Source organism: Olleya sp. AS48 (assembly GCF_038900355.1).
Classification (GTDB): Bacteria; Bacteroidota; Bacteroidia; order Flavobacteriales; family Flavobacteriaceae; genus Olleya.
In genome coordinates this window covers 115,343-173,013 of record NZ_JBBMRD010000004.1, presented here as the reverse complement: position 1 = coordinate 173,013, position 57,671 = coordinate 115,343, and the positions used below count along the sequence as shown (strand labels likewise).

At 30.5% G+C, this 57,671-nt stretch carries 56 protein-coding genes (2 of these 56 running past the window's edge); 47 read left to right on the top strand and 9 right to left on the bottom strand.

The annotated features are described in order from the left end of the window. Positions 1–483: the 5' portion of a diacylglycerol kinase family protein gene (locus WNY60_RS07010; RefSeq protein ID WP_339807485.1), read on the bottom strand. It extends 435 nt beyond the left edge of the window; the window shows 483 of its 918 coding nt (coding positions 1–483); the start codon lies at positions 481–483; the stop codon falls past the left edge of the window. A gap of 1 nt (position 484) precedes the next feature. After that, on the bottom strand, positions 485–1,639 hold the full coding sequence (locus WNY60_RS07005; RefSeq protein WP_342861953.1) for a DNA polymerase III subunit delta': 1,155 nt from the start codon (positions 1,637–1,639) through the stop codon (positions 485–487). 126 nt (positions 1,640–1,765) lie between these two features. Here WNY60_RS07005 and WNY60_RS07000 point away from each other — a divergent pair, with 126 nt between their 5' ends. From WNY60_RS07000 to WNY60_RS06985, 4 genes are read left to right on the top strand one after another with little or no spacing between them, the layout of a single operon-like run. After that, entirely contained in the window at positions 1,766–3,340 is a 1,575-nt protein-coding gene (locus tag WNY60_RS07000; RefSeq protein WP_145004960.1) for an SPOR domain-containing protein, read from the top strand. 15 nt (positions 3,341–3,355) lie between these two features. Then, positions 3,356–4,543, top strand: coding sequence for a phosphoglycerate kinase (locus tag WNY60_RS06995; protein WP_145004957.1), 1,188 nt, complete (start codon positions 3,356–3,358; stop codon positions 4,541–4,543). 37 nt (positions 4,544–4,580) lie between these two features. After that, positions 4,581–6,164 (top strand): LysM peptidoglycan-binding domain-containing protein, encoded by a 1,584-nt coding sequence (locus WNY60_RS06990; protein WP_342861952.1) that lies wholly within the window; start codon positions 4,581–4,583, stop codon positions 6,162–6,164. 25 nt (positions 6,165–6,189) lie between these two features. After that, positions 6,190–7,167, top strand: coding sequence for a DUF4837 family protein (locus WNY60_RS06985; RefSeq protein ID WP_145004951.1), 978 nt, complete (start codon positions 6,190–6,192; stop codon positions 7,165–7,167). 67 nt (positions 7,168–7,234) lie between these two features. On the opposite strand, the gene tatA is transcribed toward WNY60_RS06985, so the two are convergent. Then, the gene (gene tatA, locus WNY60_RS06980) at positions 7,235–7,411 is read right to left on the bottom strand and encodes a twin-arginine translocase TatA/TatE family subunit (protein WP_341587815.1); all 177 of its coding nucleotides are present in this window, start codon (positions 7,409–7,411) and stop codon (positions 7,235–7,237) included. A 116-nt stretch (positions 7,412–7,527) separates the two neighbouring features. Here tatA and WNY60_RS06975 point away from each other — a divergent pair, with 116 nt between their 5' ends. The 33 genes from WNY60_RS06975 (at position 7,528) to WNY60_RS06815 (ending at position 44,234) form a co-directional block, all read left to right on the top strand. Then, positions 7,528–8,397, top strand: a complete 870-nt coding sequence (locus WNY60_RS06975; protein WP_145004945.1) for a M23 family metallopeptidase — start codon at positions 7,528–7,530, stop codon at positions 8,395–8,397. After that, positions 8,397–9,899 (top strand): GH3 auxin-responsive promoter family protein, encoded by a 1,503-nt coding sequence (locus WNY60_RS06970; protein WP_342861951.1) that lies wholly within the window; start codon positions 8,397–8,399, stop codon positions 9,897–9,899. The genes WNY60_RS06975 and WNY60_RS06970 overlap by 1 nt, the downstream gene beginning before the upstream one ends. Positions 9,900–9,927: 28 nt before the next feature. Further along, positions 9,928–11,619, top strand: a complete 1,692-nt coding sequence (locus WNY60_RS06965; RefSeq protein WP_342861950.1) for a hypothetical protein — start codon at positions 9,928–9,930, stop codon at positions 11,617–11,619. Between the two features lie 13 nt (positions 11,620–11,632). Then, a complete protein-coding gene (locus WNY60_RS06960; protein WP_342861949.1) occupies positions 11,633–12,688 on the top strand; it encodes a hypothetical protein in 1,056 nt (351 codons plus the stop codon). A 25-nt stretch (positions 12,689–12,713) separates the two neighbouring features. Then, on the top strand, positions 12,714–13,772 hold the full coding sequence (locus tag WNY60_RS06955) for a hypothetical protein (RefSeq protein ID WP_145004932.1): 1,059 nt from the start codon (positions 12,714–12,716) through the stop codon (positions 13,770–13,772). Beyond that, entirely contained in the window at positions 13,762–14,778 is a 1,017-nt protein-coding gene (gene rfbB / locus WNY60_RS06950; protein ID WP_342861948.1) for a dTDP-glucose 4,6-dehydratase, read from the top strand. Before WNY60_RS06955 ends, rfbB begins: the two co-directional genes overlap by 11 nt. A 13-nt stretch (positions 14,779–14,791) precedes the next feature. Next, on the top strand, positions 14,792–15,655 hold the full coding sequence (gene rfbA / locus WNY60_RS06945; RefSeq protein ID WP_342861947.1) for a glucose-1-phosphate thymidylyltransferase RfbA: 864 nt from the start codon (positions 14,792–14,794) through the stop codon (positions 15,653–15,655). 3 nt (positions 15,656–15,658) lie between these two features. Then, positions 15,659–16,204 (top strand): dTDP-4-dehydrorhamnose 3,5-epimerase, encoded by a 546-nt coding sequence (rfbC, locus tag WNY60_RS06940; RefSeq protein ID WP_342861945.1) that lies wholly within the window; start codon positions 15,659–15,661, stop codon positions 16,202–16,204. After that, positions 16,201–17,052 carry a dTDP-4-dehydrorhamnose reductase gene (gene rfbD / locus WNY60_RS06935; RefSeq protein WP_342861944.1) on the top strand — a complete coding sequence of 284 codons (852 nt, stop codon included), beginning with the start codon at positions 16,201–16,203 and terminating at the stop codon, positions 17,050–17,052. The genes rfbC and rfbD overlap by 4 nt, the downstream gene beginning before the upstream one ends. Before the next feature lie 230 nt (positions 17,053–17,282). Continuing rightward, the gene (gmd, locus tag WNY60_RS06930; RefSeq protein WP_145004917.1) at positions 17,283–18,368 is read left to right on the top strand and encodes a GDP-mannose 4,6-dehydratase; all 1,086 of its coding nucleotides are present in this window, start codon (positions 17,283–17,285) and stop codon (positions 18,366–18,368) included. A gap of 12 nt (positions 18,369–18,380) precedes the next feature. Continuing rightward, complete coding sequence (locus tag WNY60_RS06925; protein ID WP_145004914.1) at positions 18,381–19,547, top strand: DegT/DnrJ/EryC1/StrS family aminotransferase; 1,167 nt, start codon at positions 18,381–18,383, stop codon at positions 19,545–19,547. Then, complete coding sequence (locus WNY60_RS06920; RefSeq protein WP_145004911.1) at positions 19,540–20,475, top strand: GDP-L-fucose synthase; 936 nt, start codon at positions 19,540–19,542, stop codon at positions 20,473–20,475. Before WNY60_RS06925 ends, WNY60_RS06920 begins: the two co-directional genes overlap by 8 nt. Before the next feature lie 10 nt (positions 20,476–20,485). After that, a complete protein-coding gene (locus WNY60_RS06915; protein WP_339807500.1) occupies positions 20,486–21,103 on the top strand; it encodes a DNRLRE domain-containing protein in 618 nt (205 codons plus the stop codon). A 13-nt stretch (positions 21,104–21,116) separates the two neighbouring features. Next, on the top strand, positions 21,117–22,388 hold the full coding sequence (locus WNY60_RS06910; protein WP_342861943.1) for an O-antigen ligase family protein: 1,272 nt from the start codon (positions 21,117–21,119) through the stop codon (positions 22,386–22,388). Further along, positions 22,378–23,871, top strand: a complete 1,494-nt coding sequence (locus WNY60_RS06905; protein WP_342861942.1) for an oligosaccharide flippase family protein — start codon at positions 22,378–22,380, stop codon at positions 23,869–23,871. The genes WNY60_RS06910 and WNY60_RS06905 overlap by 11 nt, the downstream gene beginning before the upstream one ends. After that, complete coding sequence (locus WNY60_RS06900) at positions 23,858–24,961, top strand: hypothetical protein (protein ID WP_339807503.1); 1,104 nt, start codon at positions 23,858–23,860, stop codon at positions 24,959–24,961. The genes WNY60_RS06905 and WNY60_RS06900 overlap by 14 nt, the downstream gene beginning before the upstream one ends. Further along, a complete protein-coding gene (locus WNY60_RS06895) occupies positions 24,958–26,133 on the top strand; it encodes a glycosyltransferase family 4 protein (protein ID WP_342861940.1) in 1,176 nt (391 codons plus the stop codon). Before WNY60_RS06900 ends, WNY60_RS06895 begins: the two co-directional genes overlap by 4 nt. A gap of 400 nt (positions 26,134–26,533) precedes the next feature. Then, positions 26,534–27,328 carry a hypothetical protein gene (locus WNY60_RS06890; RefSeq protein ID WP_186439224.1) on the top strand — a complete coding sequence of 265 codons (795 nt, stop codon included), beginning with the start codon at positions 26,534–26,536 and terminating at the stop codon, positions 27,326–27,328. Continuing rightward, positions 27,325–28,524, top strand: a complete 1,200-nt coding sequence (locus WNY60_RS06885; protein WP_342861939.1) for a glycosyltransferase family 4 protein — start codon at positions 27,325–27,327, stop codon at positions 28,522–28,524. The genes WNY60_RS06890 and WNY60_RS06885 overlap by 4 nt, the downstream gene beginning before the upstream one ends. A 1-nt stretch (position 28,525) precedes the next feature. Further along, complete coding sequence (locus tag WNY60_RS06880) at positions 28,526–29,170, top strand: sugar transferase (protein ID WP_145004887.1); 645 nt, start codon at positions 28,526–28,528, stop codon at positions 29,168–29,170. Further along, on the top strand, positions 29,170–29,733 hold the full coding sequence (locus WNY60_RS06875) for a GNAT family protein (RefSeq protein ID WP_339807508.1): 564 nt from the start codon (positions 29,170–29,172) through the stop codon (positions 29,731–29,733). Before WNY60_RS06880 ends, WNY60_RS06875 begins: the two co-directional genes overlap by 1 nt. Continuing rightward, positions 29,718–30,767 carry a hypothetical protein gene (locus WNY60_RS06870; RefSeq protein WP_145004882.1) on the top strand — a complete coding sequence of 350 codons (1,050 nt, stop codon included), beginning with the start codon at positions 29,718–29,720 and terminating at the stop codon, positions 30,765–30,767. Before WNY60_RS06875 ends, WNY60_RS06870 begins: the two co-directional genes overlap by 16 nt. Beyond that, a complete protein-coding gene (locus tag WNY60_RS06865) occupies positions 30,760–31,785 on the top strand; it encodes a GNAT family N-acetyltransferase (protein WP_145004879.1) in 1,026 nt (341 codons plus the stop codon). The genes WNY60_RS06870 and WNY60_RS06865 overlap by 8 nt, the downstream gene beginning before the upstream one ends. 3 nt (positions 31,786–31,788) lie before the next feature. Next, positions 31,789–32,346: a sugar transferase gene (locus WNY60_RS06860; protein WP_145004875.1), complete on the top strand. Its 558-nt coding sequence runs from the start codon at positions 31,789–31,791 to the stop codon at positions 32,344–32,346. Next, positions 32,343–33,470 (top strand): DegT/DnrJ/EryC1/StrS family aminotransferase, encoded by a 1,128-nt coding sequence (locus WNY60_RS06855; RefSeq protein ID WP_342861938.1) that lies wholly within the window; start codon positions 32,343–32,345, stop codon positions 33,468–33,470. Before WNY60_RS06860 ends, WNY60_RS06855 begins: the two co-directional genes overlap by 4 nt. Before the next feature lie 98 nt (positions 33,471–33,568). Next, entirely contained in the window at positions 33,569–35,530 is a 1,962-nt protein-coding gene (locus tag WNY60_RS06850; protein ID WP_342861937.1) for a nucleoside-diphosphate sugar epimerase/dehydratase, read from the top strand. A 12-nt stretch (positions 35,531–35,542) separates the two neighbouring features. After that, positions 35,543–36,841 carry a UDP-glucose/GDP-mannose dehydrogenase family protein gene (locus WNY60_RS06845; RefSeq protein WP_145004867.1) on the top strand — a complete coding sequence of 433 codons (1,299 nt, stop codon included), beginning with the start codon at positions 35,543–35,545 and terminating at the stop codon, positions 36,839–36,841. Beyond that, on the top strand, positions 36,842–37,831 hold the full coding sequence (locus WNY60_RS06840; protein ID WP_145004864.1) for a UDP-glucuronic acid decarboxylase family protein: 990 nt from the start codon (positions 36,842–36,844) through the stop codon (positions 37,829–37,831). Positions 37,832–37,837: 6 nt separating this feature from the next. Beyond that, positions 37,838–39,247 carry an exopolysaccharide biosynthesis polyprenyl glycosylphosphotransferase gene (locus WNY60_RS06835; protein ID WP_342861936.1) on the top strand — a complete coding sequence of 470 codons (1,410 nt, stop codon included), beginning with the start codon at positions 37,838–37,840 and terminating at the stop codon, positions 39,245–39,247. Between the two features lie 2 nt (positions 39,248–39,249). After that, positions 39,250–40,026, top strand: coding sequence for a glycosyltransferase family 2 protein (locus WNY60_RS06830; RefSeq protein ID WP_342861935.1), 777 nt, complete (start codon positions 39,250–39,252; stop codon positions 40,024–40,026). 348 nt (positions 40,027–40,374) lie between these two features. Continuing rightward, complete coding sequence (locus WNY60_RS06825) at positions 40,375–40,674, top strand: hypothetical protein (RefSeq protein WP_342861934.1); 300 nt, start codon at positions 40,375–40,377, stop codon at positions 40,672–40,674. A 66-nt stretch (positions 40,675–40,740) separates the two neighbouring features. Continuing rightward, a complete protein-coding gene (locus WNY60_RS06820; protein ID WP_342861933.1) occupies positions 40,741–41,571 on the top strand; it encodes a GLPGLI family protein in 831 nt (276 codons plus the stop codon). Then, positions 41,553–44,234: a carboxypeptidase-like regulatory domain-containing protein gene (locus WNY60_RS06815; RefSeq protein ID WP_342861931.1), complete on the top strand. Its 2,682-nt coding sequence runs from the start codon at positions 41,553–41,555 to the stop codon at positions 44,232–44,234. Before WNY60_RS06820 ends, WNY60_RS06815 begins: the two co-directional genes overlap by 19 nt. Position 44,235: 1 nt before the next feature. Here WNY60_RS06815 and WNY60_RS06810 read toward each other — a convergent pair whose 3' ends face one another. Further along, the gene (locus WNY60_RS06810; protein WP_342861930.1) at positions 44,236–45,543 is read right to left on the bottom strand and encodes a phenylacetate--CoA ligase family protein; all 1,308 of its coding nucleotides are present in this window, start codon (positions 45,541–45,543) and stop codon (positions 44,236–44,238) included. A 112-nt stretch (positions 45,544–45,655) separates the two neighbouring features. Between WNY60_RS06810 and purD the strand changes: the two genes are divergently transcribed. After that, complete coding sequence (gene purD / locus WNY60_RS06805) at positions 45,656–46,927, top strand: phosphoribosylamine--glycine ligase (RefSeq protein ID WP_342861929.1); 1,272 nt, start codon at positions 45,656–45,658, stop codon at positions 46,925–46,927. 3 nt (positions 46,928–46,930) lie between these two features. Here the strand turns inward: purD and WNY60_RS06800 are convergent, their stop codons facing one another. Further along, positions 46,931–47,158 (bottom strand): uracil phosphoribosyltransferase, encoded by a 228-nt coding sequence (locus WNY60_RS06800; RefSeq protein ID WP_145004840.1) that lies wholly within the window; start codon positions 47,156–47,158, stop codon positions 46,931–46,933. A gap of 46 nt (positions 47,159–47,204) precedes the next feature. Between WNY60_RS06800 and WNY60_RS06795 the strand changes: the two genes are divergently transcribed. Further along, a complete protein-coding gene (locus WNY60_RS06795; protein ID WP_342861928.1) occupies positions 47,205–48,128 on the top strand; it encodes a DUF6427 family protein in 924 nt (307 codons plus the stop codon). On the opposite strand, the gene upp is transcribed toward WNY60_RS06795, so the two are convergent. After that, positions 48,117–48,776 (bottom strand): uracil phosphoribosyltransferase, encoded by a 660-nt coding sequence (gene upp / locus WNY60_RS06790; RefSeq protein ID WP_342861927.1) that lies wholly within the window; start codon positions 48,774–48,776, stop codon positions 48,117–48,119. The two genes, WNY60_RS06795 and upp, sit on opposite strands and share 12 nt — an antisense overlap. A 111-nt stretch (positions 48,777–48,887) precedes the next feature. Between upp and WNY60_RS06785 the strand changes: the two genes are divergently transcribed. Further along, complete coding sequence (locus WNY60_RS06785; RefSeq protein WP_339874831.1) at positions 48,888–49,496, top strand: DUF4254 domain-containing protein; 609 nt, start codon at positions 48,888–48,890, stop codon at positions 49,494–49,496. A 36-nt stretch (positions 49,497–49,532) separates the two neighbouring features. After that, a complete protein-coding gene (locus WNY60_RS06780) occupies positions 49,533–50,558 on the top strand; it encodes a glycosyltransferase family 9 protein (RefSeq protein ID WP_342861926.1) in 1,026 nt (341 codons plus the stop codon). 197 nt (positions 50,559–50,755) lie between these two features. Here WNY60_RS06780 and WNY60_RS06775 read toward each other — a convergent pair whose 3' ends face one another. Beyond that, entirely contained in the window at positions 50,756–51,811 is a 1,056-nt protein-coding gene (locus tag WNY60_RS06775) for a ferredoxin--NADP reductase (protein ID WP_342861925.1), read from the bottom strand. Between the two features lie 110 nt (positions 51,812–51,921). On the opposite strand from WNY60_RS06775, the gene WNY60_RS06770 reads away from it, so the two are divergent. The 6 genes from WNY60_RS06770 to WNY60_RS06745 are packed head-to-tail and all read left to right on the top strand — an operon-like array spanning position 51,922 to position 56,555. Then, on the top strand, positions 51,922–52,260 hold the full coding sequence (locus WNY60_RS06770) for a helix-turn-helix transcriptional regulator (RefSeq protein WP_145006810.1): 339 nt from the start codon (positions 51,922–51,924) through the stop codon (positions 52,258–52,260). 1 nt (position 52,261) lies between these two features. Beyond that, entirely contained in the window at positions 52,262–52,885 is a 624-nt protein-coding gene (locus WNY60_RS06765) for a hypothetical protein (protein WP_342861924.1), read from the top strand. Between the two features lie 3 nt (positions 52,886–52,888). Continuing rightward, positions 52,889–53,605 (top strand): hypothetical protein, encoded by a 717-nt coding sequence (locus WNY60_RS06760; RefSeq protein ID WP_342861923.1) that lies wholly within the window; start codon positions 52,889–52,891, stop codon positions 53,603–53,605. Further along, positions 53,602–54,291, top strand: a complete 690-nt coding sequence (locus tag WNY60_RS06755; protein WP_342861922.1) for a hypothetical protein — start codon at positions 53,602–53,604, stop codon at positions 54,289–54,291. Before WNY60_RS06760 ends, WNY60_RS06755 begins: the two co-directional genes overlap by 4 nt. A 53-nt stretch (positions 54,292–54,344) precedes the next feature. Further along, on the top strand, positions 54,345–55,823 hold the full coding sequence (locus WNY60_RS06750; protein ID WP_342861921.1) for a DUF5687 family protein: 1,479 nt from the start codon (positions 54,345–54,347) through the stop codon (positions 55,821–55,823). A 21-nt stretch (positions 55,824–55,844) separates the two neighbouring features. Further along, positions 55,845–56,555 carry an ABC transporter ATP-binding protein gene (locus tag WNY60_RS06745; protein ID WP_191099553.1) on the top strand — a complete coding sequence of 237 codons (711 nt, stop codon included), beginning with the start codon at positions 55,845–55,847 and terminating at the stop codon, positions 56,553–56,555. A gap of 1 nt (position 56,556) precedes the next feature. Here WNY60_RS06745 and WNY60_RS06740 read toward each other — a convergent pair whose 3' ends face one another. Continuing rightward, a complete protein-coding gene (locus WNY60_RS06740) occupies positions 56,557–57,444 on the bottom strand; it encodes a CPBP family intramembrane glutamic endopeptidase (RefSeq protein WP_191099554.1) in 888 nt (295 codons plus the stop codon). A 9-nt stretch (positions 57,445–57,453) separates the two neighbouring features. Further along, a protein-coding gene (locus WNY60_RS06735; protein WP_342861920.1) for a hypothetical protein crosses the window boundary here: on the bottom strand, positions 57,454–57,671 show its end. The gene runs 460 nt beyond the window's last position; the window shows 218 of its 678 coding nt (coding positions 461–678); its start codon lies off the right edge, out of view; the stop codon is at positions 57,454–57,456.

Below are 57,671 nucleotides of genomic sequence, written 5' to 3'. Positions count from 1 at the left end.
AACAATGTTTACTACTAACCCATCAAAGCCAATTCCGGCTAGGTTTAAAAAATATTTACTTGAAATGTTTTGATCTAAGTATTTAATGCAACCAACATCTTGAGTATTAATTGTTCCGTTTAAAATAGTTTGTAAAGCCTTATTTATGTTTTTTGATATACCATGTGTCTTTACCCAATCATTACCAGTTCCAACAGGTATAACGCCAAAAATGATGCTCTTGTAATTACTATTATCCTGACTAAATACACCATTAATAAAATTGTTTAATGTACCGTCACCACCAATAATTATAAATTGTTTATGGCCTTTTTTAATAGCTGTATGTGTAATTTCAATTTCGTGATTGGGATGAGTTGTAAAACTAAACTCAATATTAAAATATAGATTTAATTTGGACTGTATAGCTAGCCAAACCTTTTTACCATGTCCATTACCAGAAACAGGATTAATGATCACAAAAAAATTACGTTTTGCTGTCAATTTAGTCTTGTTTAGCGTGTAGTAATCGTGTTAGCTTAATACTTAAGTCTGTTAGTATTATTTTAGAATTTCCGTTACGTTCTATATGGTAAATAGCATCGTTTAACTCGTTGGAAATATCCATTATATTATTATTATGAATAAAAGGAGCAAACTTAGCTATATCAAAATTTTTGCTTTTAGTTTCAAAGTAAACTAATTCTTCAGCACCATAATTTAGTAACATGGCTTGTCTGAAAAAATCTAAGCAAAAATTTAAAAACTGTTTTTGTGTTTCTCGTCCAGTTTTAGCAATGTCTTCGCTCCAACCAATTAAATCATGGATTGCACCTTTATTTCCTTTAGCTTTAAAAGCAGCACGAATCCAAAAAATAAACCATTGCTCAAATTGGTCATCTTCACTATCATGATAGACTAAATCACACGCTTTATTATAATTTCCATCCGCTTGGTGTGCTATTTTTGTAGCAGTAGCATCATCCAGATTAAATTGTTTAATAACTCCCAATTTAATATCGTCTTCGGCTAATGGTGGAAAATGTAAAATTTGACAACGCGATCTTATGGTGTTAATAATCTGTTCTTCCTCTTCTGCGATTAAAATAAAAACGGTGTTGTTTGGTGGCTCTTCAATTAATTTAAGCAGCTTGTTAGCAGCTTGTGTATTCATTTTTTCAGCCATCCAAATTAGCATGACTTTATAACCACCTTCGTAAGATTTTAAACTCAACGCTTTTACAATATCTAAAGCTTCATCTACACCTATTTGACCTTGTTTATTGTCAACACCTAATAGTCTGTACCAATCGAATAAGTTTCCGTAAGGTTGTTCTTTAAGTAATTGCCTCCATTCTTCTAAAAAATAAGAAGAAACAGGATGTTTTTTAACCTTATCTGTAGTGGTAACAGGAAACGCAAAGTGTAAATCTGGGTGAGAAAAATTATTAAATTTTAAATTACAAACTTCGTTTTCTCCTGTGTTTTCACCCAAAGTATTTTTACACAAAATATATTGTGCATAAGCAATAGCCATAGGCAAAGTTCCGGAACCCTCAGGTCCAACAAAAAGTTGAGCATGTGGTATACGACCATTATTAGCACTTGTGGTTAAGTGTTTTTTAATATGATTTAATCCTAAAATATCACTGAAAAGCATAGGCAAATATAGTTTTCCTATTATTGAAAAACTATTTTTATTAAAAATTGATTTTAACGTAACAAATTTAAAGTATGGCAGTATTTGTATATATTTGAGGATTATTAATTGTTCTACATCTTTAAAATGAAAAAGTTATTTGGCTTACTTTTTATTATAACAGGATCTTACCATGTTATTGCGCAAGAAACTGAACAAGTAAATTCAGTCACCAATGGAGGTCTTGAATTTAAATCATTAAACGAATTCTACATTTTTGGAGATACTGCGGTAATTGGTAATAACATTTTAAGTGAGGATGATAAAGATGCTTTTAATGATTTAACAGTTAATAACGACGACACTAAAATGCGTTATGTTGATATTGACAGAGACACCGAAACTTTTAGCTCTAGCCAAGCAACGCTAACCTTACCAGAGGACTTTAAAAAAATAGCATATGCAGGTTTATATTGGTCAGCAACCTATGCCTATGAAAAAGGAACACGTAAAGAACAAAAAGGTAATTACGATTATCGTGGAAGTGGAGAGCGATCTGCAGTAATTAATCAGATTAAATTTAAATTACCTAATCAAGAGTATCAGGATTTAACAGGAGAAGTAATATATGATGGGTCTACAGATCCAACACACGCCATTAATGCACCTTATGTGTGTTATGCAGACGTAACATCGTTATTAAAACAAGCAGAAAACAAATCAGGCGATTATGTCGTTGCTAATGTAAAAGCTACAGAAGGCTATTTGTCTGGTGGTAGTGCAGCAGGTTGGATGTTATATGTAGTATACCAATCACCTACAGACAATCCAAGATACATATCAACGTACCATGGTTTTGCTTTAATTAATAAGCAAGAACCTTTGGATTTAGAATTTAAAAATTTTAAATCCGTAGAAAAAGGAAATGTAAAAACATCGGTAATACTATCTGCTTTGGAAGGAGATTCCGCATTAGAAGGTGATGATTTTGCAATCATAAAACAGCGTGATGGTAGTTTCCAATCATTAAGTAATGGAGCACGTTATCAACAAAACTTTTTTAATAGTTCAATTACTAATAATAGTATAAAAAATAGGGATCGACTACCTAATAGTGAGAATACGCTTGGATTTGATATTGCACAACTTGATATTCCTAATTATAACAATGCAATAATTAATAATAGTACAAGTCAAACAACGCTTAGATTAAAGACACAAGCAGATAGATTTTACCTGTATTTTACAGCATTTCAAACAGAAATAGCTCAAAATTATTTTGACGACATTGTACAAGATAATAACCCAAGTGCAAGCCAAACAGCTAATGTATCTCCAGAGATTGTAAGATCACAACCAGAAACAGTACCAAGTTATAATACTAAAAAGAAACGTCAACCATATAGTTACACAAAACGTGGATTAAAGTCCAAAGCTTTTAAATATTTAAAAAATAAAAAAGCGACAACTATTGCAGGAATAGAAGGTGGCTATTATGTTATAGCAGGTGTCTTTGCAGAAAACATGAGAGCAAGAAAATGGACAGATTATTTAATTAACAAAGGGTATACAGCAAAAGCGTTTATTAACCCTAAAAACAGTTGGAATTACGTCTATTTATTTAGAGGAGATACCGCAGAAGAAGCCTTTAAAATGGCAGAAGATTTAAAAACAAATTACAGATATAGAGATACTTGGGTTTTAAAAGCAAACCTAAACTAAAAACATAGCAAATAAATGAAAACACTTAACGACTTTAATTTTAAAAACAAAAAAGCCTTAATCCGTGTAGACTTTAATGTTCCTTTAGACGCGGACTTTAATGTTACAGATGCTACCAGAATTCAAGCAGCAAAACCAACCATAATCAAAATATTAGAAGATGGTGGAAGTTGTATTTTAATGTCTCATTTAGGAAGACCAAAAGGTGCTCAAGAAGAGTTTTCGTTAAAACACATAGCAAATAAAGTAGAAGATATTATTGGTGTCGAGACTCAGTTTGTTTCGGACTGTGTAGGTGAAGCTGCAGAAAAAGCAGCAGCTAACCTTGAACCAGGAAAAATACTTATTTTAGAAAATTTACGTTTTCATGAAGAAGAGTCTAAAGGCGATGTCGCTTTCGCGGAAAAACTAGCCAAACTAGGAGACATTTATGTAAATGATGCGTTTGGTACAGCACACAGAGCGCATGCGTCTACAACAATAATCGCACAGTTTTTTCCAGAAAAAAAATGTTTTGGATACTTATTAGAGCAAGAAATTAAAAGTATTGATAAAGTAATGAAAACTGGCGAAAAACCAGTATTAGCAGTGCTTGGAGGTGCAAAAGTATCCTCTAAAATTACTATAATAGAAAACATTTTAGACAAAGTAGATCACTTAATTATTGGAGGAGGTATGACCTTTACCTTTGTTAAGGCACAAGGCGGTAGTGTTGGAGATTCTATTTGCGAAGATGATAAAATGGACTTAGCATTAGACATTTTAAAACAAGCTAAAGCAAAAAACGTACAGATACATTTACCAGTAGATGTTTTGGCAGCAAATGCGTTTAGCAACGATGCAGACACCCAAGTTGTGGATGTTAATAAAATACCTGACGGATGGCAAGGTTTAGATGCTGGTCCAAAATCCAAAGCTATATTCCATGATGTAGTAATGCAATGCAAAACAATACTTTGGAATGGTCCTTTAGGTGTTTTTGAAATGGAAAATTTTGCAAACGGAACGATAGAGTTAGGTAACTCCATTGCAGAAGCTACTAAAAATGGAGCATTCTCTTTAGTTGGAGGTGGTGACTCTGTTGCTGCAGTTAAGCAATTTGGTTTTGAAAACAAAGTAAGTTACGTAAGTACAGGAGGAGGAGCAATGCTAGAAAGTTTAGAAGGTAAAACTCTTCCAGGAATTGCTGCAATTTTAGACTAAAAGTAAACGTTACAGCATAAAATCAAACAAATAATAAATGCAGCATTTAAAAACATATATTTCCTTTTTATTAATCCTATTTGGCTTTACATTTAGTGTGGCTCAAGACTCATTACAAGCGCAAACAAGATTAACTCAGGATAAACTGATAGAAGGAGAAAACTACGTTATTGATACAATAATCGATGGTCAAGCTTACTTTAAAAAAACAGTAGAGGGATTACAACCTTTACCACAGGTTTTAGAAGATCATGAATTTGCTTCTAAAATTGATAAAAAATGGCTTGAAGAGTTATACAGTAACACACTTTATGATACTATTTATAGAGATGTTTCAGGATTAAAATATGATGCAGTATATTATCCAGAGTTAACTACAGATACTTTAAAAGCTAGACTTTCTCGCTTAAACGCAAGAACCCCTTTTAATGTTGAATATAATCCTGGTTTAGAAAGCGTTATTAAGTCCTTTTTAAAAAATCGTCATCAATCATTTGAGCGTTTAATGGGTTTAAGTAATTATTACTTCCCTATGTTTGAGCGCGAACTTGATAATTACGACATTCCTTTAGAAATGAAATATTTAGCAATTGTAGAGTCTGCTTTAAAACCAAGAGCTAGATCTAGAGTTGGAGCAACCGGTTTATGGCAGTTTATGTTTGCAACAGGTAAGGAATATGGTTTGGATGTAAGTAGTTATGTGGATGAGCGCAGTGATCCGATTAAAGCGACTATTGCTGCTTCACAATATTTATCAAAATTATATAAATTATTTGGAGATTGGGATTTAGCATTAGCTGCATATAATTCTGGTCCAGGTAACGTTAGCAAGGCTATTAGACGCTCTGGTGGTTATCAAAACTATTGGAATATTAGACCTAATTTACCTAGAGAAACTGCTGGTTATGTGCCAGCTTTTTTAGCCACTATGTATATTTTTGAATATGCAAAGGAGCATGGCTTTGTACAACATAAACCAGAGTTTCATTTAATAGAAACAGATACAATTCACGTTAAACAAATGATTACTCTAGACCAAGTGTCAGAGTATACAGGTGTAGAGATAGAGACGCTTCAGTTTTTAAATCCAGCATACAAATTAGATGTTATACCTTATATAAAAGGTAAAAATTACACATTACGTTTACCACGAAATATTATTGGAGCTTTTGTAAATAATGAGGACCAATTGTATGCTCATGCAAAAGCAGAATTGGATAAACGAGAAAAACCACTACCTCAATTTCAGGATTCTGATACCAAAACACGATATAGGGTAAAACAAGGAGATTATTTAGGTAAAATAGCCAGAAAATTTGGCGTTAGAGTAAGTCAAATTAAACAATGGAATGGGATGCGCAATAATAACCTTAAAATAGGTCAGCGATTAACCATATATCCTAGAAACGGAGTGCCAGTAAGCCAATCTAAAGCTGTAGCTTCGGCTAAAAAAAGTACTAAGCCAGTAAACGGAAAAACATATACTGTGCAACAAGGCGATAGTCTATGGAGTATCTCTCAAAAGTTTTCTGGTATTTCTGTCCAAAATATTAAAGATTGGAACGATATTAGTGGTACTAAATTAAAACCAGGAATGAAACTTTTAGTTTCTAAAGGGTAAGTAATCATTTAAATAGCATAATAAAATGAAAAAATTAGCTGTATTAATTGTATTAGTATGCACAATATTATCGTGCAACGAAGGGACAAAACAAAACCAGCGTATGGTCCCAAAATCTTCAGGAAACTTATATAACGTTAGTGTTGTTGTAGATAACGAGTTATGGAAAGGTAATGTTGGAGACGCTATTAGAGACGTATTAACTACTGTAGTACCTGGATTACCACAACCAGAGCCTATGTTTGATATTAATCAAATTCCGCCACAAGTATTCTCTGGATTTGCTGCAAAAAATAGAATTGTTTTAAAAATAGAACAAAGCGAAAAGTCTGAGATTAAAATAGCTACAGATGCGTATGCACAACCTCAAAAGGTAGTAGTTGTATCAGGACCAAATGACAGCAAAATTATTGAGGTTTTAAAGTCTAATAAAGATAAAATTTTAGATACGTTTAAAAACCAAGAAATTGAAGCACGTCAAACGTTGACAAACAACTCACTGCATACAAATAATAACATAGAAAAAAAATTAGGAATCTCGGTTAAGTTTCCATCTATCTACAGAATAGCTAAAGAGGATGGTGATTTTTTCTGGGTTAGAAAAAATTTAACAACAGGAACTAATAATTTTATGGTGTACCAAGTACCATTAGATGCTATAGATAAAGAAGGAGATATTACACAGCAAATTATAACTATTAGAGATAGTGTTGGTAAAAAGTATATTCCTGGACCAATAGATGGCTCATACATGAAAACCGAAGAAGCTTACACACCCTTTCTATTCACAACTATAATTGATAATAAACCAACATATGAAGTAAGAAGCACTTGGGATATTGAAGGCACATATAATGCAGGACCATTTGTTAACTACATGGTAGAAGATAAAATTAATAACCGTTATGTAGTATTAGAAGGTTTTACCTTTGCACCATCAGTTAATAAGCGTGATTATATATTAGAGCTAGAGTCTATTATTAAATCCTTGAAAATTAACTAAAGCAGTTTTAAGTCATAAAAAAAACCCAAGCATTGCATTGGGTTTTTTTTATATGATAAAGTAAAATTTACTTTTTCTCTTCGTTTTCTTCTTTGCTAGCGTCTTTAAACTCTTTAATTCCGCTACCTAGTCCACGCATTAATTCTGGAATTTTCTTTCCTCCAAATAATAATAAAACCAAAACCACTACAATTGCGATTTGCCAAGGTCCAATCATACCTAAAAATATACTTGCTGAAATCATAACTAAAAATTTAGACCACAAAGTTAATAATTAAACTTTAATAATAACGTTAAAACACTAACTTTAGCTTTAGCTAAAGATGTTAGCACAATTTTTTATTTACTTTTGTTTTTAATATGGTAAAATCTGAAAAAAAATCTAAAAAAATTAAGAAGAAACTACTTCACAAGTATCGTTTAGTTATTTTAAACGATGATACTTTTGAAGAACGCCTTTCACTTAATTTGACGCGTTTAAACGTGTTTATACTTGGAACAATATCTGCTATTTTATTAATTGTTTTAACCACCATTTTAATAGCTTTTACACCCTTAAAGGAATATATTCCAGGATATTCATCCACAACACTTAAAAAGAAAGCTGTTAAATTAAGTTTTCAAACAGATTCTTTACAACGTACGATTGATTTAAACGAAAAATATTTTGCGTCTATAAAACAAGTATTACAAGGCGAAGTAAGTACGGTTAAGTTTAATAAAGATTCTATAATACAGGCTGCTAAATTAGAAGCCAGTCAAGTTGATTTAAATCCAATTAAAGAAGATTCGATCCTTAGACAAAAAGTAGATAAAGAAGATAAATATAGCTTGTTTGAAACCGCTACTTCCAAAGCAAATTTTGTTTTATTTCCACCAGTAAATGGTACAATTAGCGAAAACTATAACGTTAAAACTAAACACTACGCTGTGGATGTTGTCGTTGCTAAAGACACGCCTATAAAATCTACTGCAGATGGAACTGTAATTTTTGCCGAGTGGACTGCTCAAACTGGTCACGTTATTATAATCGAACATAGTCAAGGTCTAATATCTGTATACAAACACAACGCTTCCTTAACTAAAGCGCAAGGCGATTTGGTTAAAGCAGGAGAAGTGATTGCTACAGCAGGAAATACAGGCGAGTTATCTACAGGTCCACACCTTCATTTTGAATTATGGAGTGACGGTTATCCAGTAAACCCAACTAATTTTATAGATTTTAAATAATGCCATCAATTAAAGCAGCTTTAGCTAAACCATTTGCAAAACGCATTTATAAAAAAGTGCAAAAATGGGCCAATAACCCAATTCCGACACAAGATAAAGTGTTTAAAGATCTTATTAGCCAAGCCTCAAGTACAACCTTTGGTATTGATCACGATTTTATTAGTATTAATAATTATCAAGACTTTGTAAAACGTGTACCAATTAGGGATTATGAAGACCTTAAACCTTATATCGACAAGGTTGTGGCTGGTCAAGAGAATATTTTATGGCCAGGAAAACCATTATATTTTGCAAAAACTTCAGGTACAACTTCAGGCGCAAAATATATTCCGTTAACTAAAGACAGTATGCCAAACCATGTAAACGCAGCTAGAAATGCTATTTTGCTTTACATTCATGAAACAGGAAACGCCAAATTTGTAGACGGAAAAATGATTTTTTTACAAGGAAGCCCAGTTTTAAAAGAACAAAATGGGATACAACTAGGTCGACTATCTGGTATTGTAGCGCATTTTGTCCCTAAATATCTTCAAAAAAATAGAATGCCATCATGGGAAACTAATTGTATTGAGGATTGGGAAACTAAAGTAGAAGCAATAGTCGAGGAGACAGTTAATCAAGATATGTCAATAATATCCGGAATTCCTTCGTGGGTACAAATGTATTTTGAAAAACTGCAACAAAAAACAGGTAAAAATGTAGGAGACATATTTAAAAATTTCAACCTATTTATTTTTGGAGGTGTTAACTATGAACCTTATCGTGCAAAATTTGAAAACTTAATAGGTCGAAAAGTAGATAGTATTGAATTGTATCCAGCAAGTGAAGGATTTTTTGCTTTTCAGGACAAACAAAATGAGAAAGGAATGTTATTGCAACTTGATTCTGGAATGTTTTACGAGTTTGTAAAAGCTGACCAGTTTTTTGATAAAAATCCAAAACGTATTACGATTAAAGATGTGGAGGTTGGCGTTAATTATGTCATGATTATATCCACTAATGCTGGTTTATGGGCTTATAATATTGGAGATACTATAATGTTTACAGACACAAAACCCTATAGAGTTATTGTATCTGGTAGAATAAAACATTTTATTTCGGCTTTTGGAGAACATGTTATTGGTAAAGAGGTGGAACAAGCCATGAAAGAGGCTACACAAGGGACAGATATAAGAATAAATGAGTTTACAGTTGCGCCACAAATTAATCCAGAAATAGGATTACCATATCATGAATGGTTTGTAGAATTTGAAAACGCACCAAAAGACATTTCTGCTTTAGCAAAAAAAATAGACGCTTCGTTGCAAAAACAAAACAGTTATTACTTAGATTTGATAGAGGGAAAAGTATTACAACCTTTAAAAATTAGTAAGGTTAATAAAAATGGATTTCAAAATTACATGAAATCTATTGGTAAATTAGGAGGTCAAAATAAAATACCACGTCTAGCTAATGACCGCAAAATAGCTGACGCTTTAAAACCACATATTTTAGCTAAATAATATTATCTTTGGCCATTAAATACATTACATGAGTAGTATGATAAAACAACATGAAAGAACGAGAGCTCAAGAAAGCTCAAATGCAATAGAACGTATGTATATTACGATGCGTCACTTGTTTAATAGAGGGTTTTATAAACCAATGGGTGTGTCTGGAGAGACACTTCGTGAAGCATTATTAGTGCTTAGACCAGAAATTTATGGGTCTATATCTGAAGAAAAAGCGGAGCTTGAAGGGTTACTTTACGTAATTGATAGATTGCCTCATGGAATTGAAGAGTGTCGATTTATTAATCTAACTAGTGATGAAGGCTATAAGGATTCTCATTTTGAAGCTATAATTCCGCCAAAACGAAGAAGAAACTGCTATCGTATTGATGATGAGCAAATGAATATTGAAATCACTAGAGGTCGCTCTGAGATTTATGATATATTAACGCATTTAACCTTTTTATTTGTCGAATCCCATAAAATTAGTAAGCGAGTTATTATTGATGAAAATGGCGCAACTACAAGAGATTGGCAAAAGCTAGAAGCAGCAGTATTAAACAAGAAAAAATTAACGCAAAAAGAACGTGAAATTGCTATCACGCATACCGCAAATATTTTAGGACGCACGTTTAAAGAACTGTCTACCGTTTATAACGTTTTTGCATTGCCAAATAAACCAGAGCGTTTATTACATATTGTATATTGGTTAGGTAAATTAGCAATTGATGAGGTTGTTAATAATAATAAACGTACTGTAACATTTAGTCCAGTGTTAAGAGAACGATTAGGTCACCATATCCATGGTGAAATCTGGGCTAACACGATAAAAAATACACTTAAAAAAGAAAGTCTTTTAGAAAGACCAATCCATATTATTAGTGCCAATTTACATAGTGTCATGAATACACTATACTCTCCAATTGCATTAAAAGCCGAAACCTCTAAAACCGAAATTTTTAAAGTGTACGAAGCCTTAAGCCAAAGCGATAATAAAGCGTTGCGTAACAAGGTCACCCAAAAGGCGTTGCAACAAGGTATGATTTTTATTCCAGACACTTCTGGAACCAATATAGATGTTCAGATTTTTGATACTGCTAAGCTTGACTTATCAAAGACAGACTTAAACTTACCAAAACAAGATAAAAATTCTGAAGCACCTGTGCTTTTTGTTATGGATTATGCTTTTGGAGAACAAGCGTATGAAACAATTGACGAGTTTTTAAAACCGTTTAGAGAAGGAGACACTAAAACACATCTAAATATTGAGTCTATCTCAATAATGGGTAAAGCAGGTATATTAGAAGGCTCAAAAGGAGACATAATGATACCTTCTGCACATATTTTTGAAGGAACAGCAGATAATTATCCTTTTGAAAATGAGTTAAACAAATCTGATCTAGAAAATCAAGGTGTTGCAGTATATGAAGGAAGTATGATTACCGTTTTAGGAACATCACTTCAAAATAAGGATATCTTAAAGTTTTTTTATAATTCTACCTGGAATGTAATTGGACTTGAAATGGAAGGTGCGCATTATCAAAAAGCAATACAAGCAGCATCTAAAGTTAGAGGTAGTATAAATCCAAACGTAAAAGTAAGATACGCATACTATGCTAGTGATAATCCATTGGAATCTGGTGGAACATTAGCTTCTGGAGGACTAGGTACTTCAGGTGTGAAACCAACCTATTTAATTACTAGGAAAATTTTACAACAAATATTTAATTAAATATATAAAAAGTATGAGTAACGAATTACAACCTGAAAAAAACAATAAGGACGACGTGGATTTAATTGTTTTTTTCAATTTAATTGGAAATACGATTAATAAATTATTGGTTTTTATAAAATCAATTTTTGTGGGTATTTATGGTCTGTTTATAGCATTAATTAGAGCTATATTTATTAATATTAAAATTATACTTGCAGTTGCTGTTGTGGCAATAATTATAGGTTATGTATTAGATACACAAAAAGAAAAGGTGTATTATTCTGAAATGTTTGTAGTACCTAAATTTCAATCAAAATATGAATTGATTAACAGTATAAAATATTACAACTCGTTGATTGCAGTTGGAGACACAGAAGAATTAATATCCCAGTTTGGAATAAATGAAACAGAAGCAAAATCTCTTATAGGTTTTGAAGCAGAGATAGGTCCAGAGTCAAAAAATGAACAATTAGAAAGCTTTAATGGGTTTTTAAAAACCTTAGATAGTACAACAAAGACTAAAATTACTTTTGAAGACTATATAGATAATAGAAATATTTATACTGCCAATGTGTTTTTGTTAAGAGCGCGTTCCCACAATTATAAGATATTTAAAAAGTTGGAAGGTGGTTTGTCTAAATCTATAAACAACGTGTTTTCTGATATAGAAAAGAAAAAAAGAGACTCTGTTTTAATTTTAGAAAAAGAAAACTTAGAGTTATCTTTAGTTGAAGTTAGAAAGATGAAAGACGCTTACTTAGATGTACTACAAAAAGAATCAGAAAAAAATATAGTATCTTCTAATCTAGGCAGCTCTTTAGGTTTTCAAGTAGAGAAAACAGAAACAAAAGAGGACCAATTATTAACAAAAGAATTGGATATCTTAAAACAGTTAAATGGACTTAAAAAAGAGCTGGTAGTTAATGACGAAATATTTGAAAAAATTTCTTCATTTAAAGAAAAAGGACTTTTAGAAAACATTTGGTATAAAAAGTATAAAATAATATTCCCGCTTATAGCATTAGTTTTACTAGCTTTGGTAGGCTCTTTTATAAAGTTTTATAAGCATGTAGTCAATTATAAATAGGTGTTAAATAGTACAACATTTTACAATGAGTGAAAATAATAAAGAAATAAAATCAAATAACGAAGAAGAAGATTTAGTTGTTTTTTTTAACCTAATAGGTAATGCTTTTAATAAATTATTAAACAATATATTTAGGATACTTAAATATATATTTTCAGTATTAATTTTTACGCTTAGGTTTTTTATTACCAAATGGAAAATTATTTTAGGCATTGTGCTATTAGCTGCTGTCATTGGATATGCTTTAGAGAAAACTAAACCTACTGCTTTTCAAGCAGAGATGTTGGTAGAGCCTTATTTTAATTCTAAGTTTCAATTGGTTAATAATATTGATTATTTTAACGCATTAATAGCTAGTGGTGACACGCAATCATTACAAAAAATATTTAAGATTGATAAAGAGACAGTAAGTGCCATTAATGGATTTAGTATAGAGCCTGGACCTGAAACAGAAAATGACAAGCTGTTGCAATATGAGAATTTTATAGCGCAATTAGACAGTGTCAGAGCTCAAGAATATTCTTATGAGGACTTTATTAGTAATAGAAGTGAGTATGCCGGAAAGTTCTTTTTAATTAAGGCATATGCTTCAAGAGCTAACGTATTTAAAGATTTGGAAGATGGTATATTAACTTCTTTTGTAAATAATTATTCAAACAAAGCCATGAAAAGGCGTGATGATTTAATTAATATTCAAAAAGAAAATCTTGAAGATCAATTACAACAAGTAAAAGATTTACAAAATATTTATATTAATGTAATAGAGAGAGAATCTAACAATAAAGAAAAAAGCTTTAAAATTGGCGACATATCTATATCAGGTAGTGATGGTCAAAAAACTAGAGAATACGAGCTATTACAAGAAGAACAAAGAATAAGAAACGAGTTAAAGAAGTTAGAGGAACAAAAAATAGAAGAAGATGTTGTATTTGAGGTAATATCTAGCTTTCAGGAAGTCGGTAACATATCAAGTCATTGGAAAGAAAAATATTCAATTATTTTCCCAATACTATCTTTAGTAATACTGATATTATTTTTTATGATTAGAAAAATAATTGTCTATACTTTAAATTATGAAGAATAAAACCATACTTGTTACTGGAGGAGCAGGTTTTATTGGTTCTAATTTTATATCGTATTATTTAAATGAAAACCCTAACGTAAATCTGGTAAATTTAGACAACTTAACCTATGCTGGTGATTTGACTAATTTAGATGAAGTTGAAAATAATCCTAATTATACTTTTATAAAAGGTGACATTTGCGATAGAGGTTTAATTGAGCAGTTGTTTGATAAGCATCAATTTGATGGTGTTATACATTTTGCAGCAGAATCTCATGTAGATAATTCAATTACTAATCCAGGTGCTTTTATAGATACTAATATTACAGGAACCTTTAATTTAATAGATGTAGCAAAATCTTATTGGATGTCAGCTCCTTTTCAATTTAAAAAAGGAAAAGAAAATAATAGATTTCATCATATATCTACGGATGAGGTTTATGGCTCTTTGGGTGATACAGGTTTATTTAAAGAGGAAACACCATACGCACCTAATAGTCCGTATAGCGCCTCAAAAGCAGCCTCAGATTTTATAGTTAGAAGCTATTTTCATACATATGGCCTTAATGTTGTTACAACAAATTGTTCCAATAATTATGGACCTAAACAACACAATGAAAAATTAATTCCAACAATAATTAGAAAAGCGCTTTCAGGAGAAAATATTCCTATCTATGGAGATGGTAAAAATATTAGAGACTGGTTGTATGTCCTAGACCACTGTAAAGGTATTGCTTTAGTTTTTACACAAGGTAAATCTGGTGAGACTTACAATATAGGAGGTAGAAATGAGCGTAACAATTTAACTATTGTGGATACTATATGTTCAATTTTGGACAATATTAAGCCAGAAAATAAATCTTATAAAGAGCAAATTACCTTTGTAAAAGATAGACCAGGTCACGATTTAAGATATGCTATTGATGCTACAAAAATTGAAAACGATCTAGGCTGGAAAGCAGACGAGAATTTTGAGTCTGGAATTAGAAAAACCATTGACTGGTATTTAAAAAAATATAATAGTTAATAAATTATCATTAATGAAAGGAATTATATTAGCAGGTGGATCAGGTACAAGGTTACATCCTTTAACCAAAGTATTAAGTAAGCAATTAATGCCTATTTATGATAAACCAATGATATATTATCCTTTATCCACGTTAATCCATGCAGGTATAAGAGAAATTTTAATTATATCTACACCAGACCATTTGCCTTTATTTAAACAATTGTTAGGTGATGGTAGCCAATTAGGATGCAATTTTGAATATGAAGTGCAAAAGGCTCCTAACGGATTAGCCGAAGCTTTTATTATAGGGAAAAATTTTATCGGAAAAGATAAAGTAGCATTAATATTAGGAGATAATATATTTTATGGAACAGGTCTATCGGATTTATTAAAATCAAATATTAATCCAGATGGTGGTATTGTGTATGCTTATCATGTTACAGACCCAGAACGTTACGGAGTTGTAAACTTTGATCAAGAAGGTAAAGCATTATCCATTGAGGAGAAACCAGAAAAACCAAAATCAAATTACGCAGTTCCCGGAATTTATTTTTACGATAACACTGTAATCCAAATTGCAGAAAACATAAAACCAAGTCATAGAGGTGAATTGGAAATTACAGATGTAAATAAAGCATATCTAGAACAGGGTAAATTACAAGTATCTATTCTGGATAAGGGTACCGCTTGGTTGGATACAGGTACATTTAACTCGTTGATGCAAGCATCGCAGTTTGTTCAAGTGATAGAAGAACGTCAAGGTTTAAAAATAGGAGCAATAGAAGAGGCTGCATATAGCAGTGGTTTTATTTCTAAACAACAATTAATAGATTTAGCAACACCATTACTAAAAAGTGGTTATGGTGAGCATTTAATTAGTTTAGTAAATCAATAATAAATGAATATTGTTAAAACAAAACTTAAAGATTGTTTCATTTTTGAACCAACCATTTTTGGTGATACTCGAGGCTATTTTTTCGAAAGCTATAATAAAAGTAAATTTGAATCTTTAATTGGTAAAGCAATTGATTTTATTCAAGACAACGAGGCTTTTTCTAATAAAGGAGCGTTAAGAGGGCTTCATTTTCAAGAAGGTGAATTTGCCCAAGCTAAATTAGTTAGGGTAACACAAGGCTTAGTATTGGACGTAGCAGTAGATTTACGACCAGATTCTGAAACCTTTTTACAACATATAGCTGTTGAGTTATCTTCGGATAATAAAAAACAACTTTTTGTACCCAGAGGATTTGCACATGGTTATATAGTACTTAGTCAGACAGCAGTATTTAATTATAAATGTGATAATGTATATAATAAAGACTCTGAAAACGGTATAATATACAATGATAAAGACTTAAATATAGATTGGAAACTTAGTCCTGATCAATTTATAGTTTCAGAAAAAGATAAGATTCTTCCAACTATAAAAACACTTTACAAATGAAAAAAATCCTTGTAACAGGTTCAAACGGACAACTAGGATCATGTTTAAAAATAAAATCTAAAGAACAAGACACTTTAAATTTTGTTTTTTTAGATAGTAAAAGGTTAGATGTTACTAATGTCAACCAGATTAATAAAGTTTTTAGTGAAAACAACTTTGATTACTGTATTAATTGTGCTGCATATACAGCAGTTGACCAAGCAGAAGACGAAAGTGATATAGCTTATAATATAAATACTTTAGGGGCTAAAAATTTAGCTGAAGCCTCTAAAAAATTTAAAGTAATTTTAATTCATATTTCAACAGATTTTGTTTTTAACGGTAAAGCGGAAACGCCATACAAAGAAACAGATACAACAAACCCTTTAGGTGTTTACGGGACGACTAAATTGCAAGGAGAACATGAAATTCAATCTATATTAAGCGACTATTATGTAATTAGAACCTCTTGGTTATATTCTGAATTTAAAAATAATTTTGTAAAAACGATGCTAAATCTAGCATCAAAAAGAAGTGAATTAAGTATTGTTAATGATCAAAAAGGGACTCCTACAAATGCAAACGATTTATCAGAAGCTATTGTAAAGGTAATTAATAGCGATAAAAAAGCATTTGGGCTATATCATTTTAGTAACTTAGGTGAAACAACGTGGTTTAATTTTGCGAATAAGATATTTGAATTAACTAATACCAAAATCAAACTTATACCAGTAAGTTCTTTGGAGTATGTAACCAAAGCACTTAGACCAAAGTACAGTGTAATGGATAAAACAAAAATAATAGACACCTTTGATTTAAAGGTTTTAGATTGGGAAAAAAGTTTAAAAAATCATTTAAATAATTTTTAATTTTATCAACCATCAATTTTTGGAATTAATTATTGCAACATATGTATAAAAGCAAAAAGTGTAGTGTGTTATTTAAAACGACCACTTAATTTAGATAATCTAAACGTTAGATTATACTATAATTAAAGTTTAAACAAAAATCACTAATAATTGGTTTTCGCTTTAAAATCAATATCTTTGACCCATCTTATGGTAAGTTGATAACCAATTAGTTAAAAAACGGAAATAAAATGCAACAAAAAAAAGCACTAATAACAGGGATAACAGGTCAAGATGGATCATTTTTAGCGGAGTTATTAATTGAAAAAGGTTACGAAGTACATGGTGTTATTAGAAGGAGTTCTTCTTTTAATACAGAAAGAATAGAACATCTGTATATTGATGAGTTAATTAGAGACCTTCATTCTAATAGAAAAATAACACTTCATTATGGTGACATGACGGATACTTCAAACTTAATTAGATTAGTTAAGCAAATTGAACCGGATGAAATCTATAATCTAGCTGCACAATCACACGTTAAAGTGTCTTTTGATTTGCCAGAATATACAGCTAAAACCGATGCTTTAGGGACGTTAAGTTTATTAGAAGCTGTTAGGATTTGCGAATTAGAAAAGAAAACCAGAATCTATCAAGCTTCTACTTCCGAACTTTATGGAAAAGTACAAGAAATTCCTCAAAAAGAGACAACTCCTTTTTATCCAAGATCTCCATACGGAGTAGCAAAAATGTATGCTTATTGGATTACTAAAAACTACAGAGAATCTTACGGGATGTATGCTGTTAATGGTATCTTGTTTAATCATGAATCTGAAAGACGTGGTGAAACATTTGTAACTAGAAAAATCACCCTTGCAGCCTCTAGGATTGCTGAAGGAACTCAAGATAAATTATATTTAGGAAATTTAGACTCTTTAAGAGATTGGGGTTATGCTAAAGACTACGTAGAGTGTATGTGGTTAATGTTACAACATCCAGAGCCAGAAGATTTTGTCATTGCAACTGGAAAGCAATATTCAATTAGATACTTTAGTGAATTATCTTTTAAAGAAGTTGGAATTGAAATTGTATGGGAAGGTAAAGGTGTAGAGGAAATAGGAAAATGTAAAAAAACTGGTAAAGTATTAATTGAAGTAGATCCAAAATACTTTAGACCTGCAGAAGTTGAAACCTTATTGGGTGATCCATCAAAAGCTAATAAATTATTAGGATGGAACTCTAGCAAAACATCAATCGAAGTGTTAGTTAAAATCATGATGAAACATGACCTTCAATTAGCTAAAAAAGAACACACAATTAAAAAATCATTTGATTAAAAATTTTCTATAATGAGATATACCTTATCTGATAATACTTGGGACAATAAAGAGTTTGAAGCTTTAAACGAAGTTATAGCATCTGGATTCTTTTCAATGGGAGAAAAAGTAAAAGCTTTTGAACAGGATTTTGCTAAAAAATTCAATTCAAAATATGCTGTGATGTCTAATTCTGGATCATCAGCTAATTTATTAGCAATCGCAGCTTTAGTCTATTCAAAAAAACTAAACGCAGGTGATGAGGTTCTAGTACCAGCGGTATCTTGGAGTACAACCTATTTTCCATTATCCCAACACAATTTAAAATTAAAGTTTATCGACATAGATGCAAAAACTTTAAACATGGATGTTACCCAAGTAGAAGCTGCAATAACGCCTAATACAAAAGCAATTTTTGCAGTAAACTTACTTGGTAACCCAAACGATTTTGACGCCTTAAATAGCATTTGCAAAAAACACAATTTAATTCTGTTAGAAGATAATTGTGAGTCTATGGGTGCCTTTTATAAAGGTAAAGCAGCTGGAACAATTGGAGAAATGGGAACCTTTTCTACCTTTTACTCTCACCACCTTTGTACAATGGAAGGTGGGGTAACCGTAACTGATAATGAAGAGCTTTATCATTACATGTTGTCTATTAGAGCTCATGGTTGGACTAGAAACCTTCCAAAAGACAGTAAAATTTACAAGAAAAAAGAAGATGCTTTTTACGAGAGTTTCAACTTTATAATGCCTGGATATAACCTAAGACCAATCGAAATGGAAGGCGCTTTAGGTATTGAGCAATTAAAAAAATTAGATGGTATTATTGCACAAAGACGCGAAAATGCTAAATACTTTAAATCTCAAATTAACGATTTAGAGGGTTATAGATTTCAACAAGAAACAGAGGACAGTTCTTGGTTTGGATTTGCAATAATTTTAGAAGGAAAAAACAAAGGTAAACGAAGCCAATTAGTTAAGCTTTTGGATCAAAATAATATTGACGCAAGACCAGTAGTTGCGGGTAACTTTGTTAGAAATAAAGCAGTCGAGTATTTAGATTATAGTGTACATAATACATTAGAAAATGCTGATTACATCCATGACGAAGCCTTTTTTGTAGGTAATCATTCAAAGGATAATAAAGAGCATGTAGACCGTTTAATAAGTTGCCTTAAATCTTTTTCAAATGCATAAAGACGCTAAGATATATGTAGCTGGACATAATGGTATGCTGGGCTCTGCTGTTGTAAGAGCTCTAAAAAAAGACGGTTATCACAACCTTGTTTTTAGACGATCTTTTGAATTAGATTTAAAAAATCAAGAAGCGGTTAATAGTTTTTTTAAAACCGAAAAACCAGAATACGTATTTCTTGTTGCTGCAAAAGTTGGTGGTATCGGAGCAAATATTGAAAGACCAGCCGAATTTTTGTATGATAATTTAATGATTAATTCCAATATCATTGATGCAGCATACCAAAACAAAGTCTCTAAATTATTATTTTTAGGAAGTTCTTGTATATATCCAAGGTTATCACAACAACCAATGAAAGAAGAGTATCTTTTAGATGGTAAATTAGAACCAACTAATGAGGGATATGCTTTAGGAAAAATAGCAGGAATAAAACTATGCGAATATTATAATAAGCAATACGGGACAAATTTTATATCTGCAATGCCACCTAATCTATATGGCGAAAACGATAATTTTGACCCAGCACATTCCCATGTTATAGGAGCGCTTTTAAGAAAGTTTCACACTGCCAAAGTAAACAACGATGCTGAGGTTGTAATGTGGGGTACAGGAAGTGCTAAAAGAGAGTTTATGTATGTTGATGATGCAGCAAGTGCTTGTTTATTTTTAATGAATAACTATAACGAAAACCAACACATCAATATTGGCTCGGACGAGGATGTTCAAATAATAGAATTGGCGGAAATAATTAAAGGAATTACAGGATTTGAAGGTCAAATAGTTAAAGACACTACAAAACCAGACGGTATGCCTAGAAAGCTAATGGATAGTTCTAAAATGCACGAGTTAGGATGGAAACATTCCGTAGACTTAAAAGAAGGATTAGAAAAAACCTTTCAATTTTTTTTAGAACAAGAAAACGACAGATAAATTCGAAGAAATGAAGTTTTTAAAAGCAACAATTTTATTTACTATTATACTTTTTTGCTCTTGTAATAAAGACAAAACAATAAAAGCTGTTTTTCAACCCGATGAAGTGATGGGTAAAGATGTAGTAATTTCAGAAGCCTATGAAACTAGAAACTATTCGCATTTAGAAAGATTACATTTATTATCGTTGTCAGTTCAAGACACGATAGATAATGATAGTCGTTTTTTAATTCGTTTTGGATTTGCTTCAATTCCTCAAACTGCAAAAATAGACTCAGCTTTTATATATTTAAAAGCTATTGAACCTGGACATTTTGGAGAAAAAAATTCATTTTATATTCAACGTTCTAAATCGGTTTGGATAAATAAAGATATTAATTGGGAGAACCAACCAGAAGGCGAGGAAAGCGATCAGATATTAATAGATGCACCAACAGACAAAATGCAGCCCTACAAAATAGACGTTACTAATTACGTTAAAAATGTAGTTAATAAAACCTATCCAAATTATGGGTATATTTTTAGATTGGAGAGCGAAGAGAAGCCCTATAAAGGCATACGATTTTGCTCTAGTAATCATGTAGATGTGGATAGTAGACCTAAATTAGAAGTTTTTTATAAAGAATAAAACAGCACAATAAATGAAATCAGTTTTATTCCAAATTAATAATTATAAGCAGAAAATTTCTTTTCTGCTTATTTGTTTATTGATGTTTTTTCCAATGCTTGAGGTAAAAACAAACTCTAAAATTATATTGTTTTTTTTTATTTTTAGTGTCGTATTAAATTTTAAAACAGGAATTAATTCTATTAAAAACGCCCCTATTAAAGGATTGGTAATAAATAGTTTGTTTTTTTTACTATTAGTAGTTTCTATAATTTACACATCGGATAAAAACACAGGGTTTAAAATTATTACCAGACAATTATCCTTTGTATTATTTCCAATAATTATTTTTTATTTCATTAATCTTACAAAAAAGCAACTAATTATTTTAGCCAAATTATTTGTGTTAGCTAATGTGTTGTCGGTTCTTTATTTGTGCATTAAGCTTTCCGAAAATGTCTCTATTTTAGAAGTCGCTACTACTAATTTTGATTTTAGATCAATAATTAATACGGGCACTTACAAGGATTGGCATCCAACGTATATTAGCGCTTTTATATTGACTAGTATAATCTTATTGATCGAGTATTGTTATGCTGTAACCAAAAAGGCTTACAAAGCATCAGCAATAGCAATTATAATAGTACTTAGTTTGTTTTTATTTATGCTTAATTCTAGAGCAGTAGTATATTCTTATATTATCATTATCCCTATATACCTTTTTATAAAAACCAAAACTCTAAAAGGTAGAATTATATTTTTGTTATTATGTATTCCGTTTTTAGTTGGGTTTTACTATTTATTGATGAATAATTTCTCCTTAAATTATAGGCTTGTACTGCAATTAGAGAAAGTGTATGCTTGGTTTACGGATGCTACGGTGTCTACAAGTGGTATAGATGGCAGGTATTTTATAAACCAATGTAATACCAATTTGTTTTTAAATAATCCATTTTTAGGCTACGGAATTGGAGATGTAAGTTATAACTTAAGTAATTGCTATTTGGATATGGAGTTTATGGGGTTGTACGACAATAATTTAAACACACATAATAACTATTTTTATCTATTGTTGTCTGGTGGTTTAGTAACGCTTTTTGCATTTTTAGTTTTAATAATTAACAATATGGTTTTATCAATAAAAACTAAAAACTATGCTTATTTCTTTGTCTTAATGCTATTAATGGTGGTGTTTTTAACAGAGACGTTTTTTGAAAGATTAAACGGGATTATATTTTTTTCAGCCTTTAATTCATTGTACTACTATTACGTTACAAATTCTCAAAAATTAAATAATGAGTATTAAAAATAATCTATATAATATATTTGGAGGAGCAGGTAGAGCTATTCTGTTTCTTTTTACCATCCCATTGATGGTTAATTATATGGGTGTCGAAAAATTTGGTGTCTGGGCTTTAATTACTTCTATTGGTAACATAGCCTTAATGCTTGATGTAGGTATTGCGTCCACAACAATGCACTTTGTGTCAGAAATTAATGCTTTAGAAACTAAAGAGGAGGTAGACCATAAAACTAAAATGGTAATACCCGTTTTGCTTTTAATTAACATTGTACTTAGTGCAATTGTAGCGATATCTTTTTTGTTTTTTACAACAGAAATTGCACATATTTTTTTAAGCAGTAGTTTAGTCAGTGATGATATAATTATTGCCTTAAGGTGGATTGGGTTATACTCTTCAATTATGTTAATTCAACATTTGTTTTCGGGTATTATACAAGCTTACAATCAATTTTTGATAGTTAATATTATTAAGTTTATTAATATTTTTGTTATAAATGTAGGACTACTAGTTTTTAGTTTTTTAGAAGAAGACTTTGTAACCCTAACATTTTATATGTTTTTAATTAGTATTTTAACCTTGATAACTTACATTTATTTGGCCTCTAAAAAGCTGAATATTTTTAAAATAAAACCGCATTTTGACTATCAAACTACAAAATCCATTATAAGTTATTCTGGGACTACATGGGTTGGTTATTTTGGAAGTGTTATTTTTACTCAGTTTGATAAAATAATTATTGGTAAAATAACAACACCAGAAATATTGGGTATTTATGCTGCCATAATTTCTATTACTAGTTATATTAGTTCTATCGCAACTGTTGGTTTACAACCAATAATACCTAAGCTTACAGAGCTATGGACCAAGGTTAAAACACATAGGGATGAATTTGTTAAAGAGTATAAACACGCCATCCAGTTTAATACTTTCTTGATATTTTTTGCATCACTTTTAATGCTTATTGTATATAGGATTTTGTTAAAAGATATTATGGATATTAATTTAGAAGTTTATCCAGGTTCCATTTTAGCTTTCCAGTTAGCTATTGTCATTTATGCATTTAACTCCCTAAGTATACCAGGGTTTTATACCCTTATGGCAATTAAAAAGACTAAACATATTGGGCTTTGGCAGTTACTAGGCTCTTTTCTAGCATTGTACTGTATTTATTTATTGGGTCAATCCTTTGGACTTTATGGTGTAATTATCGGAAACATTGGATTAGTTATAACATCAATGTTTAATTTTATTACCGCTAAGATTGTTGTAAAAAACCCGTTTGAATGGCTTAAATATATTTATAAACCAATACTAATATTTAGCGTAACAATTAGTCTTATTTTACTAGTTGCTAATGTTTATCTAGACGCTATATTTGCCATGATTGCATCTGTGCTATTGGTGGTTTGGTATTTTAAACAACAACCAGAATTACTAAACATAATTACTAACGTTATAAATAAGAAGAAAAATGAAGCTCTTTAGTATTCTTAGAGAAAACATATTTAAAAAGTCTTTTGTTAATATATTTGTGTTAACACTGTTTTTATACTCTTTTTCTTTTAGATTTAGTTTTGTCACTTACATTGTTCCTGTTTCATATTTTTTAGTTTATATTTTTTTTAATAGAAAATTAATAATAAACCTTAAAGCCTCTGTCTTTTACGTGCTTTTAGGTGTGTTAGCATCATTATTATTGATTGGAGGTTTAATAGGTTTAGACTTTGAGGTGCGTGTAAAATCAGCAATGTATTTGTTTCTGTTTTTTTTTCCGATGAGTTATATTTTTTATTGCGAGATTAATAAACATGACATTAACACAACGTTTAAAAACCTATTGCTATCCTATATAATACTAGGATTATTTATCTTCTTTTTGCACTATAATGGATTAATATCTAAAAACAGGTATCAGCATGTAGGCAATATATTGGCTGGTTTAACCATCTTACTTTTTGGTATCAAATCTAAATGGTATAAATGGGTGTGTATTGGGATTGTGTTTTTTTTACTGTTGTTATCAGGTTCTAGGCAAGCGCTTGTTGGACTAGTTTTTACATTATTGATATACCTTTTAGCTTCAAGATTTAAAAGTGTTATGTATGCCTCGTTTATAGGGTTATTAATTTATTTGAATTGGGATTATATTTTCAAAAAAATTGAAACCTTTGCATATAACAATGGTATCGAAACTTTAAAAAGGATGACCTATGCTATTAAATCTGATGGTGGAGCTAGTGTCCAAGTTAGATTTAGTATCTATGAAAAGTTAATACAAGAAATTAATTTTTTACCTAATTTGTCTTTTTCACCAAATAAAGATTCACTACTGCCACATAACTTTTTTCTGGAATATTTTGTAACCTGTGGTTACTTTTTTGGAATTCTGTTTTTCTTATTCATAATATACATTTTTGTTAAAGCTATTATTAATAATAAAAACAATGTATTACTATATTTTGCTGCATTTTATTTTGTACCCTTTAATGTGTCTTCGGGTATGACATCCGCAAAATATTTTTTGTATTATTGTCTGTTAGTCATTATTATTCAATCAAAAAAAAGTAAAGCATGAAAGTCTTATTAGTAAGCGGTAGTGTAAGTAATTCAGGTCATGGAACGATGTATTTAGACAAAATACACAAAAACCTAAAGACTATTGATACAGATGTATTTGTGCCTAAAGATGCTATTTTAGCAGACACTGATATTGATATAAATAGGATACATAAAAGTGATTTAAGCTTCTCTAAATTATCAAGGCAAAACTATGCTAAGTATGGTAAATTGGGTATGGTAAAAAGGGGTTTTGATAGGGTTTCTAATGGTATTAAATTTCATAAAGATTTAGTAAAACATTTAAAAACTAAAAATTATGATGTAGTTCATATTCTTGATTCAGAATATATATCGTATTGGTATTTAGCTAAAAAACTAAAAAACAATCCTATAAAATTAGTTTACACATTACATGCTTCAGATTTTAATTTGCAATCATTCTCTATTGGATCGGTCTACAAGTATCTAGTAAAAAGTATGCTAAACGCAAGTTTTAGTAAAACTACTCATGTTGTATGTCATGGAGAGTGGATTAAGGATAGGTTAGTTTTAGCGTTTCCAAAATTAAAAAACAAAATTTCTGGTATTGATTACCCAAGTAATGCGTATTCAAAAATTGATAAAGACAAGCTTAAAGCAGAACTTGGAGTACCGTTAGATAAAACTATTATTTCATTTTTAGGAATGATAAGACGTGACAAAAAAATTGAAGTTGCAATTCAAACCATTAAACAATTACCAGATAATTTTCATTTTGTTATAGCAGGAAGTTTATCCGATTATAAGATAGATGAAATTGAAAGCCTAATAAAAGAGGCTAAAATAGAAAATAGAGTAACTAAGACACTTAAATATTTGAGTTTAAAAGAATATGAAGATAATTTTAAGGCTTCAGATATCTTTTTATCAACACATAGTGATAGTTTCCCTTCTGCCAGCGGACCTGTAAGTGATGCTAGATCCTACGGTGTGCCTGTTGTAGTACCTCCTAAAGGACAATTAGAAATGTATGTAAATATTAATAAAGTAGGTCAGGTAGCAAATAGCCATAATGCTAAGGACTTTGCAGACGCCTGTTTACTTGTTAATAGCAACATAGATCAATATAAAAACAATGTGATTAAAGTCTCTCAAAGCCTGTCCTGGGAAAGTTTTGTAAATAGACATATTAGTATTTATAATGGGTAAAATTATTAACAAAATTTTTAATGAAGACTTTGTTTTAAAAAATAGTATACTGTTTTTTTTCACATATGATTTTATTGTAAAGCTTTTTGTATCCCATGACATTGCTAATCTTACTTATTACAGATATGGTATTATTTTTAAAATACTAATTATAATAAGTGCCTATTTTTTTTTTAATAAATATAAAGTAGATTATAAGTTTTTATTGCCAATAGTTTTGCTGTCAATTGCATTTATTATTAGTCAATTAACATTTTATTCTACACTAAACCAGGCTAATATCTTATTTAATGGACACTATTTTTTAAATGGTGTTTTTGCGTTGCTATTTGTTTTTTTATTTAATAAAACAATGGTATTCAGTGTTTTAAAATATCAAGTAAAAGTTTTTATTTGGTTTATGGCACTAAACTCAGTTACCATATTAATTGGTTATTTTTTAAATCTTAATGTGTTTAAATCCTACTTTTTTGGAGGGAATAGGTTTGGATTTCAAGGTTTGCTTTTATATCACAGCGAAGCAGGTTATCTATATTTTATAGCAATATGTGTTGCCTACTATTTATACCTTAAAAAAAAGGATATGGTAATGGCAAGTGTTTTAGTTTTACTAGTTGTTTGCTCCTTTTTAATTGGAACAAAAAAAGCATCTTTATTAACATTAATTTTCTTATTATATTTTTTTATTGACAATATTAAACTGCTTAAGCAAAAGATAACGTACTATTTTTTAGCGGGTAGTTTACTAATGATCTTTTTATTTAGACACGTAATTCAAGATGTTTTTGCTAAGCAGTTTTCATTGTTTAATAGGGTGTATTTGGAAGAAGGCTTTTTTACATCCTTTACGTCATACAGGAATGTGCTTTTACAAAACTATTTTATTCCTTATATTGAAGAAAATTGGGGTGTTTTAAATTATATCTTTGGGGGACCTAAATTTGCGAATAGTCGAGTTGAGTTAGAATTGTTTGATTTAATCCTGTTTTTTGGGCTTACTGGAGTTGTTGCATATGTTTTGTTCTTCAAAAATCTTTGTACAAGTTCTGCTAAGTATTCTAATTTTATAATATTTAGTCTTATTTTTGCATCTCTATTTTCGGGTAATTTACTTACAAGTGTTAATACAATAGTCATTATGTTTATATCAGTACTATTTATTAATTATGATAGAGCGCTAAGTCTAAAACAATGAAAATAATCTACATACACCAATATTTTAGAAAACCAACCGAGTCTGGTGGTACTAGATCTTATTGGATCGCTAAAGAGTTAATAAAAAAAAACCATGATGTTTTAGTTATTAGTACTAAAAACAATATGGATTCTTCAAAAAAGCATGAAATTGTTGATGGTATTAAAGTTTTGTACTTAAACGTTCCGTACTCTAACAACTTATCAATTTTTGCTAGAATTAAGTCTTTCTTGTCATTTATGTTTATGTCAAGTTATTACTTATTAAAAGAAAAAAATGTAGATGCAGTCTTTGCAACTTCAACACCTTTAACGGTTGGTTTTCCCGCATTAATAGGGAAATGGTTTAAAGGAATTCCATATACTTTTGAAGTTAGAGATTTATGGCCTGAAGTACCAATCCAAATGGGAGCTTTAAAAAATAAACTGTTAATAAAATTAGCAGTAGGTTTTGAAAAAACAATATATAAAAATGCTAGTCAGATTATTGCATTGTCCCCAGGTATGGAAAAAGGGGTGTTAAAGTTTATCACTGACCGCACCAAAGTTAGCATGATACCAAATATGTCTAAGATTGACGAGTTTTTTCCTAGACCAGTATCAGACCAGCAAAAAACTAACTTAGGTTTAAATCCACAAAAGTTTAATTGTATTCATTTTGGTGCAATGGGTAGAGCTAACGGTTTAGAGCACCTTTTTGAAGCAGCAAAATATGCAAAAGACAATAATATAACAACCATTGATTTTGTGTTTTTAGGTGAAGGCGTTTTATTTGAAACCTTTAAAAAATACGTGCAAGATAATGCGTTAGACAACGTAAAGTTTTTAGGTACAAAAGCATTGATTGAAGTTTCAGAAATTGTAAATGCATGTGATGTCTCGCTTGTAAGTTTCGCTAATATTGAAATTTTAAAGACTAATTCACCTAACAAATTGTTTGATTCCTTATCTGCAGGTAAGCCAATAATAGTTAATTCTGCAGGTTGGACAAAAACCATGGTAGAGGATAATAATTGTGGTTTTTATGCTGACATAACAAGTCCACAGCAGTTAGTTGAAAAAATACAGGTTTTACAGAAAGATATAGATTTATATAATACGTTTTCTATTAACTCTAGACAGTTAGCAGAGACTAAATACGATAAGTCTATCCTAGTCCCACAAGTAGTTAACGTTATTGAAAACACAAAAAAATAGAATGTACAAAAACGTCTTTAAACCATTTTTTGATTTTACAGCAGCATTACTAGGCTTATTAGTTTTTAGCCCAATATTTATTATTGTCTACTTGTCATTGGCATATGTAAATAAAGGAAACCCTTTTTTTTTCCAGACTAGACCTGGTAAAGATGGTAAACTTTTTAATATTATTAAGTTTAAAACGATGACAGAGGACAAAGATAAAAACGGAGTGTTATTACCGGATGTTGACCGGTTAACTAATTTTGGAAAATTTGTAAGAAAAACATCCTTGGACGAGTTACCACAGTTAATAAATGTAATAAAAGGAGATATGAGTATTATTGGTCCTAGACCTTTACTACCAAGTTATTTAGAGTTGTATACAGAAGAACAGAAAAGAAGACATTTAGTTAAACCCGGAATTACAGGCTTAGCACAAGTTAAAGGAAGAAATCTAATGAAATTTAGCGAGCGTTTTATAAATGATGTTTATTATATAGACAATTTAAGTTTTAAATTAGATTGCAAAATTATATTTATGACTATAAACAGTGTTTTATTTAGTAAAAGTACAATAGTTAACGGGCAAACAGTAGACGAAGTTGATGATTTAGGGATTAGTAAAAACTTAGATTCTAACCATTTTAAAAATAATAAATAATGAATATCACGGGAAAAAAAATTACGCTAAGAGCTATAGAAAGAGAAGATTTAGAATTTTTACATAAGTGGTCAAATAATCCGGAAATTAATTATATGCTAGGTGGTTGGCATTTCCCTTCTAGTAGACAAGACCAAGAAAAGTGGTTTAATTCATTATCACTAAACAGTACAAACCAAAGATTTGCAATAGATACTGAAGAGCTTGGTATAATAGGTATGGCTAATATTGTAGACATTAACTGGAAAGATAGAAATGCTTTTCATGGTATGCTATTAGGAGATAAAAATATGAGAGGTAAAGGTTATGGTGTGGACACTATAATGGCAATAAGTAAATATGCATTTGAAGAGTTAGGTTTAATGCGAATGAATGGTTCAATGATTTCTTACAACGAAGCATCTATAGGAGTTTATACTAAAAAGTGTGGTTGGCAGGTAGAAGGTGTTAAAAAAAATCATTATTTTAGAAAAAATCAATGGTGGGATCAAGTAATTGTTGGTATTACTAAAGAAGATTATTTTAATTTAATTAAAGAAAATAAATATTGGGAGGGTCAATAACAAATAAAGAATTTGGTTCAGATTTCCATCTTTGCACAGAGTCCAAGTGGCAAACCAATAACCAAAATTTTTTCTTAAAAAACACAACCTTATTTTTATCAGGCAGAACAGCGCTTTATGCCTTGCTAAAGCAAGGTATTAAAAAGCATAACTGGAAAACAGTATATTTTCCTAGTTACTATTGCCAAGAGGTTGTTAAGTTTATACAAGACTTAACTATAGATGTTAAGATTTACGATTTTAATCCTTTTTTAGACACAATAGATAAAGATTTTAAGATTAATGATAATCCAACGTCTGTGATTATAAACGTTGATTTTTTTGGGCTAAAACATCACTTGTTTCTATCCATAAAAAAAGCAGTTTTAATAGATGATTTAACTCATAATTTAGAAGCCATAAAGACTAGCACTGCGGACTATGTTTTTGGTTCTTTACGTAAAGAGTTGCCAATACCTTCTGGGGGCTTTTTAGCAAGTTCTAATGGTTTTAAATTACCTAAGGGTAAACAAAGTCGTTTAGCAAATAGTATAGCTATCAAAAAATTGACAGCAATGTATTTGAAAAAAAGATATTTAGAAGGTTTGTCTAACGATAAAGACACCTACAGAGAGATATTTATTGAAAGTGAAGAAAACTTGGAGGGCAAATTAAAAAGTGCCAAAATACCTAAAACAGCTAAGGTACTTTTACAAAATTTAGATATTACCCAAATACTTAAAGCAAAAAAAGAAAATATTAATCAAGCTTTAAGTAATTTAAAGATTGATAAAGACTTAGTTTTAAATAGCCAAAAAACAAGACTTGGAGCAGGATTAGTTTTACAGTTAAAGTCTAAAAAAAATAGAGATGAACTTAAATCTTATCTAATTAGTAATAAAATATATCCAGCTGTTTTGTGGCCTGGCCAACTTACTAAAAGAGATATAGAAATTGAAGATAAAGTTCTTTTTTTGCATTTAGATTATAGATATAATACAGAGGATATTAATCTTATAATAAACAAATTAAATTTTTATTTCAGTAATGAATAGTATTAGAATAATCAAACTCAGCGAAAGCCAAGAATGGTCTAATATAATTACTAATAGTGTTAATTATGATTTTTATCATACCCTTGACTATAATGTATTAGAAACAGAAGGAGAACCTGTATTATTGGTCCAATCTTTAGAGGATGCTTATATTGCTTTGCCAATTATTATTAGGGATATTCCTGAATCAGATTTTAAAGACTGTACATCGGTATATGGCTACGCAGGACCAATATCTAACATAGCATTTGACCAAGTTAGTAAAGCGCTTTTAGACTTGTTTCATAATAATGTACTGTCATTTTTTAAAGACTCTAAAATTGTGTCCTGTTTTTCTAGATTACATCCAGTATTTGAAAACCATAAAATGTTAGATGGATTTGGAAAAACAATTAGCTTAAATAAAACAATAGCAATAGACCTAAATTTACCTATTGATTTACAAAGACAGAAATATAGAAAGTCTAATAAATACGAAATAAATAAGCTTAAAAAAAATAATTTCTCGGTGATTGAAGCCACTACTAATGAGGAAATAGATCAATTTATTGAAATCTATAATGATACCATGAAAAGGGTTAATGCTTCGGATAATTACTTCTTTACTAAAGACTATTTTTACTCCTTTTTAAAAAACGATTCCTTTGATGCTAAATTACTTTTAGCTAAAAAAGACGATATAATTACAGCAGGTGCTATTTTTACTGTCACAAATAAAGTAATGCAATACCATTTAGCGGGTACAAAAGCAGAATTTTCTAGGGATACACCAATGAAGCTAATTTTAGATGAGGCTAGACTATTAGGTAACACTTTGGATTTAGATTACCTGCACCTTGGTGGTGGTGTTGGTGGTAGTGATGAAGACTCACTTTACAAGTTTAAATCAGGTTTTTCAGATTTAAACTTTAATTATAAAGTGTGGCAATTTATATCGGATCAAGAAGTCTATGACAACTTAGTTCAATTAAAAAATAAAGATACCAATAGTGGGTTTTTCCCATTGTACAGAGCATAAAAAATGAAAGCTTTTTTTGATAAATTATTAGCTTTAATGTTACTTGTAGTTTTGTTACTACCATTATTGTTTTTAATAATTATAGCAAAAATATATAATGGCGGAACAGGTATTTTTAAACAAAAAAGGTTAGGTGAAAATGGTAAATTATTTACTATTTATAAGCTGCAAACCTTCTGTTTAAAAACGGATACAATTAATAAAGTAGGATTTTTTCTACGAAAATATAAACTAGACGAAATTCCTCAGATTATAAACATTTTAATTGGTGACATGAGCTTTGTTGGACCAAGACCAGAATTACCAATATATTTGGATAAACTAACAGGTGAGTTTAGTAAAATATTAGAATTAAAACCAGGTTTAACTAGTCCTGCAACCTTAAAATATATTAACGAAGAACAAGTTTTATTAAAGAATGATAACCCAAAACATTATAACGATTCTGTTATATATCCTGATAAATTAAGACTTAATTTAGAGTACTATTATACGCAGTCTTTTATAGGTGATATTAAAATCATAATAAAAACAGTTATTAAAATAATTTTTAGAAAATGAATTCAAAAATATGGCTATCCTCTCCACACATGGGAGGAACAGAGCAAAATTATATAAAAGAAGCGTTTGATACTAATTGGGTAGCACCATTAGGTCCTAATGTAAATGGTTTTGAAAAAGACCTAGAAACCTATTTAGGTCAAGACAAAAAAGTAGCCTGTTTATCTTCTGGTACAGCAGCAATACATTTAGCTTTAGTACAACTTGGTGTAGTATTAAATGATGAAGTAATTTGTCAAACCTTTACCTTTTGTGGATCATCAAATCCAATAGTTTATCAAGGTGCAATACCAGTTTTTGTGGATAGTGAAGAAGAAACGTGGAATATGTGTCCAAAGCATCTAGAAGAAGCAATAAAAGACAGAATAGCCAACGGTAAAAAACCAAAAGCTATAATTATAGTCCATTTGTATGGTATGCCATCTAAAGTAGACCAATTGTTAGCGGTCGCTAAAAAATATCAAATACCTGTAGTTGAAGATGCTGCAGAAGCTTTAGGATCCACATATAAAGGTAGACAATGCGGAACATTTGGGGACTTTTCAATTTTATCCTTCAACGGTAATAAAATTATTACAACTTCCGGTGGAGGAGCAATGGTTTGCAATACAAGTGAAGATAAGGATCAAACTATTTTTTATGCTACCCAAGCAAGGGACAATGCACCACATTACGAACATTCTAAAATTGGTTATAATTACAGAATGAGTAATATTTCAGCTGGTATTGGACGTGGACAAATGGAGGTTTTAGATAAACACATTGGATTAAGACGTGACATGAATGCGTTTTACACTAATCTTTTTAAAGATGTAAAAGGTGTCGAAGTTCAAAAACAGCCAAATGAAGATTTTTATTCAAATTTTTGGTTAAGTTGTATCTTAATTCATGAAGACGCACCTTTTACAAAAGCACAATTCCAAGAAGCTATGGATACAGAGAACATAGAAACAAGACCTTTATGGAAACCTATGCATATGCAACCAATTTTTAAAAACGCGCTATACTTTGGTAATCAATTAAGTAAAACCCTGTTTGAAAAAGGATTGTGTTTACCAAGTGGATCAAATTTACAGCAAGTAGATTTAGATAGAATAAAAAAAGTAGTAAATAAGCTTTTATAAATTATTACATTAACTAGAGTTGTAAAGGCTTTAAATATAATTTTGATTACATTGTCATTATATTTTAAGATATTTGTTAACTTTTATTAAAGATCCAAATGCTTAAACAATTAAAACAAGCTTTATTTCAAGTTTTAGAATCTAGTCAGAAAAAGATAGATTTTAAAAATGTAAATTACTTACCAAGGTGGGCAATACTTTGTTTTGATAGTTTCATATTAGTAATTTCTTTATTTTTTACTAAGATTATTGTAAGCAAAATTAAAAATGCAGCTTTTTTTAATTTAGGATTTTCAAATGAGGAGCTTTTAATAGTTGTAATTAATGTCTTATTTTTTATACTATTTAGGACTTATGCTGGCCTTATAAGGCACTCAACCTTTATTGATGCTGCTAAGTTTTTTCTAGCGTCTTTAGCTACATTGCTTTCATCCTTGGCATTATACTACGGTTATTTTTATTTGGTTGGTGACGAGTTGTTTTCAATTCCTCAACTGTTTATATATTCCATCGTATCTTTTTGTGGTTTATTTTTATTTAGGATTTTGGTTAAACAAGTCTTTGAAGTTTACCAACGTTACAATGATGAAGAAGCAAGACTAAATGTTTTAATTTATGGTACCAGTGAAAATGCAATAGCAATAGCAAGTGCATTAAAATCGGAAAAACCTTCACGATACAAGGTTTTAGGATTTATTGATAAGGATGGTAAAAATAAAAGTAAAGAAATATTAGGTCTACCAATTATTTATTTAAAACGTAAAACCGCCGTATTACTTAGGATATATAATGCACAAGCACTTATTATAGCAGATAGCTCCTTAACAAAAGAGGAAAGTATTAAAATTGTTGATAGCTGTTTAGAGTTTAACTACAAGGTTTTTAGAGCGCCTTTAATTTCCGATATAGAAAAAAACACTACACTTTCTAATCAAATTCAAAAAATACAAATTGAAGACATTTTAGAAAGAGAACCAATACAGTTAGATAACAAGTTAGTTGCAAAAGAAATTTTCAATAAATGTATTCTAGTTACAGGTGGAGCAGGTTCCATTGGAAGCGAAATTGTTAGACAGGTAGCTAGCTATAAACCTAGTAAACTATTGATTTTTGATCAAGCAGAATCGCCTTTATACGAAATTCAGCAAGAAATTAAACATGATTTTCCAGATCTAAACTTCGAAGCAATTATAGGAGATGTAAGAAAAGTAGATGTTTTAGAAGATGTTTTTAAAAAATATAATCCACAAGTAGTTTATCATGCTGCAGCATACAAACATGTACCATTAATGGAAAAACACCCATCAGAAGCTATTTTTGCAAACATAATGGGATCAAAAAATGTAGCGGATTTATCTTATAAATTTAAATCAGAAAAATTTGTCATGGTCTCTACAGATAAGGCTGTTAATCCAAGTAACGTAATGGGAGCCTCAAAACGTATTGCCGAGATTTATGTCCAAGCCTTACAGGTTAAAGCTATGGCAGATCCTAAAAACAAAACTAACTTTGTAACCACTAGATTTGGAAATGTTTTGGGTAGTAATGGCTCTGTTGTACCATTATTTAAAAGACAAATTCAAGAAGGTGGACCGTTAACAATAACGCATCCAGACATTATTAGGTATTTTATGACCATACCAGAAGCTTGCCAATTAGTTTTGGAAGCAGGAGCAATGGGTAATGGTGGAGAGATTTTTATCTTTGATATGGGAGAAGCTGTTAAGATAATTGACTTGGCTAAAAAAATTATTCGTTTAGCAGGTTTTGTACCTTATAAAGATATTGATATTAAAGTTGTTGGATTAAGACCAGGAGAAAAGTTGTATGAAGAGTTGTTAAGCGATAAATCTACAACATTACCAACTTACAATAGCAAAATCATGATTGCCAAAATAGATAATTGTACTCATACAGAAATTAACAAAGATGTAAATGAGTTATTTATTTTAGCTAAAGAAGACAACAAAAATGAAATTGTAAAAAAAATGAAAGAGATCGTACCTGAGTTTTTAAGTATGAATTCTGATTTTGAAATTTTTGACAAAAAGATAGTTTAAATATAGATACAAATGAAAATAGCAGTAATTGGGACAGGATATGTTGGTTTAGTAACAGGAACCTGTTTAGCAGAAACAGGAAACGAAGTACTTTGCATAGATATAGATCAGGAAAAAGTAAAACAAATGCAATCTGGAAAGGTGCCTATTTACGAGCCTCATTTAGATGTGTTATTTGAAAGAAACATTAAAGCTAATAGGCTTAAATTTTCTACTAGTTTAGAAGAAGGATTGGAGCATGGAGATATCATTTTTCTTGCATTGCCAACGCCAGAAGATGAAGATGGATCTGCAGACCTTAAATATATTTTAGGTGTAGCAGATAATATTGGAAAGTTAATAAAGGACTATAAAGTCATCGTGGACAAAAGTACAGTGCCAGTAGGTACATCTGATAAAGTAAAAGCAGCCATATCTAAAAATGCAAAAGTAGATTTTGATGTTGTTTCTAATCCAGAGTTTTTACGCGAAGGATTTGCTGTAGACGACTTTTTAAAGCCAGAGCGTATCGTTGTTGGGTCAAGTAGCGATCGTGCAACTAAGCTTATGGAAAAACTATATAAGCCATATGTAAGATCTGGAAATCCAATTATTGTAATGGACGAAAAGTCTGCCGAACTTACAAAATACGCTTCCAACTCGTTTTTAGCTGCCAAAATAACCTTTATGAATGAGATTGCTAACTTTTGCGAAAAAGTAGGAGCAGACGTAGATAAAGTTAGAATTGGTATGGGAACAGACTCTCGTATCGGAAAACGATTTTTATTTCCAGGGATTGGATATGGTGGTTCATGCTTTCCTAAAGATGTAAAAGCATTACATAAGTCGGGATTAGATAATAATTACGATTTTAAAATTTTAGACGCAGTTATTAATGTTAATGCTAGACAAAAACTAGTATTAATTCCTAAGATAGAATCTCATTTTAATAATGATTTAAAGGGGAAAAATATAGCTGTTTGGGGATTAGCATTTAAACCAGAAACAGACGATATTAGAGAGGCACCTGCTTTATATATGATTGATGCTTTATTAGAAGCAGGATGTAATATTACAGCTTTTGATCCAGAGGCTATGCCAAATGTTAAACGTAAATTAGGGGATAAAATTAATTTTGCAGATAGTATGTATGAAGCATTAAACAAAGCAGATGCATTAATTATTTCTACAGAGTGGAGTATTTTTAGAACTCCAAATTTCGCAAAAATTAAAGAGATAATGAATAGTCCAACTATATTTGATGGACGTAATCTATATGACGTAAAAGATGTTGAAAATGAAGGGTTTAAATATGTGTCAATAGGAAGATAAATGAGTAAAAAAAGAGTTTTAATTACTGGAGCAGCAGGATTTTTAGGATCACACTTATGCGATCGTTTTATAAACGAAGGTTATTTTGTTATTGGTATGGATAACTTTATAACAGGAGATCCTAAAAATATAGCACACCTGTCTTCTAATGTTAATTTTCTTTTTATACAACATGACGTTACAAATTTTATAAATATAGAAGGTGACCTAGATTATATTTTACATTTTGCTTCACCTGCAAGTCCAATAGATTATCTTAAAATACCTATTCAAACACTAAAAGTAGGTAGTTTAGGGACACATAATTTATTAGGTTTAGCTAAAGCTAAAAATGCAAGGTTGCTTATTGCTTCTACATCAGAGGTTTATGGTGACCCATTAGTCCATCCACAGACAGAGGATTACTATGGTAATGTTAATACCATAGGACCAAGAGGCGTGTATGACGAGGCCAAACGTTTTCAAGAATCTATAACTATGGCGTATCATAGGTTTCATGGATTAGAGACACGTATTGTCCGTATTTTTAACACTTATGGACCAAGAATGCGACTTAACGATGGACGTGTAATTCCTGCTTTTATGGGACAAGCACTTCGTGGTGAAGACTTGACCGTATTTGGTGATGGTGTGCAAACGCGATCATTTTGTTATGTAACAGATCAAGTAGAAGGGATTTATAGATTACTATTAAGTGATTATGCAAACCCTGTAAATATTGGAAATCCACATGAAATTACCATTAAAGATTTTGCAGAAGAGATTATTAAATTAACAGGCACGACGCAAAAAGTAATATATAAAGATTTACCTGTGGACGATCCCATGCAACGTCAACCAGACATAGCATTGGCTAAAAAGTTGTTAGGTTGGGAGCCTAAAGTAGGTCGTGCTGAAGGAATGAAAAAAACCTATGACTACTTTAAAAACTTAACCGAAGCTGAGCTTCATAAAAGCGAACACAAAGACTTTTCAAATTATAATAAGTAATTTTTTATGGAGTATAAACGCGGAAGGTACTCTTGGTTACTTAGACCTGCTCTTATCATTTTTGACCTAGTTGTCATCAATGTACTTGCTTTTTACTTTTTTAACTTTAATCAATCAAGTCTTTACTATTTTGATATAGATATATTGAATAACAAACACTTTTTGTATGTGGTGTATTCAATATTTTTCTGGATGATATCGACGTCTTTATTACGATTTTACGAGGTCTATCGTTACACCTCAAGTATTAACATTATATCCTTAATTATAAAGCAATTTTTAGCTTTTGGTATTATCGTATATGCCTTTATAGGTGCTTTTAGAAGCATAGATACACCTGCATTTACAACACTTAAATACTTACTTCTTTCATTTTTAATTATTAGTACCGCAAAACTAGTTAGCTATTATATTTTAAAATCGTATCGCTCCTTTTTAAAAGGTAATGTTAGGCGTGTTGTTATTATTGGAAAGGATGAAGGTGCACAAGAGTTAAAACAATTATTTACTAAACGTAAAGAATTAGGGTATACCATTAAAGCGACCTTTGCAAATACAGATGCTAAAGGGTTTACAGGAAATATTTCAGATAGTTTTCAATTTTTATCTAACGATAAAAGTATTGACGAGATTTATTGCGCAATTGATGAACTGACAGAGAAGCAAGTCAATGATTACGTTAAGTATGCCGAGATTAATCATTGTAACATTAAGTTTATTCCAAGATCTAGCAAATTACTTACTAGTAGATTAAAAACAGATTATTATAATTACCTACCTGTATTATCAATGCCAGAGGTAACATTAAATAATGACTTTAATAAATTTATTAAACGCATTTTTGATGTTGTTTTTTCATCACTTATTATAATTTTTATTTTATCATGGCTAGTCCCATTACTGTTTATTGTAATAAAATTAGAATCTAAAGGACCTTTATTTTATAAACATACACGTAACGGAATTAATTATAAAGAGTTTGATTGTTATAAGTTTAGATCATTAAAAACTAATAAAACCATTGCAGGAACCTATATCACCCAAAATGATAAACGAGTAACCAAAATAGGTAAGTTTTTACGTAAAACTAGTTTGGACGAGTTTCCGCAATTTTATAATGTATTAAAAGGTGACATGAGTGTTGTTGGACCCAGACCACACATGCTATCTTATACAGATGATTATTCAAAAAAAATTGATAAGTACAATTTTATATTTAGACACAACGTTAAGCCTGGCGTTACTGGATTAGCCCAAGTCAAAGGTTATAGAGGTGAAATAAAAAATGACGAAGACATAATTAACCGTATTAAATATGATAATTTTTATATCGAAAATTGGTCACTAGTATTAGACATTAGAATCATATTTCAAACCATGATAAACGTTTTTAAAGGTCAAAAAGAAGCCTACTAAACATGAAACCATTAGTCTCTATAATAACACCAATGTATAACTCAGAAGCTTTTATAGATCAGACTATAAAAAGTATTTTAGGTCAGACCTATACTAATTGGGAGTTATGGCTAATAGACGACTCCTCAACAGATAACACTATTGCATTAGTAACAAAATATGTTGCCATGCATGATAATATCCAATTACTATCAAATGCAACTAATGCAGGCGCAGCAATATCCAGAAATAAAGGTATTGAAGCTTCACAAGGCAATTTTATTGCGTTTTTAGATGCAGATGATTTGTGGATGCCTAATAAATTGGAAGTTCAAGTTAATGTTATGCTAACTCAAAATTGTGATGTAAGTTTTAGTAGTTACAAACAGATTAATGAAGCAGGACAATCATTAAACAAGTTAGTAAAAGCATTACCACAACTCAGTTACAAAAGATATTTAAAAACCAATTACATAGGTAATCTTACCGGAATGTATAATGCTAAAACTTTAGGTAAAATAAAAGCGCCTAACCTACGTAAACGACAGGATTGGTTATTGTGGTTGTCAGCCATCAAAAAGTCTGGTAAACCTGCTCTAGGTATCCAAGAGCCATTAGCATATTATCGTGTCAGAGCAAACTCTATCTCTTCTAATAAATTAGAGTTATTAAAACATAACTATTGGGTGTATAAAAAAGGCTTAGGCTTTTCAACAATAAAATCCATATACAGCATGGTTATTTTTATTTACGAACATTTTTTTGTAAAGTCTAGATTAATTGTATCTACTAAACAATAGTTTACCTAACGTTTTTTATAAACATTTGATTATGTGTGGTTTTAACCACAACATAAAATGAGCGAAACACACCGTTTTCGATATAGCGCTAAAAAAAACGATTAAAAAACTGTTGTTTTAATTTTTTAAACTTAGCTTCGATTTGTTAATAGTAAAATAGTCAAATTTTGTTCATTTTAACTACTAGCTAGAGACACAAGATTAATCTTTAACAAGCGCTTGTTTTTTTATTTTTTCGACAACTTATTTTAAATTTAATAGCGAAAACTATTAATTTAATATCGACTAATAACTTAATTATTAATCAACCAGTTTAAACAATGTAACTGGTTTAATATTTTAGAAATTATGAGAAAATTAATTTTTGTTTTTGCACTTATGTTAATAACATCTTTTGCATCGGCTCATAACGATATTGTGAAATTGCCCTCTGTGGATAATTCAATAGAAAAAAATTCATTTTATGAATTTTCTTTCGATGGGATATATTTTAAAACTTGTAGCATTACTCACAACGTGGTTGATGAAGAAGGAAATATAATAATGTCTGTTCATTATACCGTTACAATATCATCTGGAACTTGTAAAGGAGCTTCAAACGAATTAATTGATGACACACATGAAACTTATAATGAATTATTCGGTTAATCTTTAATTAATCAGCAATGGCATATCTCATGATATACTATTGCTGTTTTAATAAATCAATCAATTATGAAAATTAAAATTTTAATTGCTTTATTATTATTATCAATACAGCTTATAAGTGCACAAAATTCAGACAAAATAAGTCCATCAGATTCGCTTAGCAACCAATACCAAATAGAATACACAGTTAATTTCAATACTTATATTCCGCTTTCTAAAAAAGGAATTTTAATCCCATATTTAAAAGAAAATAAATCTAATTATTACGAAATGCCTTTTGATGAAGATAGCATTCAAAAGGATGATACTAATGATTCGGAGATAAACGAAACAATTGTTATTGGTAAAAAAAATGTTATAAAACGAAACTTTGTAAATCTTAATACAAATAAGCTATCGTCTACAGAGAATATCACCTTTGATAGTAAAACGTATTTAGTAACGGAAGCACTTCCAAAACTAGATTGGGATCTAAACCATCCAGATACCCTTAAAATTGGCACATATATGTGCAATAAAGCAACCACAAATTTTAGAGGTCGAAATTACATAGCATGGTACACCAATGACATCCCAATAACTTTTGGACCATGGAAGTTTCATGGATTACCAGGTCTAATTTTAGATATGTATGACCAAACACATAAATACGAATGGATTGTTACTAAAATAACTAAAAAAACGATTAATGAAAAGACACTTAATCAAGACAAGCACGATGTAAACATTGGTTTAAAAGCATTTGTAGCGTTAAGGGAAGAGGTGTTTAATACAAAGATGAATAACTTTAAAAATAATCTAAAATCTAGACAAGACAGAGGGACAAATGTCTCTGTAGACACCTTTAATAAAAGACAAGGACGTGAGTTGTTGTTTGAATGGGAAGACAAAAAATAATAATATTGAAAAAACTAATTTTCATAACGTTATTGTTGGTGTTCCAAACCATTGGCTTTTCGCAGTCAACATTGTCTGGAACTGTCTCAGATAGTAATGGCAGCTTATATTCCGTTAGCATAACTATAAAAGATACGTTAACTAATCGTATTTTAAATTACACATATTCAGATAACAACGGAAACTATACATTGGTTACCAAAAACCAAGGTCAATTTAATATGGTTTTTAATGCATTAGGCTATAAAACCAAAACAATTCCATTAGTATTAGATGGTACTCAAAATAATAAAACCATAAACGTAGTTTTAGAAGAACAACCTTTTACATTGGATGAGGTTGTTATAAAATCAGAACGCCCAATGGTAATAAAAAAGGATACCATAACCTTTAAAACTAAATACTTTACAAGAGGAAATGAACATACAGTTGAGGATTTACTAAAAGTAATACCTGGTTTAAATATAGATAGCGAAGGCACTATAAAAGTTGGTAATAAAGAGATTGAAAAATTAATGATTGATGGTGACGATCTTTTTGAAAAAGGGTATAAAATATTATCCAAAAACATGCCTGCTTATCCTATTGAAACGGTCGAGGTGTTACAAAACTACTCCAACAACCACTTGCTAAAAGATATAGAAGTAAGCGATAAGGTAGCTTTAAACTTAAAATTAAACGAAAAATCAAAACGCATTTGGTTTGGTAATTTGGAGGCTAATATTGGTAACGATAGTTTTTATCATTATAAGGCTAATTTGATGAATTTTGGTAAAAAAAATAAATACTACTTTTTAGCCAATGCCAATAGTATTGGCTATAATGCTACAGGAGATATTCAACAATTAATTAAGCCTTTTAGACTTAATCAACCAGCAAGTATAGGAGATAATCAATCGGTAAGTAATTTAATAGGCTTATCGGCTTCCGATTCTAATTTTAAAAAAGAACGCACCAATTTTAATAATGCCGAGTTAGTTTCTTTAAATGCCATATTTAATCCATCTGATAAGTTAAAGATTAAAACTTTAGGATTTTTTAATTGGGACGAAACCTCTTTTTTTAGAAATCAAGTGGATAATATTACCACAAACACTAACAGTTTTACTAACACGGAAGATTATAAACTAGATAATAAAAGGCAATTGGCTTTTGGAAAGGTAGATTTTATTTACAAGCCTTCTAAAACTAAAATGTTAGAGTCTACAACAAAGTATAATAATGGAAATTATAATAATAATGCTAATTTAGTATTTAATGGGGTGTCTACACTTCAAAATTTAGAACAAAACAATACTTTTTTTGATCAAAAACTAAATTATACTAATAAGTTTAAAGACAAAAAGGTACTGTTGCTTACTGGTCGATTTATAACCGAAAAAAAGCCACAAAATTACACCATAAATCAGTTTTTATATCAAGATTTATTTCCGGAGTATAGTACTGCAAATAATGTCTTTCAGGTTAGTAATAACCAAATGCAGTTTGTTGGTGTAAATGCACATATTTTAGACCGTAAATCAAATGGTCATTTATTAGAGTTGCAACTTGGTAACCAATTTAGAGAGGATAAATTAAACACTAGTTTTACACTATTGGAAGATAATGTATCGTTACATCAGCCAATAGATTACCAAAATCAGACTAAATATCAGGTTAACGATTTATATTTTAAAAGCAAATACAGGATAAAACTAGATAATATTGCATTTAGTGGTAACCTTGAAGCGCATCAGTTGTTTAATACATTACGCAGTAACAATACGTCTACCCAACAAACCCCTTTTTATATTAATCCAAGTCTAGGTGCAGAGTGGACTATAAATAGTAATAATAAAATACAAACCACTTATACTTACAATACGACTAATGCTAATGTATTAGACGTGTACAGTGATTATGTGTTAACAGGATTTAGATCGTTTAGTAAAGGAACAAATACGTTTAACCAATTAACAGCCTCTAGTATGATGCTTAATTATCAATTGGGTAATTGGGCAAATCGGTTTTTTGCAAACACTTTGGTGCTTTATACTAAAAACCATGATTTTTTGTCAACCAACACGCTAATTAATCAAAACTATACGCAAACCCAGAAAACGCTTATTAAAGACAGTCAGTTTTTAACTATTAACACCAAGTTTGATTACTATTTTAAGTTTATGTCATCTAATGTTAAGTTAGATTTAGGGTATACTAAAAACGAGTTTAAAAACGTAGTAAACAATTCTAATTTAAGAACAGTGGTGTCTAGTAATTATAATTATGGATTAGAATTACGGTCTGCTTTTAAAGGGGTTTTTAATTACCATTTAGGTACTGCTTGGACAACCAATAAAATTGAAACCTTTGCTAATAGTAAGTTTACTAACAATCAATCTTTTTTAGATCTTAACTTTATTTTTAATAAAAAGTTTGATGCAAAAGTAAAAACGGAACGTTACCATTTTGGGAGTTTAGATACAGATAATACCTATTATTTTTTAGATTTTGAAACGCAATACAAATTGATTGATAAAAAACTTACGTTAGGTATTACCGGTAAAAACTTATTTGATACCAAACGGTATACTAGTTTTTCTATTAGCGATTTAGGGTCTTCAACTACAGAAGTTAGATTGCTACCACGTATGGTGCTTTTAAAAGCAGAATATAGATTTTAACCTACAACCCAGATCTAAACTGTTTCAGTTTACCACTAACTTCCCGTTCCAAAATAGTTTTCTGCTCAAAAATTAAATTTAAATTAGGTTCCAAATACTTATCTACAGCTAATTGTACAGCCTTTTGCTGAGGTTGGCTTAACGCTTCGGTAGCAACATAATCAATTTTAAAGGTGTCTTCTTTAATTTGTTCAACTATAAACTCTTTTACATTAGCGTCTTTGGTCATGACGGTTTTAGTCACATAATAAAAGGTTAAGCCTGCTGCAATTTTTCCGCTTGGAAGCGTTATAAAATCACTGGTACGTCCTGTTAAAGATTCTAAAATTGGACGTTGTAACGTGCTTTTAATGGACAACTGTCCTAAATCGCCAAGCTCATAACGTATAAAAGGGTGTGCACGATTATATAAATCGGTGATCACAATTTTACCTGGTTGACCATAAGGGACAGGTTGGTTGTTATTGTCTAAAATTTCGACATATAAATGGTTGGTATTTACTATCCAATTGTCGTCTTGGTCCTCAAAAGCAATAAGCCCTAATTCGGCTGCACCATATTCATTTACAATAGGAATATTAAATTGTATTTCAAGTAGTTTTTTATCGTCATCAAATAGCATTTCAGAGGTAACAATACAAACAGTTAATGTGGGACAAACGTCTTTTAAAACAATATTATTTCGTTTTAAAAACTTTGCAAATTGTACGATAGCACTAGTGTAACCATTAATGTAATTAAATTTTGTACGTTTAAATTTATGTAACACTTTATTTAAAGCAAAATCACTTAAATCAAACACCGAAAACCTAAAACGGTTACCTAACCAATCCTTTAAACGTTCTTTATAATACCCATTGGTATCTAACGGAATACCATAAAAACGCGCCTGTTTAGAAGTGTTTAAATCAATATTAAACCAACTATAGCGTTGCATAAAGGCTACCCAAGTCATGGCATGCGCAAAATTATCTTTAGCAAACTCAAAAGGGGTTCCGGAAGAGCCTGATGTTTTATGTTTGTGTACTGTTTTTACAGTGTATTTGTCAGATAATCTATTAGCTAAAGGTTGTTGCAAATTAGCTTTGGTTAACACAGGTAAGGCACTCCAATCTTTGGTGTCAATCCCTTGACATAAGGTGTTGTAAAAAGGTGTGTGTTCTAAATGAAACGCAACAATGGCTTGTAGTTGCTTACTTAGGTAATTAGCATAATCAGCTTGTGTAAACCCATCAATAATAGCTTGTGTTTTTTTAGCTTCATTAACAGGAAATCCTTTTAACCGTAAAGACCATTCAAATTGTTTCAATGCAATAGATTTTCTGTAAAATAAAGAAATAAAAAACTATTGGATTTAAAGTCAATCAAATTCTTTTAAATAATTATTTTTGTGGAAACAACAACAACACAACATTACTACAATGAATATTTTAATTTTAGGATCAGGAGGAAGAGAACATACTATTGCATGGAAGCTTAAACAAAGCCAAAAATGTAGCTCGCTTTTTGTAGCACCAGGAAATTCTGGAACAGCACAAATAGCTAAAAATGTACCTGTTAGTGTAACCGATTTTGAAGCCATAAAAGAGGTGGTTTTAAATAATAAAATTACTATGGTAGTGGTTGGTCCTGAAGATCCTTTAGTATTAGGTATTCATGATTTTTTCTTAGCAGATAACGCACTTAAAAACGTAGCGGTAATTGGACCACAACAAGCAGCTGCGACTTTAGAAGGTAGTAAAGAGTTTGCAAAACAGTTTTTGTACAGACATAACATACCAACAGCAGCTTACCAAAGCTTTAATAAAGACACTGTGGAAGATGGCTACGCGTTTTTAGAAACCTTAAATCCGCCATTTGTACTTAAAGCAGATGGATTAGCAGCAGGTAAAGGTGTTGTTATTTTAAATGATATTGATCAGGCTAAAGCCGAATTAAAAAGCATGCTTGTGGATGCTAAGTTTGGGCAAGCAAGTACTAAAGTGGTTATCGAAGAATTTTTAGACGGAATAGAGTTAAGTTGTTTTGTGCTAACCGATGGTAAAAATTATAAAATCCTACCAACTGCTAAAGATTACAAGCGTATTGGCGAAGGTGATACTGGTTTAAATACAGGAGGAATGGGAGCAGTGTCTCCAGTGCCTTTTGCTAACCAGGCATTTTTAGATAAAGTGGAAGAGCAAGTGGTTAAACCAACGATTGCAGGTTTACAAAAAGATAATTTACCATACAAAGGGTTTGTGTTTATTGGATTGATAAAAGTAGGAGATGAGCCTAAGGTTATCGAGTATAATGTGCGTTTGGGTGATCCTGAAACCGAAGTCGTTTTACCAAGACTTAAAAACGATTTAGTTGAGGTTTTTCAAGCAATTGCTAATCAAACGTTAGATCAAATTACTATTGAGGTAGACCCAAGAGCAGCAACTACAATTATGTTAGTTTCTGGTGGTTATCCTGAAGCTTATGAAAAAGGAAAAGTCATTACAGGTCTAGAAAATATTGAAGACTCTATCGTGTTTCATGCAGGCGCACAAAACAAAGATGGTGGTATTGTAACCTCAGGTGGTCGTGTTATGGCAATAACTAGTTATGGCGATACGTACCAAGAGGCCATAAAAAAATCTTACCAAAGTATAGATAAACTAAACTTTGATAAGATGAATTATAGAAAAGATATAGGATTTGACCTATAAGTTTTATAAATATGAGTGTGAAGAGATACTTTTATCTTCTTCGTTGTTAGCTGCGTAACCTTTTAATTGTAACATCCAATAAATAAACGCTACAAAACCAATGATGATAAATATCCATGACATAAAGTTTGCTGCCCACCAGTTTTCTAGTTCTAAGGCTCTTAATGCGTCATAAGGAGCAAATAATACGTCAACAAAAAGGCTTGCTATAGCTTCAAAAAAATCTTTCATAATTATATAATAGTATATTTATAGTACAAAAATACAAAAAGAGTTAATGATTACAACAATTTTTAGCAAATCCAAACCAATTAATTTTTTAATTGTTTTTAGTATCACACTAATTGCTTTTTTATTGTTGCCTTTTAAGTACCCAAATTTGGTTAATGCTGAAACGTCCATTTGGACCAATATCGCTGTTTTTGTATTAGCCTATTTGTCTATATTACTGCTTAATTTTATAGTTACTAAAAACTTATTATCGCAACAAAATAACTACGAAATTTTATTATTTGCGCTGTTTTTTTTGGCTATTCCGCAAGCCTTTTTAGACTATAAAATTGTTGTCTCTAATTTTTTTATCTTGCTTACATTGAGACGTTTAATAAGTATTAGATCAAAAAAAGACGTAATTAAAAAGTTATTTGATTCAGGGTTTTTAATTGCTATGGCGTCGCTATTTTATTTTTGGGCTATTTTGTTTTTTCCGCTGCTGTTTATAGCTATGTTGTTGTTTTCAGAGACCAACGTAAAATATTACTTGGTTCCGTTTATTGGTTTTGCAACAGTTGTTGTTTTGACTATTAGTTTTTCGATAGTAGTTTACGATGATTATTTTTTAGCACTAAATATAAATCCAGCAGTTAATTTTGACTTTAACAGCTATAATTCGGTACAATTTATAACAGCAATAACCATGTTGTTATCGTTTGGGATCTGGTCGTCTTTGTTTTATTTAAAAGATATTAAAAAGAAAATGAGAAGTTACCGACCATCTTATAAAATCTTGTTTTTAGCTTGTATTTTTGCTAGCATCATTGCTGCTTTTGCACCACAAAAAAACGGAAGCGAACTCTTATTTCTTTTTGCACCTTTAGCTGTAATAATTACAAATTATATTGAAACTATTGAAGAAAAATGGTTTAAAGAATTGTTTTTAGGATTGTTATTAGTTATTCCAATAGTCCTATTAGTGTTGTAGTTTGGCACCAAAAGCTAAATCGCCAGCATCTCCTAATCCAGGAACGATATAACCTTTATTATTTAAGCTTTTATCTATTGCAGCAATCCACAGATTAGTGTCTTCTGGTAAATTATTTTTTAAATAATCAACACCAGGTTCTGCACCAATTGCAGCTACTATATGCACGTTTTTTGGTTTTCCAAAAGGCTCTAAAGCTTTATAAGTCGCAATTAAAGATTGTCCTGTGGCTAACATAGGGTCTGCAAGTATTAATGTTTTACCTGTAAGATCTGGACACGCTAGATACTCGACAACTATTTCAAAAGATTCAGGATTATCTAAATGGTGTCTGTAGGCAGATATAAATGCATTTTCTGATTTATCAAAATAGTTTAGTAAACCATTATGTAATGGGACTCCAGCTCTAAGTATTGAACATAAAACCACATCGTTTTTTGGGGTTTCTGTTGATATCGTTGCTAAAGGAGTTGTTATAGATCTAGTTTCAAACTCTAAAGCCTTACTTAATTCGTAGCCTAAAATTTCTCCAATACGCTCAATATTTCTTCTAAAACGCATACTATCGTTTTGGACAGAAACGTCTCTGATTTCAGCAATAAATTGATTTAAAATAGAATTTTGTTCAGATAGATTATGAATATGCATGATAATTATGTCTTTAAAAAGTAAAGTTACTCTAATATTTAAAAAGCCAAAACGCGTACAGCCTAAAATTCAGTTTAAATTATGTAATTTTACAGTCTTAAAAATAACAATATGTTTACAGATACAGCAAATACAATATTCCAGGACGTTATAAAAAAGTACCATATCATTAATACGGTAGACCAACCGTTTACCAATGTTTATGATAAAAGCACGCACTTATTAGAGCACCTATTGTACCGTAAATGTTGGATAGATACTGTACAATGGCATTATGAAGATATTATTCGTGATCCACAAATTGATCCAGTTGCAGCATTAACTTTAAAACGTAAAATTGATGCCTCTAACCAAGATAGAACTGATATGGTAGAATATATTGACAGCTATTTTTTAGAGCAATATAAAGATGTAACACCTAAAAGTGATGCAACTATTAATACTGAAAGTCCAGCTTGGGGAGTTGATAGATTGTCTATCCTTGCGCTAAAAGTATACCACATGGAAGAAGAAGCAACTAGAGCAGATGCTTCTGAAGCGCATAAAGCAGCATGCCAAACTAAATTGGATATTTTATTAGAACAACGTGTGGATTTAAGTACTGCTATTGATACCTTATTATCAGATATCCAAAATGGTGATAAATACATGAAAGTGTATAAGCAAATGAAAATGTATAATGACGACGAGCTTAACCCTGTTTTAAGAAATCAGAAATAAAAACGTGCACTTGTAATTTTAGCACGTGTTTTAAGTATGTCCAAAATACCAAAGCATATTTTAGTAATACGTCTCTCTGCAATGGGAGACGTTGCTATGACTGTTCCTGTTTTACAAGCGTTAACACAACATTATCCAGACCTTAAATTAACCGTTTTAACACGTCCGTTTTTTGCTCCTTTTTTCAGAGATTTAAAAAATGTTGAGGTTTTTGCAATTGATTTAAACAAACAGCATAAAGGTGTTTTTGGATTATATAAACTATCCAAGCAACTAAAAGCATTACAAATAGATGCTGTTGCAGATTTACATAATGTTTTAAGAACTAAGATTTTAAAACTTTTTTTCTTCGGAAAAAAATTTAAACAAATAGATAAAGGTCGAAGCGAAAAGAAAGCACTAGTTAATGGGCAAAATTTTCATCCTTTAAAAAGTACACACCAACGTTATGCAGACGTTTTTAAAGCCTTAGGTTTTAAGTTTAGTATAGATAACCCAAGTTTTCCTTCAAAAAAAGCTTTGCCAGAAGCAATCTTAAACAAAGTGAATAACCAAAACACAAAGCAATGGATTGGTATTGCGCCTTTTGCGCAATATACATCCAAAATGTATCCATTGGATCAGATGCAAGAGGTTATTCATATATTAAAGGAGAGCTATATTATTTTTCTGTTTGGTGGTAAAGCAGATCAAGCTAAACTAGACTCATTGGCAGCAAATAGTGATGCTGTAATAAATGTTGCAGGTCTTTATAATTTAAACCAAGAACTAGATTTAATATCTAACTTGGATGTAATGATAAGCATGGATTCTGGTAATGCGCACTTGGCAGCTATGCTTGGTGTTAAAGTGATTACTATTTGGGGAGTTACGCATCCTTATGCAGGTTTTGCAGCATTTAATCAGCCTAAAAGCTATAATATTACACCAGACAAAATGTTGTATCCTAAATTACCGACTTCTATTTACGGTAATAAATATCCAGAAGATTATAAAAATGTCGCTGGAAGTATACAACCTAAACAAATTACAGAAAAAGTTACTGCTGTTTTAAACGCATAAAAAAAGCCTCAATTTCTTGAGGCTTTTAGATTTTAACTACTAATATAAAATTAATATCATCCCTTAAACTAACAAATTTCAGTGTTATAATCTGTTTCAAAGATATCTGATACTATACTAGTTTTATTTTTTGAAGGTCTGTTTTAGATGTGATTCGGTAAAAGGTGTTAAAAAAACGTTTAAATGTATGTTTTGGTCTAAACATCATCATAATCTACAACTAATGTTGGTGTTGTAGGATGTGCTTGACAGGTTAATATTAAGCCTTCAGCCACTTCGGCATCTGTAAGTATGTTGTTTTGTCTCATGACTGCTTTACCATCTGTAACTCTTGCAATACAGCTACTGCAAACACCACCTTGACAAGAATATGGTGCATCTAGGTCTTGTTTTAAAGCAGCTTCTAATACAGTTTGTTTTTGAGACATAGTAAAGGTCTCCGACTCGTCATCCACTGTCACTGTTATTTGTGTGTTACCATCAGTTGCTTCTACAGTGGTTGTTGTATTTTGGGTAGCAGCAGTAAATAATTCAAAATGAATAGTGTTTTCGGCAATATTATTTTCAACTAAAACCTCTTTAACCGTGTTAATCATTGCTTCTGGACCACAAAGGTAAAAAGCATCTATTGTTACATGTTTATATTTATTTTTTACAATAAGGTTAACGGTACTTTTTTCGATACGTCCAAATAAAGCGTTCTCTTCTTGAGATTGGCTATATAAAAATTGTACATAAAAACGCTCTGGATATTGATGGTGTAAGGCTAAAATATCTGCTAAAAATATAGTGTCATTAACCGTTTTGTTACCGTAAACTAATACAAAGTGGCTTTTAGGTTCCTGCTCTAATACTGTTTTTGCAATACTTAAAATTGGTGTAATTCCGCTTCCTGCTGCAAATGCTGCTATGGTACGTTCCTCAGATGCTTTTGATTCAAAAACAAAACGTCCTTGTGGTTTTGCAACGTCTAATGTGTCACCAGCTTTTAAACTGCTGTTGGCATAAGTACTAAAGGTTCCGTTTGGTACTGCTTTAACCGCAACGGTTAGTATTCCGCTTGACGGAGAAGAACATAAAGAGTAATCACGTCTTACTTCTGCATCGTTAATTTTAGTTTTTAGTGTAATATATTGACCTGCTTTAAAGGCGTAGTCTTGTTTTAAATTATCTGGAACATTAAAAGTCAGCGTAACACATTGGTCTGTTTGACGTGTGATATCCGAAATAGTTAGTGTATTAAATTGAGACATGGTTTAAATTTTTATGTAAAAATAATGAAGCTTTACCGTTTTGCCTTCTGTTTAGAAAAAAATTAATACATAAGTTTATTATGCATAAGAAAATTATGTATGTTTGTAATATGGCAAATTCAAAATTATATAAAGGTAGTCTGACCACTATTATTTTAAAGCTTTTAAATGAAAGCGAAAAAATGTATGGTTACGAAATGACACAAAAGGTGAAAGAAATTACTAAAGGTGAACTTAATATTACCGAAGGTGCTTTGTATCCAGCGTTACATAAGTTAGAAGCCGAAGGGTTGCTGGACGTCGAGGTCAAAAAAGTAGATAACCGTTTGCGTAAATACTATAAACTTACCGAAAAAGGTAATAAAGAAACGGTAAGTAAATTGGAAGAACTTAAGGATTACATTAAAACCATGGAAACCTTTATGAATCCTAAATTTAGCTTGGATTAATATGAAGTTGAGTAAAGAAAACATACAGTTTATAGATAACTACCTAATTAAACTTAAGGTAAAGTATGTAGATGTTAGATTGGAGCTTATTGATCATTTAGCTTCAGATTTTGAAGCATCTAATAAAGACCAGCAGTTAGAAGGTTATCTTAAATCTAAAATAGATTTTATTCAAGATTTTGAAAAGAAACGTCAAAAAACAATCCATTGGAGTTATCAAAGAGAAATGTGGCGACGTTTAGCTATATTTTTTTATAAGCCTAACTATATGCCTTTTACAATAATGTTGGGATTTTTAGTCTATTGGATGCAAAAGTTGCAACCAAACAAGACATCAATTATTGTTCTTGTAGTTAGTCTTTCAACTATACATTTTTGGGCGCTGATTGCTGGATATTCACATCATAAAACCTTTAAAAGGTTGCAAATGGCACAGCCTTTATATTCAATAATGGCTTTACCTTCTTTATTTTTATACAGTATGGGAGCAGCTAAACCATGGTTAGAAAATCAATATTTTTTTATCACCTTTTGGTTTTTTGCAGTTTTATTTAATATAGCAGGAGCAATCGAGTTGCGTAACAAAAAGAATAAGATTTTAGAGTACTCAAAAAATATTATCTAGATAATGAAGTTAACCAAAGAACAAATACAATATATAGATAATTATCTTATTAAAAATGAGGTAAAATATTGGGATGTACGTTTGGAGTTGTTAGATCATATTGCATTGTCAGTAGAGGATCATATGAATATCAATGGGATGTCTTTTGATAAAGCCTTACTGGTAACCCATCAAGCGTTTGGAAACCAAACAAAAGTACATGGTATTTATCATGGTAAGTTAATGAAAGAAGGTTTGTATGCCGACAACCAAGGCTTTAAGGATTTTGAAAAACAAAAGCAAAAAGACATTGGTAAAAAGTACAGACGGTTACATTGGCAAGGGTTAAAACAACTAATTAAATCGCCAAAATTTTTACTAGAGTATGTTTTATTTTGTGTGATGTTTTACCTGTGCTATGTTTATAGTTATAAAGTCTCTATAGTTCTAGGATTTGTAATTTTAACAATACCTACGTTGTATAGTGGTTACCATTCGGCTATAAGTAAAATGGCAAGACGATCTTTAAATATTGTATTATCCATTGGGATAATTGGATTACCATGGAATATTTACAATTTGGTATTGTTATCATTTAATGGTTTGTATGATGATCAAGCTAGTAAACCCTACTACATTTTATTTATATTAACCATTGTGTGCTATCCATTAGTACGATCAGGTTTGAAAGTGTATTTAGAAATTTTTAATACTTATAAGCAACAGTATAATTTAATATGAAGTTAACCCAACCTCAAATACAAAACCTATACGCCTTTACAAGACAACACTACGTTGAGCATTATGATTTACAAACCGAGTTAGTAGATCACTTAGCAAACGATATTGAGTCTGTATGGCAAACACAACCAGATATATCGTTTGAAGAGGCTAGAGACCAAGCCTTCAAAAAATTTGGAGTCTTTGGCTTTATGGACGTGTTAGAACGTCGTCAAAAAGCAATGAATAAACGTTACATAAAGTATTTATGGGCAGAATTAAAACAATGGTTTACGTTTCCTAAGTTAATATCAACTATTGCTTTGTTTTTGATTATCTATATGTCATTATCCTCTGTTTTAGCAAAATCGTTTTTAATTGGTCTTTTTGTAATAATATGTGTTTTTACAATCTACAAAAGCATACAGCTAAAAAGACAATTTAAACAGCGTAAAGCGCTGTCCAATAAAAAATGGATGTTAGAAGAAATAATATTTAAACAAGCAGGAGCTTCAGCAATAATTTTACTCACTCAGCTGCCACAATGGTATAATTTTTCTGGTAATATTTTTAGTTACCCTTACATTGTTTTGGGTGTGTCTATTTTTTCTACACTGTTTTGTCTTTGGATGTATATTAGTTTTGAGGTTATACCAAACAAAGCAGAACAACTTTTAAATGAAACCTATCCAGAATTTTGTTTGTAACATTTTTGCACATTTGTATACTTATCTATTAAATCAACCAAACAATAACAACTATGATTAGTAAATTTTTAAGCTTAGAATGGAAGTCATTTATTCGCTCGGCAAGCTTTGGTAAAAGCTTAGCAATAAAGATTGTCATGGGCTTTTTTGCTTTATATTTTATTTTAGTGTTTTTAGCATTAGGCTTTGGATTATATCCAATTTTAGAGAAAACTTTTCCGGATCAAGACCCTTTTATTGTGGTTAATGGATTTATCTTTTTTTGGTTTTTAGGCGATTTATTATTGCGTTTTTTTCTTCAAAAATTACCAGTAATGAGTGTCAAACCTTTGCTAACCATACCCATTAAAAGAAGTAGTATTGTGCATTTTGTTTTAGGAAAATCTGCAGTATCCTTTTTTAATTTTTTACCCCTTTTTGCCATAATACCTTTTAGTATTATCCTTATTACTAAGGATTATCAACTAGCAACCGTAATGACTTGGGCTGCTGCTATGATTTTACTAACCCTAATTAATAATTTTTTAAATTTTATTATTGAAAGTTTTTCTGCAGAAACAGAATTGTCATTTCTACCAATAATCATATTTGCTGGTACGTTATTTGGACTTAACTATTTTAATATTATTAATATTTCAGGTGCTTTGTCTACAGCTATGTTAGCCATAGTTAACAATCCATTATTACTGCTAATTTTGATTGTAATTTTAATTGGTTTATATCTGTTTAATCATAAAATATTAATTAAAAAACTATACTTAGACCATTCACTTAAAACAAAAATTAAAGAAGTAACCACTTCAGATTTAGGATGGACCAAACGATTTGGTGATAGTGCACCTTTTATGCAATTAGATTTAAAATTAATTTGGAGAAACAAACGTCCAAGGTCTGCTGTTTTTATGTTGGTATTTGGTTTATTATATGGTTTGTTTTTTTACCCACAACCAATATACAGGGACATGCCAATTATGTATGGTTTTATTGGTGTATTTGTGACTGGTATTTTCTTAATTAATTTTGGGCAATTTATTCCGGCTTGGGATAGTGGATATTACAAAATGTTAATGAGCCAAAACATCAAGTATGAACAATATTTAAAATCTAAATACACCTTAATGGTCCTTAGTGTTATTATCATGTTTGTACTAAGTATTCCTTATGTCTATTTTGGTTGGAAAATCTTAGTTGCACATTTTGCAGCAGCAGTGTATAACATAGGTGTTAATAGTTATGTTATAATGCTTGGTGGATCTTTTAATCGAAAAAAAATAGACTTAAATCAACGTGCAGCTTTTAACTTTCAAGGTACAGGAGCAGTACAATGGTTAATTGGTATTCCATTGTTACTTTTACCATTGGCTATTTTTGGGTTATTATCTCATTTTGTTAGTTTTTATGCAGGTATATCTGCGTTAATACTACTAGGAGTTATCGGAATTATTTTTCATCAAAAAATCATGCGCTTTATTACCAATAAGTACTTAGACTCTAAGTATGAAATGATAAAAGCATTTAACCAAGACAATTAATATTTACAAAACTTTTTAACTATGATAACAACAACAAATCTTTCAAAAAAATATAGCGGAAACGAAGTTTTAAATATTTCTAATTTAGACATACCTAAAGGTCAAAGTTTTGGTCTTGTGGGTAATAATGGTGCAGGAAAAACAACGTACTTTAGTTTGTTATTGGATTTAATAAAACCTACTACTGGTTATATTAAAACTAATGGAATATTAGTTAACGAGAGCGAAGATTGGAAACCCTTTACGTCTGCTTTTATTGACGAAAGCTTTTTAATTGGCTATTTAACACCAGAAGAATATTTTTATTTTATTGGTGATTTACGTGGACAAAACAAACAAGACGTAGACAATTTAGTGTCACAGTTTGAAGACTTTTTTCATGGCGAAATTTTGGGTCAAAAAAAATACCTTCGTGATTTAAGTAAAGGTAATCAGAAAAAAGCAGGTATTGTCGCTGCGTTAATTGGTAATCCTGAGGTAATTATTTTAGATGAGCCTTTTGCTAATTTAGATCCAACAACACAAATTAGATTAAAGCAAATTATTAAGGATTTAGCTGAGAAAAAAGGAGTCACTGTTTTAGTGTCTAGTCACGATTTAATGCACGTCACAGATGTATGCGAGCGTATTGTGGTTTTAGATAAAGGTCATGTAATTAAAGATATACAAACTAGCGAAGCAACTTTAAAGGAGTTGGAAGCGCATTTTTCTGGAGAAGAAATTATTAGATAAATTATTGTTTAATTGCTTTTATTAAATCATGTTTTTCTAAAGATTGTAAAATATCTTTTACTTTTAAATCTTCTGTTGATTCAAAATTTAAGTTATAAAGTAAAAATGGAGATGAAGAATAATAGTTGTTTGTGATATCTGACTCATTCCAAAAATAATAACTAATTAATTTTAAAAAATCAGCTATTGTTATATTATTAGCTATAATAACTTTGTGGTTAAAACTAGTTGATGTTTTGTTAGATATGAATTTTTTTGTGTTAACAATACTGTAATTGACGGTTTTAAAATGTGAATTTATTTTTTGATCATTACTTGAAAGAGTTAAACCAATGAACATTATCGAAATTACAATTAAATTATTTGCAAAATGAAAAAGCATAGATTTTAAAAGACCATAGTTTAACATGAGATAAAAAGCAATTAGAGAAAACCCAAATCTATTTAAAAAGGCAGCTATATTTTGTAAATTTAGATCTGACACATTATTAATGTCTAAATGTAAAATTGAAAATAAAAAAGAACAACTATAAATTATAATATAAGCGTTGTTCTGTTTTTTGTAATTAATCAGCAAAACAATTAGATAAATAAAATAAACGATAATCAAACTAGGCTTATTTAACCATATAAATATTCCTAGAAAAAAAATTGATGTGTATATATAGGCTTTATTTTTTAAAAAAATCCCTCTAAAAACAAACTCTTCTGTAATTGGCGCAATGACTATTGCAGCAATTAATAATACAAAAAAAGAGATGTCTTCAAACTTTGATTTAACTGGCGATTCAAAATTAGCAAAAGAATAAAAACCAGTTAAAATTATACCAAGACTTAATATTACTAAGCCTTGGTATAAGATATTTTTAAATACTGGTTTTTTAATCATTTTATGTTTTTACGGTAATACACATTCTACCTTACATGATTGTGAAGATCCAAGCAATCCTCCTGTTGTAGATAAAGTTACATTTGCAACACCACCACTTTCTTTACAAAGTTTTATAGCTAATTCACAATTACTATTTAAATCAACAGCAAACGAATCTACTACTGCATCTACCAAAGCGCCTAAAACTATTGAAATACATTTCCAACACCATTTATTAGATAGGC

Bases quoted from the DNA above. Each gene is read 5' to 3' on its own strand.
- WNY60_RS07005 (WP_342861953.1), bottom strand. From the start codon at position 1,639: ATGCTTTTCAGTGATATTTTAGGATTAAATCATATTAAAAAACACTTA.
- WNY60_RS07000 (WP_145004960.1), top strand. From the start codon at position 1,766: ATGAAAAAGTTATTTGGCTTACTTTTTATTATAACAGGATCTTACCAT.
- WNY60_RS06995 (WP_145004957.1), top strand. From the start codon at position 3,356: ATGAAAACACTTAACGACTTTAATTTTAAAAACAAAAAAGCCTTAATC.
- WNY60_RS06990 (WP_342861952.1), top strand. From the start codon at position 4,581: ATGCAGCATTTAAAAACATATATTTCCTTTTTATTAATCCTATTTGGC.
- WNY60_RS06985 (WP_145004951.1), top strand. From the start codon at position 6,190: ATGAAAAAATTAGCTGTATTAATTGTATTAGTATGCACAATATTATCG.
- tatA (WP_341587815.1), bottom strand. From the start codon at position 7,411: ATGATTTCAGCAAGTATATTTTTAGGTATGATTGGACCTTGGCAAATC.
- WNY60_RS06975 (WP_145004945.1), top strand. From the start codon at position 7,528: ATGGTAAAATCTGAAAAAAAATCTAAAAAAATTAAGAAGAAACTACTT.
- WNY60_RS06970 (WP_342861951.1), top strand. From the start codon at position 8,397: ATGCCATCAATTAAAGCAGCTTTAGCTAAACCATTTGCAAAACGCATT.
- WNY60_RS06965 (WP_342861950.1), top strand. From the start codon at position 9,928: ATGAGTAGTATGATAAAACAACATGAAAGAACGAGAGCTCAAGAAAGC.
- WNY60_RS06960 (WP_342861949.1), top strand. From the start codon at position 11,633: ATGAGTAACGAATTACAACCTGAAAAAAACAATAAGGACGACGTGGAT.
- WNY60_RS06955 (WP_145004932.1), top strand. From the start codon at position 12,714: ATGAGTGAAAATAATAAAGAAATAAAATCAAATAACGAAGAAGAAGAT.
- rfbB (WP_342861948.1), top strand. From the start codon at position 13,762: ATGAAGAATAAAACCATACTTGTTACTGGAGGAGCAGGTTTTATTGGT.
- rfbA (WP_342861947.1), top strand. From the start codon at position 14,792: ATGAAAGGAATTATATTAGCAGGTGGATCAGGTACAAGGTTACATCCT.
- rfbC (WP_342861945.1), top strand. From the start codon at position 15,659: ATGAATATTGTTAAAACAAAACTTAAAGATTGTTTCATTTTTGAACCA.
- rfbD (WP_342861944.1), top strand. From the start codon at position 16,201: ATGAAAAAAATCCTTGTAACAGGTTCAAACGGACAACTAGGATCATGT.
- gmd (WP_145004917.1), top strand. From the start codon at position 17,283: ATGCAACAAAAAAAAGCACTAATAACAGGGATAACAGGTCAAGATGGA.
- WNY60_RS06925 (WP_145004914.1), top strand. From the start codon at position 18,381: ATGAGATATACCTTATCTGATAATACTTGGGACAATAAAGAGTTTGAA.
- WNY60_RS06920 (WP_145004911.1), top strand. From the start codon at position 19,540: ATGCATAAAGACGCTAAGATATATGTAGCTGGACATAATGGTATGCTG.
- WNY60_RS06915 (WP_339807500.1), top strand. From the start codon at position 20,486: ATGAAGTTTTTAAAAGCAACAATTTTATTTACTATTATACTTTTTTGC.
- WNY60_RS06910 (WP_342861943.1), top strand. From the start codon at position 21,117: ATGAAATCAGTTTTATTCCAAATTAATAATTATAAGCAGAAAATTTCT.
- WNY60_RS06905 (WP_342861942.1), top strand. From the start codon at position 22,378: ATGAGTATTAAAAATAATCTATATAATATATTTGGAGGAGCAGGTAGA.
- WNY60_RS06900 (WP_339807503.1), top strand. From the start codon at position 23,858: ATGAAGCTCTTTAGTATTCTTAGAGAAAACATATTTAAAAAGTCTTTT.
- WNY60_RS06895 (WP_342861940.1), top strand. From the start codon at position 24,958: ATGAAAGTCTTATTAGTAAGCGGTAGTGTAAGTAATTCAGGTCATGGA.
- WNY60_RS06890 (WP_186439224.1), top strand. From the start codon at position 26,534: ATGGCACTAAACTCAGTTACCATATTAATTGGTTATTTTTTAAATCTT.
- WNY60_RS06885 (WP_342861939.1), top strand. From the start codon at position 27,325: ATGAAAATAATCTACATACACCAATATTTTAGAAAACCAACCGAGTCT.
- WNY60_RS06880 (WP_145004887.1), top strand. From the start codon at position 28,526: ATGTACAAAAACGTCTTTAAACCATTTTTTGATTTTACAGCAGCATTA.
- WNY60_RS06875 (WP_339807508.1), top strand. From the start codon at position 29,170: ATGAATATCACGGGAAAAAAAATTACGCTAAGAGCTATAGAAAGAGAA.
- WNY60_RS06865 (WP_145004879.1), top strand. From the start codon at position 30,760: ATGAATAGTATTAGAATAATCAAACTCAGCGAAAGCCAAGAATGGTCT.
- WNY60_RS06860 (WP_145004875.1), top strand. From the start codon at position 31,789: ATGAAAGCTTTTTTTGATAAATTATTAGCTTTAATGTTACTTGTAGTT.
- WNY60_RS06855 (WP_342861938.1), top strand. From the start codon at position 32,343: ATGAATTCAAAAATATGGCTATCCTCTCCACACATGGGAGGAACAGAG.
- WNY60_RS06850 (WP_342861937.1), top strand. From the start codon at position 33,569: ATGCTTAAACAATTAAAACAAGCTTTATTTCAAGTTTTAGAATCTAGT.
- WNY60_RS06845 (WP_145004867.1), top strand. From the start codon at position 35,543: ATGAAAATAGCAGTAATTGGGACAGGATATGTTGGTTTAGTAACAGGA.
- WNY60_RS06840 (WP_145004864.1), top strand. From the start codon at position 36,842: ATGAGTAAAAAAAGAGTTTTAATTACTGGAGCAGCAGGATTTTTAGGA.
- WNY60_RS06835 (WP_342861936.1), top strand. From the start codon at position 37,838: ATGGAGTATAAACGCGGAAGGTACTCTTGGTTACTTAGACCTGCTCTT.
- WNY60_RS06830 (WP_342861935.1), top strand. From the start codon at position 39,250: ATGAAACCATTAGTCTCTATAATAACACCAATGTATAACTCAGAAGCT.
- WNY60_RS06825 (WP_342861934.1), top strand. From the start codon at position 40,375: ATGAGAAAATTAATTTTTGTTTTTGCACTTATGTTAATAACATCTTTT.
- WNY60_RS06820 (WP_342861933.1), top strand. From the start codon at position 40,741: ATGAAAATTAAAATTTTAATTGCTTTATTATTATTATCAATACAGCTT.
- WNY60_RS06815 (WP_342861931.1), top strand. From the start codon at position 41,553: ATGGGAAGACAAAAAATAATAATATTGAAAAAACTAATTTTCATAACG.
- purD (WP_342861929.1), top strand. From the start codon at position 45,656: ATGAATATTTTAATTTTAGGATCAGGAGGAAGAGAACATACTATTGCA.
- WNY60_RS06800 (WP_145004840.1), bottom strand. From the start codon at position 47,158: ATGAAAGATTTTTTTGAAGCTATAGCAAGCCTTTTTGTTGACGTATTA.
- WNY60_RS06795 (WP_342861928.1), top strand. From the start codon at position 47,205: ATGATTACAACAATTTTTAGCAAATCCAAACCAATTAATTTTTTAATT.
- upp (WP_342861927.1), bottom strand. From the start codon at position 48,776: ATGCATATTCATAATCTATCTGAACAAAATTCTATTTTAAATCAATTT.
- WNY60_RS06785 (WP_339874831.1), top strand. From the start codon at position 48,888: ATGTTTACAGATACAGCAAATACAATATTCCAGGACGTTATAAAAAAG.
- WNY60_RS06780 (WP_342861926.1), top strand. From the start codon at position 49,533: ATGTCCAAAATACCAAAGCATATTTTAGTAATACGTCTCTCTGCAATG.
- WNY60_RS06775 (WP_342861925.1), bottom strand. From the start codon at position 51,811: ATGTCTCAATTTAATACACTAACTATTTCGGATATCACACGTCAAACA.
- WNY60_RS06770 (WP_145006810.1), top strand. From the start codon at position 51,922: ATGGCAAATTCAAAATTATATAAAGGTAGTCTGACCACTATTATTTTA.
- WNY60_RS06765 (WP_342861924.1), top strand. From the start codon at position 52,262: ATGAAGTTGAGTAAAGAAAACATACAGTTTATAGATAACTACCTAATT.
- WNY60_RS06760 (WP_342861923.1), top strand. From the start codon at position 52,889: ATGAAGTTAACCAAAGAACAAATACAATATATAGATAATTATCTTATT.
- WNY60_RS06755 (WP_342861922.1), top strand. From the start codon at position 53,602: ATGAAGTTAACCCAACCTCAAATACAAAACCTATACGCCTTTACAAGA.
- WNY60_RS06750 (WP_342861921.1), top strand. From the start codon at position 54,345: ATGATTAGTAAATTTTTAAGCTTAGAATGGAAGTCATTTATTCGCTCG.
- WNY60_RS06745 (WP_191099553.1), top strand. From the start codon at position 55,845: ATGATAACAACAACAAATCTTTCAAAAAAATATAGCGGAAACGAAGTT.
- WNY60_RS06740 (WP_191099554.1), bottom strand. From the start codon at position 57,444: ATGATTAAAAAACCAGTATTTAAAAATATCTTATACCAAGGCTTAGTA.